The organism is Microbacterium sp. SLBN-146, from assembly GCF_006715145.1.
Classification (GTDB): Bacteria; Actinomycetota; Actinomycetes; order Actinomycetales; family Microbacteriaceae; genus Microbacterium.
Map to the genome: position 1 here is coordinate 1,954,627 of NZ_VFMR01000001.1, position 55,829 is coordinate 2,010,455.

General features: G+C 69.6%; 59 protein-coding genes (2 of these 59 only partly in view). 24 read left to right on the forward strand and 35 right to left on the reverse strand.

Annotation, left to right across the window (positions count from 1 at the left end; all coding sequences use genetic code 11):
• From FBY39_RS08325 to FBY39_RS08335, 3 genes are all read left to right on the forward strand, one after another.
• Positions 1–1,498, forward strand: the 3' portion of a protein-coding gene (locus tag FBY39_RS08325; protein WP_141931847.1) for an FdhF/YdeP family oxidoreductase. It extends 815 nt beyond the left edge of the window; only the last 1,498 of its 2,313 coding nucleotides appear in the window; its start codon lies off the left edge, out of view; the stop codon is at positions 1,496–1,498.
• 181 nt (positions 1,499–1,679) lie between these two features.
• The gene (locus FBY39_RS08330; RefSeq protein ID WP_141931849.1) at positions 1,680–2,159 is read left to right on the forward strand and encodes a molybdenum cofactor biosynthesis protein B; all 480 of its coding nucleotides are present in this window, start codon (positions 1,680–1,682) and stop codon (positions 2,157–2,159) included.
• Positions 2,156–2,584 (forward strand): molybdenum cofactor biosynthesis protein MoaE, encoded by a 429-nt coding sequence (locus tag FBY39_RS08335; RefSeq protein ID WP_141931852.1) that lies wholly within the window; start codon positions 2,156–2,158, stop codon positions 2,582–2,584. The genes FBY39_RS08330 and FBY39_RS08335 overlap by 4 nt, the downstream gene beginning before the upstream one ends.
• Positions 2,585–2,597: 13 nt before the next feature.
• Here FBY39_RS08335 and FBY39_RS08340 read toward each other — a convergent pair whose 3' ends face one another.
• The 5 genes from FBY39_RS08340 to FBY39_RS08360 are packed head-to-tail and all read right to left on the reverse strand — an operon-like array spanning position 2,598 to position 6,529.
• Complete coding sequence (locus FBY39_RS08340; protein ID WP_141931854.1) at positions 2,598–2,831, reverse strand: MoaD/ThiS family protein; 234 nt, start codon at positions 2,829–2,831, stop codon at positions 2,598–2,600.
• Positions 2,831–3,703: an NTP transferase domain-containing protein gene (locus FBY39_RS08345; protein WP_141931856.1), complete on the reverse strand. Its 873-nt coding sequence runs from the start codon at positions 3,701–3,703 to the stop codon at positions 2,831–2,833. Before FBY39_RS08345 ends, FBY39_RS08340 begins: the two co-directional genes overlap by 1 nt.
• The gene (moaC, locus tag FBY39_RS08350) at positions 3,700–4,173 is read right to left on the reverse strand and encodes a cyclic pyranopterin monophosphate synthase MoaC (protein WP_141931858.1); all 474 of its coding nucleotides are present in this window, start codon (positions 4,171–4,173) and stop codon (positions 3,700–3,702) included. The genes FBY39_RS08345 and moaC overlap by 4 nt, the downstream gene beginning before the upstream one ends.
• Positions 4,170–5,399: a gephyrin-like molybdotransferase Glp gene (glp, locus tag FBY39_RS08355; protein WP_141931860.1), complete on the reverse strand. Its 1,230-nt coding sequence runs from the start codon at positions 5,397–5,399 to the stop codon at positions 4,170–4,172. Before glp ends, moaC begins: the two co-directional genes overlap by 4 nt.
• On the reverse strand, positions 5,396–6,529 hold the full coding sequence (locus FBY39_RS08360; RefSeq protein WP_141931862.1) for a ThiF family adenylyltransferase: 1,134 nt from the start codon (positions 6,527–6,529) through the stop codon (positions 5,396–5,398). Before FBY39_RS08360 ends, glp begins: the two co-directional genes overlap by 4 nt.
• A gap of 133 nt (positions 6,530–6,662) precedes the next feature.
• On the opposite strand from FBY39_RS08360, the gene FBY39_RS08365 reads away from it, so the two are divergent.
• The 5 genes from FBY39_RS08365 to FBY39_RS08385 are packed head-to-tail and all read left to right on the forward strand — an operon-like array spanning position 6,663 to position 10,337.
• Positions 6,663–7,055, forward strand: a complete 393-nt coding sequence (locus tag FBY39_RS08365; protein WP_141931864.1) for a molybdopterin-binding protein — start codon at positions 6,663–6,665, stop codon at positions 7,053–7,055.
• Positions 7,052–7,864 carry a molybdate ABC transporter substrate-binding protein gene (gene modA / locus FBY39_RS08370; RefSeq protein ID WP_141931866.1) on the forward strand — a complete coding sequence of 271 codons (813 nt, stop codon included), beginning with the start codon at positions 7,052–7,054 and terminating at the stop codon, positions 7,862–7,864. Before FBY39_RS08365 ends, modA begins: the two co-directional genes overlap by 4 nt.
• Entirely contained in the window at positions 7,861–8,670 is an 810-nt protein-coding gene (locus FBY39_RS08375; RefSeq protein ID WP_141931868.1) for an ABC transporter permease, read from the forward strand. Before modA ends, FBY39_RS08375 begins: the two co-directional genes overlap by 4 nt.
• Positions 8,667–9,725 carry a sulfate/molybdate ABC transporter ATP-binding protein gene (locus FBY39_RS08380; RefSeq protein WP_260837495.1) on the forward strand — a complete coding sequence of 353 codons (1,059 nt, stop codon included), beginning with the start codon at positions 8,667–8,669 and terminating at the stop codon, positions 9,723–9,725. The genes FBY39_RS08375 and FBY39_RS08380 overlap by 4 nt, the downstream gene beginning before the upstream one ends.
• 9 nt (positions 9,726–9,734) lie before the next feature.
• Positions 9,735–10,337, forward strand: coding sequence for a GNAT family N-acetyltransferase (locus FBY39_RS08385; protein WP_141931872.1), 603 nt, complete (start codon positions 9,735–9,737; stop codon positions 10,335–10,337).
• Between the two features lie 10 nt (positions 10,338–10,347).
• On the opposite strand, the gene cydC is transcribed toward FBY39_RS08385, so the two are convergent.
• The 4 genes from cydC to FBY39_RS08405 are packed head-to-tail and all read right to left on the reverse strand — an operon-like array spanning position 10,348 to position 16,251.
• The gene (cydC, locus tag FBY39_RS08390) at positions 10,348–12,012 is read right to left on the reverse strand and encodes a thiol reductant ABC exporter subunit CydC (protein WP_141931874.1); all 1,665 of its coding nucleotides are present in this window, start codon (positions 12,010–12,012) and stop codon (positions 10,348–10,350) included.
• Positions 12,009–13,700 carry a thiol reductant ABC exporter subunit CydD gene (gene cydD, locus FBY39_RS08395; protein ID WP_141931876.1) on the reverse strand — a complete coding sequence of 564 codons (1,692 nt, stop codon included), beginning with the start codon at positions 13,698–13,700 and terminating at the stop codon, positions 12,009–12,011. Before cydD ends, cydC begins: the two co-directional genes overlap by 4 nt.
• A gap of 59 nt (positions 13,701–13,759) precedes the next feature.
• The gene (gene cydB, locus FBY39_RS08400) at positions 13,760–14,797 is read right to left on the reverse strand and encodes a cytochrome d ubiquinol oxidase subunit II (RefSeq protein ID WP_141931878.1); all 1,038 of its coding nucleotides are present in this window, start codon (positions 14,795–14,797) and stop codon (positions 13,760–13,762) included.
• Between the two features lie 8 nt (positions 14,798–14,805).
• Positions 14,806–16,251, reverse strand: coding sequence for a cytochrome ubiquinol oxidase subunit I (locus FBY39_RS08405; RefSeq protein WP_141931880.1), 1,446 nt, complete (start codon positions 16,249–16,251; stop codon positions 14,806–14,808).
• 242 nt (positions 16,252–16,493) lie between these two features.
• Here FBY39_RS08405 and moaA point away from each other — a divergent pair, with 242 nt between their 5' ends.
• Together moaA and fdhD are read left to right on the forward strand one after the other, a co-directional pair.
• Complete coding sequence (moaA, locus tag FBY39_RS08410; protein WP_141931882.1) at positions 16,494–17,612, forward strand: GTP 3',8-cyclase MoaA; 1,119 nt, start codon at positions 16,494–16,496, stop codon at positions 17,610–17,612.
• 54 nt (positions 17,613–17,666) lie between these two features.
• Complete coding sequence (gene fdhD / locus FBY39_RS08415) at positions 17,667–18,536, forward strand: formate dehydrogenase accessory sulfurtransferase FdhD (RefSeq protein WP_141931885.1); 870 nt, start codon at positions 17,667–17,669, stop codon at positions 18,534–18,536.
• A 3-nt stretch (positions 18,537–18,539) separates the two neighbouring features.
• Here fdhD and FBY39_RS08420 read toward each other — a convergent pair whose 3' ends face one another.
• From FBY39_RS08420 to FBY39_RS08445, 6 genes are all read right to left on the reverse strand, one after another.
• Positions 18,540–19,136 carry a metalloregulator ArsR/SmtB family transcription factor gene (locus tag FBY39_RS08420; RefSeq protein WP_141931887.1) on the reverse strand — a complete coding sequence of 199 codons (597 nt, stop codon included), beginning with the start codon at positions 19,134–19,136 and terminating at the stop codon, positions 18,540–18,542.
• A gap of 414 nt (positions 19,137–19,550) precedes the next feature.
• Positions 19,551–20,756, reverse strand: a complete 1,206-nt coding sequence (locus FBY39_RS08425) for an MFS transporter (RefSeq protein WP_141931890.1) — start codon at positions 20,754–20,756, stop codon at positions 19,551–19,553.
• Positions 20,757–20,845: 89 nt separating this feature from the next.
• On the reverse strand, positions 20,846–21,586 hold the full coding sequence (locus tag FBY39_RS08430; RefSeq protein ID WP_141931892.1) for a membrane protein insertase YidC: 741 nt from the start codon (positions 21,584–21,586) through the stop codon (positions 20,846–20,848).
• Between the two features lie 81 nt (positions 21,587–21,667).
• The gene (locus FBY39_RS08435) at positions 21,668–21,970 is read right to left on the reverse strand and encodes a DUF6412 domain-containing protein (protein WP_141931895.1); all 303 of its coding nucleotides are present in this window, start codon (positions 21,968–21,970) and stop codon (positions 21,668–21,670) included.
• Positions 21,971–22,033: 63 nt separating this feature from the next.
• Complete coding sequence (locus FBY39_RS08440; protein WP_141931896.1) at positions 22,034–22,690, reverse strand: M23 family metallopeptidase; 657 nt, start codon at positions 22,688–22,690, stop codon at positions 22,034–22,036.
• Positions 22,691–22,711: 21 nt separating this feature from the next.
• On the reverse strand, positions 22,712–23,770 hold the full coding sequence (locus tag FBY39_RS08445; protein ID WP_186336999.1) for an IS110 family transposase: 1,059 nt from the start codon (positions 23,768–23,770) through the stop codon (positions 22,712–22,714).
• A gap of 287 nt (positions 23,771–24,057) precedes the next feature.
• On the opposite strand from FBY39_RS08445, the gene FBY39_RS08450 reads away from it, so the two are divergent.
• A complete protein-coding gene (locus FBY39_RS08450) occupies positions 24,058–24,795 on the forward strand; it encodes a sulfurtransferase (protein WP_141931897.1) in 738 nt (245 codons plus the stop codon).
• 58 nt (positions 24,796–24,853) lie between these two features.
• Here FBY39_RS08450 and FBY39_RS08455 read toward each other — a convergent pair whose 3' ends face one another.
• Genes FBY39_RS08455 through FBY39_RS08470 form a run of 4 tightly spaced genes read right to left on the reverse strand, consistent with a single transcriptional unit; the run spans position 24,854 to position 28,022 of the window.
• Positions 24,854–25,768 (reverse strand): ABC transporter substrate-binding protein, encoded by a 915-nt coding sequence (locus tag FBY39_RS08455; RefSeq protein WP_141931898.1) that lies wholly within the window; start codon positions 25,766–25,768, stop codon positions 24,854–24,856.
• A 24-nt stretch (positions 25,769–25,792) separates the two neighbouring features.
• Positions 25,793–26,521 carry an ABC transporter permease gene (locus tag FBY39_RS08460; RefSeq protein ID WP_141931899.1) on the reverse strand — a complete coding sequence of 243 codons (729 nt, stop codon included), beginning with the start codon at positions 26,519–26,521 and terminating at the stop codon, positions 25,793–25,795.
• Positions 26,518–27,201, reverse strand: coding sequence for an ABC transporter permease (locus tag FBY39_RS08465; RefSeq protein WP_141931900.1), 684 nt, complete (start codon positions 27,199–27,201; stop codon positions 26,518–26,520). Before FBY39_RS08465 ends, FBY39_RS08460 begins: the two co-directional genes overlap by 4 nt.
• Positions 27,198–28,022 (reverse strand): ABC transporter ATP-binding protein, encoded by an 825-nt coding sequence (locus FBY39_RS08470; RefSeq protein WP_141931901.1) that lies wholly within the window; start codon positions 28,020–28,022, stop codon positions 27,198–27,200. The genes FBY39_RS08465 and FBY39_RS08470 overlap by 4 nt, the downstream gene beginning before the upstream one ends.
• Positions 28,023–28,332: 310 nt before the next feature.
• On the opposite strand from FBY39_RS08470, the gene FBY39_RS08475 reads away from it, so the two are divergent.
• Positions 28,333–29,748, forward strand: a complete 1,416-nt coding sequence (locus tag FBY39_RS08475; RefSeq protein ID WP_141931902.1) for an NAD(P)/FAD-dependent oxidoreductase — start codon at positions 28,333–28,335, stop codon at positions 29,746–29,748.
• A 5-nt stretch (positions 29,749–29,753) separates the two neighbouring features.
• On the opposite strand, the gene FBY39_RS08480 is transcribed toward FBY39_RS08475, so the two are convergent.
• From FBY39_RS08480 to FBY39_RS08510, 7 genes are all read right to left on the reverse strand, one after another.
• Complete coding sequence (locus FBY39_RS08480; protein ID WP_186336934.1) at positions 29,754–30,833, reverse strand: DNA polymerase IV; 1,080 nt, start codon at positions 30,831–30,833, stop codon at positions 29,754–29,756.
• A 40-nt stretch (positions 30,834–30,873) separates the two neighbouring features.
• On the reverse strand, positions 30,874–31,980 hold the full coding sequence (locus FBY39_RS08485; RefSeq protein WP_141931903.1) for an acyl-CoA desaturase: 1,107 nt from the start codon (positions 31,978–31,980) through the stop codon (positions 30,874–30,876).
• A 168-nt stretch (positions 31,981–32,148) separates the two neighbouring features.
• Positions 32,149–32,352, reverse strand: a complete 204-nt coding sequence (locus tag FBY39_RS08490) for a cold-shock protein (protein WP_141934024.1) — start codon at positions 32,350–32,352, stop codon at positions 32,149–32,151.
• Positions 32,353–32,935: 583 nt separating this feature from the next.
• Positions 32,936–33,478 (reverse strand): peptide-methionine (S)-S-oxide reductase MsrA, encoded by a 543-nt coding sequence (msrA, locus tag FBY39_RS08495; protein ID WP_141931904.1) that lies wholly within the window; start codon positions 33,476–33,478, stop codon positions 32,936–32,938.
• Complete coding sequence (gene msrB, locus FBY39_RS08500) at positions 33,475–33,942, reverse strand: peptide-methionine (R)-S-oxide reductase MsrB (protein WP_141931905.1); 468 nt, start codon at positions 33,940–33,942, stop codon at positions 33,475–33,477. Before msrB ends, msrA begins: the two co-directional genes overlap by 4 nt.
• A 106-nt stretch (positions 33,943–34,048) precedes the next feature.
• A complete protein-coding gene (locus FBY39_RS08505; RefSeq protein WP_141931906.1) occupies positions 34,049–34,954 on the reverse strand; it encodes a RimK family alpha-L-glutamate ligase in 906 nt (301 codons plus the stop codon).
• 24 nt (positions 34,955–34,978) lie between these two features.
• Positions 34,979–35,377, reverse strand: a complete 399-nt coding sequence (locus FBY39_RS08510; protein WP_141931907.1) for an HNH endonuclease — start codon at positions 35,375–35,377, stop codon at positions 34,979–34,981.
• A gap of 61 nt (positions 35,378–35,438) precedes the next feature.
• Between FBY39_RS08510 and FBY39_RS08515 the strand changes: the two genes are divergently transcribed.
• The 6 genes from FBY39_RS08515 (at position 35,439) to FBY39_RS08540 (ending at position 41,838) form a co-directional block, all read left to right on the forward strand.
• Positions 35,439–36,083 (forward strand): SDR family oxidoreductase, encoded by a 645-nt coding sequence (locus FBY39_RS08515; protein WP_141931908.1) that lies wholly within the window; start codon positions 35,439–35,441, stop codon positions 36,081–36,083.
• Positions 36,084–36,340: 257 nt separating this feature from the next.
• Positions 36,341–36,904 (forward strand): PadR family transcriptional regulator, encoded by a 564-nt coding sequence (locus FBY39_RS08520; RefSeq protein ID WP_141931909.1) that lies wholly within the window; start codon positions 36,341–36,343, stop codon positions 36,902–36,904.
• Positions 36,905–36,975: 71 nt separating this feature from the next.
• Positions 36,976–38,661 carry an AarF/ABC1/UbiB kinase family protein gene (locus FBY39_RS08525; RefSeq protein ID WP_141931910.1) on the forward strand — a complete coding sequence of 562 codons (1,686 nt, stop codon included), beginning with the start codon at positions 36,976–36,978 and terminating at the stop codon, positions 38,659–38,661.
• Positions 38,662–38,875: 214 nt separating this feature from the next.
• A complete protein-coding gene (locus FBY39_RS08530) occupies positions 38,876–39,712 on the forward strand; it encodes a cation-transporting ATPase (RefSeq protein ID WP_141931911.1) in 837 nt (278 codons plus the stop codon).
• A 57-nt stretch (positions 39,713–39,769) separates the two neighbouring features.
• Complete coding sequence (gene pgi, locus FBY39_RS08535; RefSeq protein WP_141931912.1) at positions 39,770–41,449, forward strand: glucose-6-phosphate isomerase; 1,680 nt, start codon at positions 39,770–39,772, stop codon at positions 41,447–41,449.
• 38 nt (positions 41,450–41,487) lie between these two features.
• Positions 41,488–41,838, forward strand: coding sequence for an AAA family ATPase (locus FBY39_RS08540; RefSeq protein WP_222115678.1), 351 nt, complete (start codon positions 41,488–41,490; stop codon positions 41,836–41,838).
• Here the strand turns inward: FBY39_RS08540 and FBY39_RS08545 are convergent.
• From FBY39_RS08545 to FBY39_RS08555, 3 genes are read right to left on the reverse strand one after another with little or no spacing between them, the layout of a single operon-like run.
• Positions 41,791–42,408, reverse strand: coding sequence for a hypothetical protein (locus FBY39_RS08545; protein ID WP_141931914.1), 618 nt, complete (start codon positions 42,406–42,408; stop codon positions 41,791–41,793). The two genes, FBY39_RS08540 and FBY39_RS08545, sit on opposite strands and share 48 nt — an antisense overlap.
• Complete coding sequence (locus tag FBY39_RS08550) at positions 42,405–42,746, reverse strand: hypothetical protein (protein ID WP_141931915.1); 342 nt, start codon at positions 42,744–42,746, stop codon at positions 42,405–42,407. Before FBY39_RS08550 ends, FBY39_RS08545 begins: the two co-directional genes overlap by 4 nt.
• On the reverse strand, positions 42,743–44,530 hold the full coding sequence (locus tag FBY39_RS08555) for a TIGR03767 family metallophosphoesterase (RefSeq protein ID WP_141931916.1): 1,788 nt from the start codon (positions 44,528–44,530) through the stop codon (positions 42,743–42,745). The genes FBY39_RS08550 and FBY39_RS08555 overlap by 4 nt, the downstream gene beginning before the upstream one ends.
• 212 nt (positions 44,531–44,742) lie before the next feature.
• On the opposite strand from FBY39_RS08555, the gene FBY39_RS08560 reads away from it, so the two are divergent.
• Entirely contained in the window at positions 44,743–45,651 is a 909-nt protein-coding gene (locus FBY39_RS08560) for a phospholipase (protein WP_141931917.1), read from the forward strand.
• A 25-nt stretch (positions 45,652–45,676) separates the two neighbouring features.
• On the opposite strand, the gene FBY39_RS08565 is transcribed toward FBY39_RS08560, so the two are convergent.
• Both FBY39_RS08565 and FBY39_RS08570 read right to left on the reverse strand, forming a co-directional pair.
• Positions 45,677–46,717, reverse strand: a complete 1,041-nt coding sequence (locus tag FBY39_RS08565; protein ID WP_260837496.1) for a lactonase family protein — start codon at positions 46,715–46,717, stop codon at positions 45,677–45,679.
• Between the two features lie 25 nt (positions 46,718–46,742).
• Positions 46,743–48,257, reverse strand: coding sequence for an SAM-dependent methyltransferase (locus tag FBY39_RS08570; protein ID WP_141931919.1), 1,515 nt, complete (start codon positions 48,255–48,257; stop codon positions 46,743–46,745).
• A 65-nt stretch (positions 48,258–48,322) separates the two neighbouring features.
• Between FBY39_RS08570 and FBY39_RS08575 the strand changes: the two genes are divergently transcribed.
• Positions 48,323–48,922, forward strand: a complete 600-nt coding sequence (locus FBY39_RS08575; protein WP_141931920.1) for a helix-turn-helix domain-containing protein — start codon at positions 48,323–48,325, stop codon at positions 48,920–48,922.
• Here FBY39_RS08575 and FBY39_RS08580 read toward each other — a convergent pair.
• Complete coding sequence (locus FBY39_RS08580; RefSeq protein WP_186336936.1) at positions 48,899–49,906, reverse strand: lytic transglycosylase domain-containing protein; 1,008 nt, start codon at positions 49,904–49,906, stop codon at positions 48,899–48,901. The genes FBY39_RS08575 and FBY39_RS08580 overlap by 24 nt on opposite strands.
• A gap of 193 nt (positions 49,907–50,099) precedes the next feature.
• Here FBY39_RS08580 and FBY39_RS08585 point away from each other — a divergent pair, with 193 nt between their 5' ends.
• Together FBY39_RS08585 and FBY39_RS08590 are read left to right on the forward strand one after the other, a co-directional pair.
• Positions 50,100–50,444, forward strand: coding sequence for a DUF2200 domain-containing protein (locus FBY39_RS08585; RefSeq protein WP_222115679.1), 345 nt, complete (start codon positions 50,100–50,102; stop codon positions 50,442–50,444).
• A gap of 56 nt (positions 50,445–50,500) precedes the next feature.
• The gene (locus FBY39_RS08590; RefSeq protein ID WP_396652262.1) at positions 50,501–51,247 is read left to right on the forward strand and encodes a CoA pyrophosphatase; all 747 of its coding nucleotides are present in this window, start codon (positions 50,501–50,503) and stop codon (positions 51,245–51,247) included.
• Between the two features lie 46 nt (positions 51,248–51,293).
• Here FBY39_RS08590 and FBY39_RS08595 read toward each other — a convergent pair whose 3' ends face one another.
• On the reverse strand, positions 51,294–52,259 hold the full coding sequence (locus FBY39_RS08595) for an LLM class F420-dependent oxidoreductase (protein WP_141931922.1): 966 nt from the start codon (positions 52,257–52,259) through the stop codon (positions 51,294–51,296).
• 4 nt (positions 52,260–52,263) lie between these two features.
• Entirely contained in the window at positions 52,264–52,830 is a 567-nt protein-coding gene (locus FBY39_RS08600) for a Dps family protein (protein ID WP_141931923.1), read from the reverse strand.
• 147 nt (positions 52,831–52,977) lie between these two features.
• Here FBY39_RS08600 and FBY39_RS08605 point away from each other — a divergent pair, with 147 nt between their 5' ends.
• A complete protein-coding gene (locus FBY39_RS08605; RefSeq protein WP_141931924.1) occupies positions 52,978–54,324 on the forward strand; it encodes an HNH endonuclease signature motif containing protein in 1,347 nt (448 codons plus the stop codon).
• Between the two features lie 34 nt (positions 54,325–54,358).
• A complete protein-coding gene (locus FBY39_RS16430) occupies positions 54,359–54,520 on the forward strand; it encodes a hypothetical protein (protein WP_160133052.1) in 162 nt (53 codons plus the stop codon).
• A gap of 136 nt (positions 54,521–54,656) precedes the next feature.
• Here the strand turns inward: FBY39_RS16430 and FBY39_RS16700 are convergent, their stop codons facing one another.
• Positions 54,657–55,829: the end of a M14 family zinc carboxypeptidase gene (locus FBY39_RS16700; protein ID WP_260837497.1), read on the reverse strand. 1,851 nt of this gene lie beyond the right edge of the window; only the last 1,173 of its 3,024 coding nucleotides appear in the window; the start codon falls outside the window, past its right edge; its stop codon occupies positions 54,657–54,659.

Sequence of the window (55,829 nt, forward strand, 5' to 3'; positions counted from 1 at the left end):
GCGAGGGATGCTGCTCGGTGGCACGACGCTCGCCGACGAGTTCGTGCAAATCCGCCTCGGCGGCGACCAGGCGCTCTTCCAGGCGATCGGGGCGCATCTCATCGAGCACGATGCCCTCGACCACGACTTCATCGCGCAGCACACGAGCGGGTTCGACGAGTATCGGCGGGCGATGGCGGATGCCGCGTGGCCCGACTTCGTCGAGGCGACGGGGCTCCCCGAGGAGCGGTTGCGCGCGATCGCCGAGATGGTGCGGGCATCGAAGGCGACGATCGTCTGCTGGGCGATGGGTCTCACGCAGCACAAGCACTCCGTCGCGACGCTGCGGGACGTCGTGAACGTCCTCCTCCTCCGGGGTGACATCGGTCGGCCGGGCGCGGGCGTGTGTCCCGTCCGCGGTCACTCCAACGTGCAGGGCGACCGCACGGTCGGGATCTACGAGAAGCCGTCCGAAGCATTCCTCCAGGCGCTCGACCGCGAGTTCGCCTTCGATGCACCCCGCCCGCACGGCTTCGACACCGTCGCGGCGATCCGTGCGATGCGCGATGGTCGCGTGCGGTTCTTCATGGGGATGGGGGGCAACTTCGTCTCGGCGACGCCCGACACCGCCGTCGTCGAGGAGGGGATGCGGAACGTCGGCCTGACCGTCCAGGTGTCGACGAAGCTCAACCGCTCGCACGTCGTCACGGGGCGGAGGGCGCTCATCCTCCCGACACTCGGCCGCACCGATCGGGACCGTCGCGGCGGCATCGAACAGCGCGTGACCGTCGAGGACTCGATGGGGGCCGTGCACGCCTCACGTGGTCGACTGGCTCCGCCGTCCGAGGGGCTGCTCAGCGAGGTCGCGATCGTCGCGCGGCTCTGCGGGCTGTTGTTCGGGGATGCCGCGGATGGGTCGACGAGGCGGTCCGTCCCGCAGGCCGACTGGGACGCGATGGAGCAGGACTACGCGATCATCCGTGGACACATCGAGAAGGTCGTGCCGGGATTCGAGGACTACGAACAGCGCGTCGCCAAGGGCGCGACGCTGCGCCTTCCCAACGGGCCGCGGGATGCCCGACGGTTCGCGACGGTAGACGGAAGGGCTCGGTTCACAGCGAATGAGCTGGAGTTCCCCCGCATCCCCGAGGGGCGACTCCTGCTGCAGACGCTCCGCTCGCACGATCAGTACAACACGACGATCTACGGCAAGGACGACCGGTACCGCGGCATCCACGGCGGGAGGCGCGTCGTGCTCGTGAATCCCGACGATATCCGTGCGCTCGGATTCGTCGACGGCGACATCGTCGACCTCGTCTCGGAGTGGACGGATGCCGAGGGGTGCCTCGAGGAGCGCCGCGCCGATGCGTTCCGGATCGTCTCGTACGCGACACCGCGCGGCAACGCCGCCGCGTATTACCCCGAGACCAACGTCCTCGTGCCTCTCGACTCGGTCGCCGACGCGAGCGGCACCCCGACGTCGAAGTCGATCCTCATCCGCCTCACCCGCCGCCCCTGACCCCGCCGCGCTGCTCCCGCCGCGCTGCTTCGTCGAGACCCCGCGATCTCGCCGAGAAGCCCCGTTGTTGTGCGCAAAGGACGGGGTGGCTCGCCGAGACCGCGGTTACTCGACGAAAGGGGGAGAGGGAAGAAAGGAGGAGGGGGGAAGGGGAGGGGGAGGGGGATCGTAGGCTGAGCGCATGAATGCACTCGCTGTCGTCGTGACCGTGTCGGACCGATCGGCGGCGGGTGATCGCGAGGATGCCAGCGGGCCCGTCGCCGTCGAGGCGCTGCGGGCCGCGGGGTACGCGTGCGGCGACGCGGTCGTCGTGCCGGACGGGGCGGACAGCGTCGCGTCGGCACTGCGAGCGGCTATCGACAGCGGAGCATCCCTCGTCGTGACGACCGGTGGAACAGGCGTCGCGCCGCGCGATCAGACGCCCGAAGGGTCGGCGCTCGTGATCGAGCGGGAGGTCCCCGGTATCGCCGAAGAGCTCCGGCGACTCGGAGCCGCCGAGAAACCCGGTGGCATGCTGTCCCGCGGTCTCGCGGGGGTCGCGGGCGGTACGCTCATCGTCAACCTCCCCGGCTCGCCGCGGGCCGTGGCATCCGGCATCCCCGTCGTGCTGTCCGTCGCGACGCATGTCATCGAGCAGCTGGCGGGCGGTGATCACGCATGAGCGGCGTCCGGCTCGCTCGACTGAGCGGTGAGCCCCTCGACATCGCCGCGCATCTCGACGCCGTCGACGACGCCTCGGCGGGCGCCGTCACGACCTTCGTCGGACGCGTGCGGGACCACGATCCGGATGCCGCGACGGCCGTCGTCGCTCTCGAGTACTCCGCGCACCCCGACGCCGAAGAGACGCTCCACGGGATCGCGTCTCGCTGCATCGGCGACACCGACGCGATCGTCGCGGTGTCGCATCGCACGGGACGCCTCGCCGTCGGGGACATCGCCGTCGCGATCGCCGTCGCGTCGTCGCATCGGGCCGAGGCGTTCGCCGTGTGCCGCGACGTCATCGAGACGATCAAGCAGGAGCTCCCCGTGTGGAAGCGTCAGATCGAGTCCGACGGCACGACGGCCTGGAAGGGCATCGGGGGCTGACGGAGCGGAAGGATCAACCGCCCGCGAACGGGGGCAAGACGTCGACGAGGACGTCGCTGCCCAGCGCCGTCGTGTCATCGACGCGTGCGCCGCCCACGAGCACGGCGCAGCGCGGAAGGATGCCGCCGAGCGCGGGCCGCTCCGCCGTGAGGGCGGTGCGGAGATCGCCGAGGGTCGCCTCCGTGCGGGTCTCTTCCGACCGACCGGCGAACTCCGCCGCGGCTGCGAAGTATCTGACGCGCGCCATCAGGCGGTCCACTCCTTCGCGAGCGCACGGATCGCCGCGACGGCAGCCTCCGTGTCGGCGGGCGTGGCTCCCGCACGGCCCGCGACGAGACCGGCGACGAACGCGCTGAACGGGGCAGCAGGACGCGCGACCTCGGTCGCCACATCGCGCGCGAGGTCGAGGATGAGGGCGACGGGGAGGTCGGCGGTGTCGAGATCGAAGTGCGAGCGGAGGGCGGCTTCCCACGCGTCGAGCGCTTCGGGCGGGAGCGTGCGAGACGACGTCATGGTGCCTCCTTCGTGGAGCGAGCGTGCCCGTGTCAGATCCTCCCACGTGTCGACGTCGTGGATGAGGTCGTCGTCGACGGCGATCACCGTGATCGCGAGGTCATCCAGGATGGCGCGAACCGGAGCATCGCGGCCCGCGTCGGGAAGAGCGGATGCCGCTGTCCGCAGCGCGCGCGTGCGGTAGACGCCGACGAGCCACTGCGGTCGCGATGAGCTGTCGGCGAGGCACACGCCGTCGCTGTCGGCGGGCAGGAGGGGAAGGTCGGACGTGAGGCGCCGCACGGCTGCGGACGCAGCGGGGAGGTCGCACGCCAGGAGCAGCGTCCACTCCGGGGTCGTCTCGGCGGGCCACGACTCCAGCGCGGCGACGATCGCGGCGGCGGGTCCGGCGAACGGAGGGTCCTCGCGCACCCAGGTCACGGGGAGCGCAGCATCCAGCACGGGGCCGACGACCGTCACGGGGGCGGCTCCCACATCGACCGCAGCGGTCACGGCCGTCGCGAGGAGCGTCCGGCCGCCGACGTCGATGAGCGCCTTCGTCGCGCCCTGCAGGCGCGTCGCACGACCACCCGCGAGGAGGACCGCGCCCAGCCCGTCCGTCGTCATTCGCCCGCGCGCACCCAGTCGCCGCTCTTGCCGCCGGTCTTGCGTACGATGCGGACCGCCTCGATCGAGGTGCCCTTGTCGAGCGCCTTGACCATGTCGACGATCGCGAGACCGGCGACCGTGACAGCGGTCAGCGCCTCCATCTCGACGCCCGTCCGGTCGGCCGTGCGGACCGTCGCCTCGATCTCGACGCCGTCGTCGACGACCGCGAGGTCGACCGTGGCTCCGTGCACCCCGATGACGTGGGCGAGGGGGAGGAGGTCGGGTGTGCGCTTCGCCGCCTGGATGCCCGAGATGCGGGCGACCGCGAGGACGTCGCCCTTGGGCACCGTGCCGTCGCGGAGCGCCGCGACGACGTCCGCCGCGCAGCGCACGAACCCGCGCGCCGTCGCGGAGCGCACGGTCGGCTGCTTGTCCGTGACGTCGACCATCCGGGCGTGACCCGCGGCATCCAGATGCGTGAAGCTCATGAGATCAGCATGACATCCACGAGGTCGCCGGGATCGACGCGCGCGACCTCCGCCGGCACGATCGCGTAGGCCTCCGCACGGCCGAGGCCGCCCGCGAGATGCGATCCGCCCGAGGTGGCGGGAGTGACGCGCCACGCCGCGGGATCCGTCGTGTCGATCACGACGGGGAGGTACTGGGCTCGGCCGGGAGGGGTTCGCCAGCCGACGGCAGCGGGAAGAGTCAGGACGCGACGCGCGTGATCCGTGGCACCCTGCATCGTCAGGAGCGCGGGTCGCACGAAGACTTCGAACGACACGGCGGCGCTCACGGGGTTGCCCGGAAGACCGAACAGCAGAATCCCCGCGAGCGTTCGGCCGAAGCCCTGCGGCTTTCCCGGCTGCATCCCGACGCTCGTGAACGACATGACGTCGCCGAGCGTGTTCTTGACGACCTCGTAGGCTCCTGCGCTGACACCGCCGGAGAAGACCACGACGTCCGCCCCGAGGCGCTCGGCCTCCTCGAGGACCTCGCGTGGACCGCCGTCGTCATCGGACACGGTCGCACTGATCACGACGTCGGCTCCCGCTCCCAGCGCGAGCGCCTCGAGCAGCTCGCCGTTGGACTCGGGGATCTGCCCGCGCCGGAGCGGCGTGCCGGGGGGCACGAGCTCCGATCCCGTCGAGACGACAGCGACGCGCGGGCGGCGACTCACGACGACGTCGGCGACACCGGATGCCGCGATCGCGGCCGTCTGCAGGGGCCCGAGGAGGATTCCCGCCTCCAGCACGACGTCGCCCGCTGCGGCGTCCTCGCCACGGCGGCGCACGTGTGCTCCGAACGGCTTGGCGACGGTCACCTCGATGTCGCCGAGCGAATCGGCGAGTCCGCCGACCGTGTCCTCGAACGGGACGATCGCCGTCGCGGCGGTGGGAAGGGGTGAGCCCGTCATGATGCGCGCTGCCTCGCCCCGACCGAGCGGCGGGTCGAGGGCGGTGCCGGCGGGAAGATCGGCGACGACGCGCAGGCGCACCGGATGGTCGGCAGAGGCGTCGGCGATGTCGTCGTGCCGCACCGCGAAGCCGTCCATCGCCGAGTTGTCGAAGGCGGGGAGATCGACGGCGGCGTGCACGGACTCGCGCAGGATGCGGCCGCGAGACGCGGCGAGCGGGAGGCGCTCCGTGCCGATGTCGCTGACGGCGGACAGGACGGTGGCGAGGTGCTCCTCGACAGGGATGAGGCGATTCATGAGCGGCTCCGCGCCTGGAGCGGCTCGTCCCACGCATCCATTCCGCCCCGGAGGACGGATGCCGAGATGCCGGCGCCGAGCAGCGCCACGGCGGCGCGCTGCGCGCGCTGACCCGCCCGGCAGACCACGACGACGGGGCCCGCGCCCGCGAGTGTCGGGTCGGCGAGGAGCGTCGCGAGCGGGATCTCGACGACGCCGGGGATGACGCCCTCCGCGGTCTCCGCCGGTTCCCGCACATCGATGAGGCTGACGCCCGCCGCCTGTGCCGCCCGCGTCGCGGCCGCATCGAGGTGGGGGACGTCCGGCAGGGGAGCGGCGACAACGGATGACGGTTCCGCCGCGGCATCCGTCATCGCGCCTTCTGTCGAGGTGCGGAGCGGAATCTCGTCGACGCGTGCGCGAAGGGCATCGATGACGAGGACCCGCCCGAGGAGCGGGTCGCCGACACCCGTGAGGAGCTTGATCGCCTCGGTGGCAAGGACGCCCCCCGTCTGGAGGCAGAGTGATCCGAGGACGCCCACCTGCGCGCACGTCGGCACATCGCCCGTCGAATCGGAGGGGTACAGGTCGGCGAGACGAACGGCGGCCGCGCCGCCGGTCGGACGCGACCAGAACACCGTGACCTGCGCGTGGAACTCCTGCACGACGCCCCACACGAGCGGGATGCCCAGTGCTTCGGTCGCGGATGCCACGGCTTCGCGTGTCTCGAACGTGTCGGTGCCGTCGATCACGACGTGCGCGCCGGCGAGGATGCGCTCAGCCGACCGGGCCGTGATCCGCTCCGACACCGTGCGCACGTGCGTCGTCGGAGAGAGCTCGCTCGCCGCGCGGACGGCGGAGTCGACCTTGGGAGAGCCGACATCGGCGACGCGGTGCAGGATCTGTCGCTGCAGGTTCGACAGTTCGACGGTGTCGTCGTCGATGATCGTGAGGGTTCCCACGCCCCCGGCAGCGAGCGCCAGGACGACGGGTGAGCCGAGGCCGCCCGCTCCCACGACGGCGACGTGCGCGGCGGCCAGCCGACGCTGTGCGATGTCGCCGAAGCCGGCGAGCACGCGGTGTCGCGAGGTGCGGACGGCTTCGTCGACATCGAGCGTCGCGACGGGGTCAACGAGCGGCGGGAGCGGCATCTCTCCAGGCTACGCCGCGGTGCCGACACGCGATCCGACGTCGTCGACATTCCCCGGCGTCAGCGTGCGCTCCGGGCGCGGATGCGGAGAAATCAGACGACCAGGTCCGCATCTGCGGTGATACCGTAGCGGAATGGACCGATTCCGCATTTCCGAGGCCGCGCGTCTCCTCGGCGTCAGCGATGACACCGTGCGCCGCTGGGTTGACTCGGACGCTCTCCCCACCACCGGTGAGAGCCCCGCGCGGATTCCCGGCGACGCCCTCGCGGCCCACGCCGTCGAGCTCGCCCGCGCCGCGACCGACCCGAGCGACGTGCTCTCGAGCGCCCGCAACCGGTTCGTCGGCCTCGTGACGCGCGTGCAGATCGACGGGGTCATGGCGCAGGTCGATCTGCAGGCGGGGCCGCACCGGGTCGTCTCGCTCCTGTCTGCGGAAGCCGTGCGAGAACTCGGACTCGAGGTGGGCTCTCTCGCCGTCGCTGTCATGAAGGCCACCAACGTCATCATCGAGAGGCCCGGCGCGTGAGGCGCCGCTCGACCGCCGCGCTCGCCCTCGCGACGCTCGCGGTCGCGGGACTCGTCGGGTGCGCGCCGTCCGGCGCAGGGTCGTCGGGTGACCTCGATCTGTCGCGCTCGTCCGCTCCGCCCGACAACGCGGCTCCCGAACTGAGCGGCGAACTCTCCATCTACGCGGCCGCCTCGCTCGGCACGGCGTTCGACGAGCTCGCGGAGCTGTTCGAACAGCGGCATCCGTCTGTCGACGTACGCCCGATCGTCTACGACGGATCGAGCACGCTCGCGAGGCAGATCCTCGAGGGTGCGCCCGCCGATGTCTTCGCGTCGGCCGACGAGAAGAACATGGACACCGTCTCCGCGCTCGCCGTCGCGCCGGAGATCTTCGCCTCCAATACGCTCGTGATCGCCGTGCCCGCGGGGAATCCCGGTGATGTGACCGACCTCGCGAGCCTCGCCGATCCCGCGCTGACCGTCGTGCTGTGCGCCCCGGAGGTGCCGTGCGGCGCGGCGTCGGAGAGGCTCCTCGACGCGGAGGGCGTCGCTGTCCGACCCGCGAGCATCGAGCAGAACGTCACGGCGGTCCTCGCGAAGGTCGCCGCGGGCGAGGCGGATGCGGGCCTCGTCTATGCGACCGACGTCGTCGGCGTCGCAGACGTGGAGGCCATCGTTCCCGAGGGGGCGCCGGACGTCGTCAACCGCTACCCCGTGACGGTGCTGACGGATGCCGCCAACCCCGATGCCGCCGCCGCGTTCGTCGCCTTCGTCGTGAGCGCCGACGGGCAGGCCGTGCTCCGTGATCTCGGGTTCGGAGCCCCGTGACGCATCGCCGGGACGCGGGCGGCTTCGTGCCGCGGATCCTCGCGGTGCCCGCCGTCGTGGGTCTCGCCCTTCTCGTGCTGCCGCTGTCGGCCCTCGTGCTGCGCGTCGAGTGGTCGACGCTGTGGGCCGACATCACGTCACCCGAGGCGCTCTCGGCGCTGGGCCTCTCGCTCGTGACGGGACTCATCGCGACGGTGCTGTGTGTCCTCGTCGGTGTTCCGCTGGCCCTCGTGATCGCGCGAGCCGGGCGGCGCTCCGCCGCGCTCCTTCGGGCCCTCGTGACGATCCCGCTCGTCCTGCCGCCGATGGTCGGGGGTGTCGCGCTGCTCTTCCTCTTCGGCCGCACGAGCTGGTTCGGAGGGATCCTCGCCGAGTGGGGCATCCGCGTGCCGTTCACGACGGGCGCCGTCGTGCTCGCGCAGACGTTCGTCGCCCTCCCCTTCCTCGTCTTGGCCCTCGAGGGTTCGCTCCGGACGACGGGAACCGCGTACGAGCAGGCGGCGGCCTCCCTCGGCGCCGGGCGGTGGACGATCCTCCGGCGCGTGACGCTTCCGCTCGCGGCTCCCGGGCTCATCGCGGGCATCGTGCTGTGCTTCGCGCGCGCGATCGGTGAGTTCGGCGCGACGGCGCTCTTCGCGGGCAACGCGCCCGGTGTCACGCAGACGATGCCGCTCGCGATCTACACGGCCTTCAACGGCGCGGGGGTGTCGCAGGGGACGGCGGTCGCGCTGTCGCTCCTCCTCCTCGTCACGGCGGTGGGCGTTCTGCTCCTCGTCCGGGCGTGGCGAGCGGAGGCTCCGCGGTGAGCGGCGAGTCGCTGGACGCGCAGGTCGTCGTGGACCGCGGCGGATTCCGGCTCGAGGCGCACGTGCGTGCCGACGCGGGCGACGTCGTTGCGCTCATGGGCCCGAGCGGCGCGGGAAAGTCGACTCTGCTCGGCGTCCTGGCGGGACTCGTGGGACTCGACGAGGGCCGCGTCAGCGTCGCTGATCGCGTGCTGGATGCCGCATCCCCCCGGCGCGTCCATATCTCTCCCGCCGAACGGCGTGTCGTGCTCCTCGGCCAGGATGCGCGCCTCTTCCCGCACCTGACGGCGCAGGCCAACATCGCCTTCGGGGTTCGCGTACACGGGGCTTCGGCCTCAGCGGCATTCCGTGCAGCCGACGAGTGGCTCCGACGCGTCGGACTCGACGGCCTCGGGGCGAGGCGTCCCGCCGAGCTGTCCGGCGGTCAGCAGCAGCGCGTCGCACTGGCCCGTGCGCTCGCGACCGACCCCGCTGTGCTCCTTCTCGACGAGCCGCTCACCTCGCTCGATCCCGAGACGGCGGGAGACATCCGGGCGCTCCTGCGCGAGCAACTCGCCGCGACACGGACGACGGCGATCGTCGCGACGCACGACGCCGTCGACGCCGTCGCGCTCGCGTCACGACTCGTCGTCCTCGAGGGCGGCCGCGTGACGCAGGAGGGCGACGTCCGGAGCGTCTTCGCCGCCCCCGCGACGCGGTTCGCCGCCGCCGTCGCGGGAGTCAACCGCATCGACGGCGTCGTGCGAGACGGCGCCTGGTCATCGGGGGCAGCAGTCGTCGCGGCATCCGGGATTCCGGACGGGAGGGCGGCCGCGGTCTTCCGGCCGGCTGACGTGCGGTTCCTCCCGGTCGGGGCCCGAGCGTCCGGGCCCACGGCCGAGTGGATCGCGCGGATCACGCGGCTCGAGCAGACGCCCGGCGGCGTGCGGGTGCAGACGGCGGATCCCGATGTGTCGATCGATGTTCCGGTGGAAACCGCGTTCGGGCTCGTCGCGGGAGACGCGCTCACGCTGTCGATCGATCCCGCCGCCGTGCGCTTCGTGCCCCTCGCCTAGACTCGGCGCGTGACCGGCATCCGCTCCTTCCGGCCGGGCGACGAGGCCGCTCTCGCCGAGATCTGCCTGCGCACGGCCGACGCGGGCGGTGACGCCACGGGAGTGCTCGACGACGACCGCATCTGGGCCGAGATCTTCGTGCTGCCCTACGTCGCGCGGCATCCGGATCTCGCCTTCGTCGTGGAGGCCGACGACGGACGCGTCGTCGGCTACATCGTGTGCGCGCCCGAGACGCGTGCATTCGAGGAGTGGTTCCGTACCGAGTGGTGGCCCGAGCACGGCGCGACCTGGCCCCTCCCCGAACAAGAGGTCACGCGTCAGGACGGGATCCTCCGCTACGCCTCCGCGCGGCGGGCCGGCGCCGAACCCTACGGCGACACGTACCCCGCGCACCTGCACATCGACCTTCTGCCCGAAGCGCAGGGACAGGGGTGGGGGAGACGTCTCGTCGAGACGCTCGTGAGGGAACTCCGCGCGCGCGGAGTGACGGGCCTCCACCTCGCGGCGTCGAGCGACAACCGGGCGGCGATCGCGTTCTATCCCCGACTGGGCTTCACGCCGCTGGAGTCCCACCCCGGCGTGCAGGCGTTCGGCATGGACCTGCGCTCATGACCGAACGCCGCTAGACGATCCGGCCGTTCTCGATCCGGATGACCCGGTCGACGAGGTCATTCGGCACCGTGACGTGCGAAATCAGCACGACGGCCTGGTCGTCGTCGATCGCGGTGAGGAGGTCCGTGAGAAGTGCATCGGATGCCGCGGGGTCGACGCCCGCTGTCGGCTCATCGAGCACGAGGACGGGGAACCCGCGAAGGAGCGCGCGCGCGAGTGCGATCCGCTGCGCCTGGCCACCCGACACGAGGGAGCCGCGTTCGCCGACCCGGGCGTCGAGGCCTCCGCGTGCGCGGAGCCAGGGTCCGAGCCCCACGCGCTCGAGGACGCCTTCCAGTTCGGCATCCGTCGCGTCGTCGCGCGCGAAGATCAGATTCTGCCGGATGTCCTCGTCGAAGAGCATGGGATGCTGCTCGCACAGTCCGACCGTGAGTCGCACGTCGTCGCTCGCGAGGTCGTGCACAGACCGTCCGCCGATGTCGTAGCCGCCGTCGGTCTCGAGGAAACGGACGAGCGCGTGCGCGAGCGTCGACTTGCCCGCTCCGCTCGAGCCGACGACGAGGACGCGCTCGCCGGGGCGGACATCGAGATCGATGCCGCGGAGTGCGGGGGTCGCGGCTCCGGGCCACCGGACGTCGGCGTTCTCGAGCCGGATGCCGCTCGCGAGCGGCGGAGCATCGCCCGTCGCGGGCCGATCCCGCTGCACGAGCCCCTCGGGCACGGTACCGGGGACGGCGTCGGAGACCCGCTCGGCCGAGGTCCGCACCTGTCGCCATGCGGATGCCGCGAGAGGGACGGCGCCGAACACCTCGAAGGTCGCCATCGGGACGAGGACGACGACGGCGAGCCAGGGTCCCCATACGCCCGCGGGTGCCGTCACGAGGACTGCCGCGATCGATGCGGCGCCGGCAAGCACCGAGACGACCGCCGTCGTCGCCGCCTGTGCACCGGCGCGGCGGACGACGGCGCGCCGGAGCTCGGCGTCGGCGGCGGCGATACGGGCGCTGCTGTCGGCCTCGGCACCGTACGCCTGCAGCACGTCGAGGCTCCCGAGATGGTCGAGGATTGCGTCGGCGAGCCGGGAACGCAGCGGCGCGATCGACCGCTCGGCGCGGGACCCGGCGATCCACCCCCACAGCGTCGCGACGATCGCGGCCACGGCGAGGCACGCGAGAAGGGTGAGGGCCGCGGGCCACCACACGATCGCGACGAGGACGACCGCCCCGAGGGCCACGAGCGCCGACGAGACGAGGGGCTGAACGACCCGGAGTGGAAGGTTCTGCAGGTCGTCGACGTCATCGACGAGCGCGCCGAGCACCGAGCCGCGGCGGGTGCGCGAGAGGCCGTCGGGGGCGAGCGGAACGAGTCGTCGCACGAGCGACGCGCGTGTCGTCGCGAGTTGCCGGAGCGTCGCGTCGTGCCCCGACAGGCGCTCGAGATATCGGAAGACCGACCGTGTCAGCGCGAAGAACCGCACACCGACGACGGCGACCGACAGATACAGGACGGGCGGCATCTCGCTCGCGCGCACGATAAGCCACGCGCTCGTCGCGAGGAGGGCGACGGCGGAGGCCTCGGCGATGAAGCCCGCGGCGAGGGCAGGCCAGAACCGGCGGAGGGAGGGGAGCGCACCGCGGAGAACGTCCCGCGTCGTGACAGCCTGCTGGGCACTCACGCGATCACCTCGCTCGGCTCGATCCGCACGACCTGATCGGCGATGTCGCGGGCGGTCGTGCGGTGCGACACCAGGAGCACCGTCGCGCCGTCGTCGGCGAGTGAGCGGATGCTCTGCCAGAGACGATTCTCGGTCGTCGCGTCAAGGGCCGCGCTCGGCTCATCGACGGCGACGACGGCGGCCCGGCCCGAGAGGTACCGGTAGAACGAACGCGCGACCGCGACGCGCTGTGCCTGACCGCCCGAGATTCCCGAGCCGCGGACGCCGAGCTCGTACGACGGCGGCAGGTCGGCCGCGCAGGCGAGGGAGAGGGCGTGCGTGACGAGCGCGGCATCCGGATTCTCGTCGCCCAGAGCGACGTTGGCCGCGATCGTTCCCGTCACCAGTCCCGGCTGCTGACCTGCCCACGCGAGCCACGACGCGGGCGCGAGGGTGCGCACGTCGACGGCATCGACCTCGGCGACCCCGTCGAAGGTCGCTGCGCCGCGGAGCGCCGCGAGGAGGCTCGACTTGCCTGCGCCGCTCGGCCCTTCGATGAGCGTCACGGTTCCGGGCATCGCCGTGAAGGAGACCGCGGGGAGAGCTTGTCCTCCGCGCACGACCCGGAGCTCGCGGACCACCAGTGTTGCCGCCGGCACGCGCGACGTCTCCGATCGGGGTCTCGCGGACGGTTCCGAGGCGCGCGCGGTGTCGCGGGTCCTTGCTGCGTCGAGCACATCGAAGACGTCGTCCGTCGCGGCGACGCCCTCGGATGCCGCGTGGAACTGCACGCCCACTTGACGCAGCGGCAGGTACGCCTCGGGAGCCAGCAGCAGCACGAAGAGTCCGACGGCGAGCGTGAGCGACCCGTCGATGAGTCGGAAGCCGATCGAGACGGCGACGATCGCGACGGCGATCGACGCGAGGAACTCGAGCGCGAACCCCGACAGGAACGAGACGCGCAAGACCCTCATCGTCTCGCGGCGGTAGTCGTCGGTGACGCGCTCGATGGATGCCGCGGCGCGGTGCTGCCTCCCGAACACCTTGAGGGTCGAAAGTCCCTGCACCGTGTCGGAGAAGCGCGAGGCGAGACGCTGCAGCGTCTTCCACTGACGCTCCTGCACGGCTCGCGTCGCAAGGCCGATGAGCACCATGAAGATCGGGATGAGGGGGATCGTGAGGACGACGGTGAGACCCGAGATCCAGTCCTGCCACCACATGACCGCGATGATGAGCGGAGTCGCGACGACCGTCTGCACGAGTTGCGGAAGGTAGCGTCCGAAGTACGCCTCGAGGGCGTCCAGGCCACGTCCGGCCGTGAGGGCGAGTTCGGCCGAGTTGCGCGTCGAGAGCCACTCGGGGCCGAGCGCCCCGACGGCCACGACGAGTGCGCTCCGAAGCTCCGTCTGCACCCGTGCCGCCGCGCGCGAGGCGACGGCCTCACGCGCCCACAGGAGGAGCGCACGCACGATGACGACGGCGCCTAGGGCGCCGAGCGTGGGCAGGAGCTCGGGGAGCGGCATCCCCTCGATCGCCCCCACGATCGCGGTGGTCAGGAACCACGCGAAGGCGACGATGACCGCCGTGTGAACGAAAGCGATCGCGGCGATGACGATGAAGAAGCTGCGCGACGACCGCGCATACCGGAGGAGTCGCGGATCGACGGGCTTCGCCCGCGTGCGCGGGGGAGCCTCCACGATGTCAGTCATGCCGCTTCGAGCCTACCCAGCGCATCCGAGCGCCAGCGCTCGTCAGTGCGCAGTGCTCGTCAGTGTGCAGGAACGCTCGCCGCCTTCTCGATCTTGGACCTCGTGATGCGCTTGCGGAAGATCCAGTAGGTCCACGCCTGATACGCGAGCACGAGGGGGAGGAAGATGAGCGCCGCCCACGACATGATCGTCAAGGTGTAGTCCGTGCTCGACGCGTTCTCGATCGTCAGGCTGTTCGTGGCCATGTCGACCGTCGACGGCATGACATAGGGGAAGAGCGCGAACCAGAGCGCGAGGACGGCCGTCACGATCGTGAAGGCGCCGAAGCCGAACGCCCATCCCTCTCGTCCGCGCGCGTTGGCGATCCACGACGAGATCAGCAGGACGGCGGCGATCGCCGCGCACAGGACGGTGAGCCACACGAGGTCGCGCCCCTCCGAGAACGCCAGCCCGATCGTCCACGCGAGGAAGAGGGCCGCGACGATGATCGTGAGGAATCCGGCTCGTCCCGCGAGCTTGCGGGCGTCGGCGGCGACCTGTCCGTCGGTCTTGAGCGCGACGAAGTAGATGCCGTGCGTGAAGAACAGCAGCAGGGTCGTGAGCCCGCCGAGGAGCCCGTACGGGTTCAAGAGTGTGAGCACGGATCCCATGAACTCGTGGTCGGCATCCAGCGGAACGCCCTGCACGATGTTGGCGACCGCGACGCCCCACAGGAACGCGGGAACGGCCGAGCCGATCACGATCATGCGATCGAAGTTGCGCCGCCACCGGACGCTGTCGCGCTGGTGCCGGTACTCGAAGGAGACGCCGCGCGCGATGAGGGCGAGGAGGATCAGCAGAAGCGGCAGATAGAAGCCGCTGAAGAGCGTCGCGTACCACTCGGGGAAAGCAGCGAAGAGGCACGCGCCGGCGACGATGACCCACGTCTCGTTGAGGTCCCACACGGGGCCGATCGTGTTGATGATCTGGCGGCGCGAGATGTCGTCCTTGCCGAGGAAGGGCAGCGACATCCCGACGCCGAAGTCGAAGCCGTCGAGGACGAAATACCCGACGAACAGGAAGCCGACGATGAAGAACCAGAGGTATGCGAGATCCATGTCAGCTCCTAGTACACCGTCGTCGGGGTGTCTTCGACGGACTGCGGCTGGGCGGGCTCCGAGCCCGGTTCGGGAAGGGGATCGGGCCCCTTCTGAGAGGTCTTCACGATGAGTCCGATCTCGACGACCGCGAGGATCGCGTAGATGAGGGTGAAGGCCGTGAGCGAGATGAGGACGGTCCAGCCCGGGACGCTCGGCGAGACGCCGTCCTCCGTGAGCATGAGTCCGAATACGATCCACGGCTGGCGGCCCATCTCGGTGAACACCCATCCGACGAGGATCGCGAAGAGCGATGCGGGCCATGCCCAGATCGCGATCTTCCACGCCCACGCGGGGACGGGGCGCTTGGCCTTCTTGCGCGTGAGCCACAGGCCCACGACCGCCGAGAGAGCAGCAAGGCCGCCAAGGCCGATCATCCAGCGGAAGGACCAGTAGGTGACCCACAGGATCGGCGCGAAGTTGCCGTCGACCTGATCGGCGAACTGCGGGAACAGCTCATTCGTGTACTGCAGGTTGAGGTCGTTGATGCCCTCGACGCAGCCGTCGAGCGAATGCGTCGACAGAAGCGACAGCAGATAGGGCACACGGATCGAGAACAGCTCGCTCGTGCCGTCCGGGGTCCCGAGCGTGAAGATCGAGAACGACGCGTTCGCTCCGCACGCCGTGTCGAACATCGCCTCGGCTGCGGCCATCTTCATCGGCTGCGTCTGCACCATGACGAGGCTCAGCTGATCTCCCGAGAGCGCGACGCCCGCGAACGCCACGATCATGCCCCAGAGGCCGTAGCGGAGCGCGGGACGCATCATCTCGACGTTCCGGCCGCGCAAGAGCTGCCACGCGGCGATCGAGATGATGACGCCGGCCGTCATCATGAAGGCGGCGAACAGCGTGTGGGGGAGTGCGGCGAGGGCGACGGGGTTGGTGAGGACCGCGAAGAAGTCGTTCATCTCGGCGCGGGAGCCGTCCTGCGCCATCTGGTAGCCGACGGGGTTCTGCATGAAGGCATTGGCGGCGAGGATGAAGTACGCCGAGAACCACGCGCCGATCGTCGCGATCCAGATGGTCGCGAGGTGGACCTTCCGGGGAAGCTTGTCCCAACCGAAGATCCACAGGCCGATGAAGGTCGCTTCGAAGAAGAACGCCATGAGGCCCTCGAAGGCGAGCGGCGCGCCGAAGACGTCGCCCACGAACCGCGAGTAGGACGACCAGTTCATGCCGAACTGGAACTCCTGCACGATGCCGGTGACGACGCCCATCGCGAAGTTGATGAGGAAGATCTTCCCGAAGAAGCGCGTCAGGTGGAGCCACTTGAGGTTTCCCGTCCGCACCCACGCGGTCTGGAAGATCGACACCGTGAGCGCCATGCCGAGCGTGAGCGGGACGAAGAGGAAGTGGTACAGCGTCGTCAGGCCGAACTGCCATCTCGCGAGGAGGAGGGGGTCAAGCAGGTCCACGGTGCGGGGCTCCGATCGCTCAAACCGGTGTGGTCTGACCACAGGATATCATGTGGTCAGACCACACGCACAGGGAATTCTGCGCGTTCTGGTGGTCACGGTACTCACGTGCGGCGCTCCGCGGGAGAGGGTGCCGCCGTGAAAAAAGGACACGGGCAATCCGTGGGCGCTCCCGCGCCGAATCACTCGGAGGCGATTACCCTCGGCAGAGGAAGCGATCCGACGGAAAGGGGGGCGCTCTCATGGCAGCGATCCCCGTGACGATCGGTGCGCGGCGGCCGGAGCCCCTGGCATCCGTTGCGCTTCTCGGCGACGAACCCGGCGACTCGGGGCGTCCTCTCGTCGACACGCACGGCCGCGTCCACCGTGATCTGCGCATCTCGCTCACCGACCGCTGCTCGTTGCGCTGCACGTACTGCATGCCGGAGCAGGGCAACGAATGGCTCGCGAAGTCGAGCATCCTCGGGACGGACGAGATCGTTCACGTCGCCCGCGTCGCCGCCGCGGCGGGGGTCACGACCTTCCGGCTGACGGGGGGAGAGCCGCTTCTGCGCACGGACATCGTCGATGTCGTGCGGCGCATCGCGCAGCTTCGGACCCCCGATGGGGAACCCGTCCATGTCGCCATGACGACGAACGGCATCCGTCTTCCCGATTTCCTGCCCGATCTGCAGGCGGCGGGGCTCGGGCGGCTCAACATCTCACTCGACACGATCCGTCGCGACCGCTTCCGCGAGCTCACTCGTCGTGATCGCCTCGACGACGTGCTCGAGGGGATCGCGGCGGCGCAGCGGTCGGGTCTCAGGCCGCTCAAGATCAACGCCGTCGCGATGCGCGACGTCAACGACGACGAACTGATCGACCTGGTGGCGTTCGCTATCGAGCACGATGCGCAGCTGCGCTTCATCGAGCAGATGCCCCTGGATGCGGGACACACGTGGGATCGTGCGCGCATGGTGACGAGGGCGGAGATCCTCGAAACGCTGTCCGCCCGCTGGGAGCTCACCCCCGTGCCCGGGCGCGGCGGTGCCCCCGCCGAGCGTTGGCAGCTCGACGACGGCCCGCACACGGTCGGCGTGATCGCATCGGTGACGGCGCCGTTCTGCGGTGACTGCGACCGGCTGCGCCTGACCGCCGACGGTCAGCTGCGCAACTGCCTCTTCTCGACGACGGAGTACGATCTGCTGCCTGCGCTGCGCGGTCCGGGTCTTGCGGCGCCGCCGGCCTCGGGTGAGGGTGCGCGCGATGCGGCGATCGAGACGATGCTCCGCTCCTGCGTCCTCGGCAAGCTGCCGGGCCACGCGATCAACGACCCGTCCTTCCTGCAGCCCGCGCGCGGCATGAACGCGATCGGCGGCTGAGGTCGAGCCGGGCCCCTGCGGCGGGCCCCTCCGGCCCGGGGCTAGCATGGCGCCATGGGACGGATCACGGTGCGGCGTCCCGTCGTCCGCGTCTCCTTCGACGCTGACGGGGCCGCGACGACGCGGCGTCGCCCCGACCATCTCGCGGTCGAGGAGCCGCTCGAGATCCGCGTCGGCGGCGATCCGCTCGCCGTCACGATGCGCACCCCCGGACACGACATCGAGTTGGCCGCGGGGTTCCTCGTCTCGGAAGGCGTCATCTCGCGGGGCGAGGAGTACCGGTCCGCGATCCACTGCGGAGGTCCCGGGACGCCCGGTGGCTCGACGGAGAACACGTACAACGTCCTGGACGTCGCTCTGGCGCCCGGTGTCGCACCGCCTTCGCCGGACATCGCGCGCTCGTTCTATACGACGAGCTCGTGCGGTGTGTGCGGAAAGGCGTCGATCGACGCCGTCGAGACGGTCTCGTCGTACGACGTGTCGACGGATGCCGCGACGGTCGCCGCGGGCGATCTTCTCGCGTTCCCCGACCGGCTGAGGGAGCAGCAGGCGGTGTTCGAGAAGACGGGCGGTCTGCACGCCGCGGCGCTCTTCGACGCGGCGTCCGGTGAGATGCTCGTGCTCCGCGAGGACGTCGGTCGGCACAACGCCGTCGACAAGGTCGTGGGGTGGGCGGTGCTCGACGGACGACTTCCCCTCGTCGGCACCGTGCTGCAGGTGTCGGGGCGCGCGAGCTTCGAGCTCGTGCAGAAGGCCGTCATGGCCGGCATCCCGATCCTGTCCGCCGTCTCGGCGCCGTCGTCGCTCGCCGTGGAGCTCGCCGACGCGTCGGGGCTCACTCTCGCGGGGTTCGTGCGCGGCACGTCGCTCAACCTCTACGCGCACCCGGGGCGTGTCACGACCTCGGCGGCGGCCGCCGACTGAGGGTCAGCGCGTCAAGTGCACGACGCAGGTCTCGGGGTCGCACGCGGATGCGATGCCCTCGACTTTGAGCGGGCCGCGGGCTTCGGAGAGCACGCTCTGCATGAGTCCGATGTGCACGCGGCACAGCGTCTCGAGATGGTCGGCCTGTGACGTCGCGTGTGGACACGGTGTGAGATCGATCGTGAGCGCGTGCTCGTCGACGAGCGGATCGAACCCCGCGTCGACGAGATCGTCGACGATCGCGTCGAGCTGGTGCGCGGCGTCCTCATCGAGCGGCCCCGCCGAACCGGGGAGGACGCGCCTCATGAGGTCGCCGCGGCGCGCGGCATCCTGAACACGGGCTCGCGCGACGGGACTCGATGCGTCCGCTTCCCCCGTCGCGGCGCTGTAGAAGACCCGCGGGCGGCCGCGCGTCGTGCGGTGCTCCTTCTCCTGCACGACGTGTCCCGCCGCGACGAGTCGCTGCAGGTGCTCCCGCACGGTGTTGGCGTGGAGCCCTGTGCGCTCGCAGAGCTCCGTGACGGTGCGGCCGGGCTGCTCCTGCAGCAGGTGGAGGATCTCCACGCGCGAGTAACTCGAGATGGCGCTGTACGGGCCCATACCTCGATGATCCCACGCCCCAGCCCCCGCCACCCTGCGCCGAACCACCCTGCGCCGACACTCCGTGATCTCGCCGAGACACCCCGTCAATCGCGCGCAACGACGGGGCGACTCGGCGAGATCGCGGTATCTCGGCGGGACACGGCCAGAGCCAGGGCGGAGCCCCGGTCGCCGAGAAGACCCAAACTGTGCGTAGATCGGCCTGCGAGGGACAGTCTGAGTCTTCTGGCGAGAAGACGCGAACCGCCGGAAGTCGGGCCTAAAAGCGACAGTTCGGGTCTTTTCGGCGGAAGGGCGCCGGGCCGAGAAAGGACGCCGGGGCGGGGAAGGGCGCCGGGGTGAGGAGCGACGCCGGGGTGAGGAGCGACGCCGGGGTGAGGAGCGGCGCCGGGGTGTGGAGGCGGGGTCGGCGGGTCAGGGCGCGATCGCGCGGCGGCGCATGACGATGCCGGCGCTGACCGTCGCGACGAGCACGAGCGTCGCGAACACCAGGAGCACCGCGGTCTCGCTCGCGAATGACAGCGACACACCGACCGCGAGGACGGGGAGCGCGAGTCCGCAGTACGCGATCAAGAAGATGAGCGCGAGCGTCTCTCCGCGGCGCGCCGGGTCGGCGAGGGACGCGGCCGTCGCGATCGCGGAGCGGAAGAGGATGCCGACCCCGGCGCCCGCGATGACGCCACCCGCGATGAAGACCACGAGATGCGGGATGACCGCTCCAACGGCGATGAGTACGAGCCCGACCGCCGATGCGACGATCGCGACCGCGAGTTGGCGCGGGAGCGCGACGCGTGCGAGGAGCACTTGGGCTGTCGCCGCCGACGCGAAGACCGAGAACGCCGTCGCGCCGGCGGCGAGATGGTCCGTCTCGTTGAACGCATCGATGAGGAACGTCGGGGCGAGCGACGTGAACAACCCGAACAGGGCGAAGGACGCGAATGCGCCGAGGCCCGCGGCGAGGAAGGCGGGTCTCGACGCGGGAGGGAGAGCGAGGCGCTGCGGTCGATAGCCGGGGCGGGTGCCGGCTGCGCTCGCGGTTTCGGGAACGACGAGGAGCGCGAGGGCCGCGAGCACCAGGATCACCAGGAAGACGGCATGCGGCAGCACGAGGGGATCGGGCAGAAACTCCGCGAAGAGACCGCCGATGAGCGGGCCGAGCGCGAGACCGCCGAGGTTCGCCGCGCCCGAGACGGATGCCGCGATGACGCCGTTCTCGGCGGGTTTGGCGGACGACCGCAATTCGCCCAGATGCGCCGTCGCCGTCGCCGTGAGGATGCCGATGCTCACACCGTTGACGAACCGGGCGGCGAGGAGGCCCGGGACCGAGCTCCACAGCAGGAACATCACGGCCGACAGCGCCGAAACGAGCACCGCGACGATCAGCATCCGTCGTCGTCCTGCCCAGTCGCTGATGTGACCGACCAAGAAGAGACTGAACACGACGCCGACGGCGTAGGCGGCGAAGATGACCGTGATGACGGAGACCTCGAAACCGTCCTGCTCCTGGTAGAGCGGGTACAGAGGAGTCGGCACCGTCGAGTACGCCATCACCGAGAGGAAGACCACGGCGACGAGCCAGAACGCTCTGCTGTGGCTCATGGTTCCGCGAAGCGCTGGCATGGGGTCCCCTTCGAACGGCAGATCCTGACAGAGAGGCTAAGCCTCCCGGAGCCGCGAGTGTTCCGATCGATGTCGAACCCGGCAAGCGCTCACGCGTCGACCGGGTACCGCCGACGCAGGATGATGCGCTGCACGAGCGTCCAGCAGACGGTGACGAGCAGGTACAGTCCCGCGGCGAGGGGAACGAACAGCGCGACGACAGCGGTCGCGAAGTGGAGGACGCCCAGGATGCCGGTCGGGATCGAGGGTACCGGCGAGTCGGCCGGCGGTTGCGGCATCCGGAACACGCGCCGAGTGATCTCGCCGACCGTCGCGATCGCGAGGACGAGGACCGCGTAGACGAGCGCGGTCGTGAGGTCGACGGTACCCGCCCCGATGGCGCCGACGAGGCTCGTGCCGAGCGGGACGCCCGCGAGCGTCTCGTCGAGGAGCGCGTTGGGATGCCCCGCGATCACGGGGTGGAGGAACACCGCGTAGAGGATGCCGACGATCGGGGCTTGTGCGAGAACGGGCAGGCATCCCGCGAACGGGGACGTGCGTTCGTCGCGATAGAGCTGCATCGTTTCGCGCTGGAGTCGTTCGGGGTTCTTCCGCCAGCGCTTCTGCAGTTCGCGAAGACGCGGGGCGAGGCGCGCCCGCGTCTGCTCGGCCTTCGCTTGCGCGATGCCGGTGGGGATGAGGAGAGCGCGTACGAGGAGAGTGACGAATCCGATCGCGAGGGCAGCGGAAGCGGCGCCGGCGACGGGTTCGAGCAGGTGAGTGAGGCCCATCAGCCCCGAGTATGCGAGGTCGAGGATGGCGGCGAGAAGGGGGATGGCGAAGGGGTCCACGGCGGTATCCGTTCTGTGACTGTCGATCGGGAATGTCGATCGGCCACGAAGGATGCCGCGGCGCGGACGCCGGGCGGGTTGCTACGTGGCCGTGGCCACGAACTGCGGTGCTCGAGGGCGGGGATGTCCCGGTGCGTCGGGATCGCTCTGCGTGAGAGGCGACGAGATATCGATCGCGCGTTGCGGGTGCGGCGGTGATGTGCCGCCCGGTGCGCGGTGGAGCATCGCGACGACCCCGAGCATGACGACCGTGACCGTCATGAGGGTGATCGCAAGGGCGATCGCACCCGTCATTCCGCCGAGCGCCGTGACGTCGATGCCGCCGCCGACGATGCCGAGCGTCGACAGCAGGAGGTGCAGCGCGGAGACGATCGACTCGAACACGCGACACCTCCCTTCGTCGGTTCCACGGTAACACCGGAGAAATCCGTCGAGCAGGACATCACGTCAGGCGGTCGAGTCCGCCTCGAAGACCTCGCCGCCTCGCGGCAGCCACGCGTCGCCGTGCCGGACGAAGGTGATCGGGACGCCGGTCGCAGTTTCCCAATGAGTCGAATCGGATGCCTGCACATGGACGTGCGGCTGCGTGCTGTTGCCCGAATTCCCGCACTCCGCAAGTGGTGCGCCCGCCGCGACGACGGTGCCAGGGCGGACGGCGACGGATCCTCGACGAAGGTGCGCGAGGAGGACGAACGGACCCGTGGGCGTGACGGCGATCACGACGTGATTGCCGGCTACCGCGCGAGTGCCGCGCCGCATGCGTTTCGCCTGCCCGAGGAGGTACGGCACTCCCGCGACGATCGAGCGGCGGGCGACGTGATCCGGCTCGCCGTCCTCGGCGATCACGACGACCCCCGCTGTGGGCGCGACGAGGGGAGCGCCGAAACCGAAGAACCGCTCGGGCGGCTCAGTGGCCACCCATGTGCGCCAATCCTGCGGCCCCGAACGGCCTCGCCGATCGATGCGCACGAAGTCGATGGCGTATCCGGAACCGAGCGCGTGAGTTCCGTGGCTCGGAACGCTGTCCGCCGGACTGTTGCGCGCCATCCACCTGCCTGCGAACGGCAGCTGCAGACGCAACGGCGGATAGGCGACCTCGGCCATGTGTTTCTCCTATGTCAAGTCTCAGGCCGCGAGGGGGAGGCTCGCGGTCGTTTCGACGTTGTGCTGGTCGGCGTGGAGGGTGTGGAAGACGATGCGAGCGAGTTTGCGTTTGAGGCAGCGGAGGGCTTCGACGGTTGAGTCGCCGTGGTCGAGTCGCTTCCGGTAGTAGACGCGGCCGCGGCCGTCGAGGCGGATCTGGGTGACCGCGATCCGGTGCAGGGCAGCGTTGAGCTGACGGTTCCCGGCTCGGCTCATCCGGACCCGGCCGCGGGTGCTTCCGGACCAGACCGGCAACGGTGCGACACCGGCATTCATCGCGAAGCAGGCCTCGGACCGGAACCGGGACACGTTCGCGGTTTCCCCGACGATCTTCGCCGCGGCGAGCGGGCCGCAGCCGGGGATCGCGAGCAAGTGCGGGTAGCGATCCTCGACGAGAACGGTGACCCGCTTCTCGAGGGCGTCGATCTTCTCGCTCACCGCGACGATGTCGTTGAGGACATCACGAGCGAGCTCGGCCACCAGGCCGGTGTCGTCGGCCAGCCACGCCGCGACGCGGTCGCGTTGCTTCCTGCTGCGGAGCGCCTTGATCGGGACGTCGAACTCGGGGTCCAGTTCGTGCAGATGCCAGCGCAGCCGGTTGATCTGCCGGGTTCGCTCGCTGACCAGGTCTTCTCTGCGATCTACGAGCAGCTTCAACTCCCGTGTCGCCTCGTCATGTGAGGCCGCCGGAAGGTCGGGTTCGCGCAGCACCGCCCGCGCCACCGAGAGCGCGTCGATCGGGTCGGACTTGCCCCGCTCCCGGGCCGACGCCCGGGTCTGCGCCATCAGCTTCGGTGGCACACGCACCACCTGCTGCCCCGCCGCGAGCAGATCCCGCTCCAACCGCGCTGACAAATGCCGGCAGTCCTCGACGCCCCACCGCAGTTCGGGTCCGAACTCGGCCCTGGCCCACCGTAGCGCACCATCATGACCCGAGGTCGTGGCTCGCACGGTGCGCTCGGCGAGCTTGCGGCCGACCTCGTCGACCGCGACGAATGTGTGGGTGGCCTTGTGGACATCCGCACCGATGACGATCACCATGGAAATCGTCTCCTTCCAACTCTGAGGGACACAGGTTGGGCCGGTCGGCGGACAAACCTCAGTCGGGGGCGTCGCCACGCTCCTATCAAGTCACGCCGGCCGGTCCATCACACCGGTGCCGGCAAAACGCATGCACGCCAACCCTTACGGGCGGCACGGACTCTACGAGCCAGACACCGGTGATCAGGATCCAACCACCGCAACGCGGCACTGTCACCCTGACACTGAGCGGCACTGTCACCCTGACACTGACGGACTCTACCCCTGGCATCCGTAGGCTTGTCGCCGTGGCATCCGTTCTCAACGTCTCGGCGTACCTCTTCACTGCCGTCGCCGACCCCGGCACTCTGCGCCCGACGTTGAAGGAGCGCGCGATCGCCGCGGGGATCCGAGGCACGATCATCCTGGCGGAGGAGGGGATCAACCTCTTCCTCGCGGGCGATGCCGACGCCGTGCGGGGATTCGTCGCGGAGCTCCGCCGTGATCCGCGTTTCGCGGCGCTCACGACGAAGGAGAGCTGGTCGGAGGCTCAGCCGTTCGGCAAGCTCCTCGTCAAGGTGAAGCGCGAGATCATCCGCATGGACCACCCGACGATCCGGCCCGCTGATCGGCGCGCGCCCGCCGTGGACCCCCTCACACTCCGCATCTGGCTGGACCGTGGCCACGATGACGCCGGGCGCGAGGTGGTCCTCCTCGACACGCGGAACGCGTTCGAAGTCGACTACGGCACGTTCGAGGGTGCTGTGGACTGGCGCCTCGAGCGCTTCACGCAGTTTCCGGATGCCGCAGCCGCACGCCGTGCAGAGCTCGAGGGCAAGACGGTCGTGAGCTTCTGCACGGGCGGCATCCGCTGCGAGAAGGCGGCCATCCACCTGGGCGAGCTGGGGATCGACGCCTTCCAGCTCGATGGCGGCATCCTCGGCTACTTCGAGAAGGTGGGCGGCGACCACTGGTCGGGGGAGTGCTTCGTCTTCGACGAGCGCGAGGCACTCGACCCCACCCTGACGCCACGCCCGCAGCGCTGACGTGCCTCGGCGCAGGGAGGCAGAAGCTCCTCCCTGCCTCCCCGCGCCGTGGTGTCGATCAGACCAGGCCGTTGGCCTCGAGCCACTCCGACGCAACATCTCCGAGCGAGCGCTGCTCGACCGTGTACTGCACATTGAGCTCGATGAGCCCCTCGGGCGTGAGCGCGGCGCTCACGGCGTTGATCGTGTCGGCGATCTCATCGGCGACGTCGGCGTTCACGAGCGGAACGACGTGCGACGCGAGGAAGAGGCCTTCGGGATCTTCCAGCGTCACGAGGTCATTGGCCGAGATGAGCGGGTCGGCCGTGTAGACGTTCGCGAGCTGGATGTTGCCTGCGACGAGTTCTTCGATCGTCGAGTCGGCGGTCGGGTTGAAGGTCACCGTGACGCCGTAGGTCTCTTCGAGACCGGCCGGACCGTACGGGCGCAGCTCGAGTTCGGGCGCACCGCCGAGGACGAGACCGTCGATACCGGCCAGGTCGGCGATCGACGTCAGATCGTTCTCTTCCGCGAACGTGCGAGTGACGTTGTAGGAGTCCTGATCGGTCGCCGACGACTGCTCGAGGACCGTGAGGTTCTCGGGCAGCGCCTCTTGCAGGGCCGCGTAGACGTCGTCCGTCGTCGTGGCCGTCGTGTCGGGCTCGAAGTACTGGAGCAGGTTTCCCGTGTACTCGGGGAACAGGTCGATCGATCCGTCCTCGATCGACGGCATGTACGCGTCGCGCTGGCCGATCGTGAAGTTGCGGTCGACCTCGAAGCCGTCGGCCTCGAGCGCCTGGGCGTAGATCTCGGCGATCAGCTCGTTCGAGGGGTAGGCCTGTGAACCGATGACGATGACGGACGAGTCGGAGGTGGACTCGCCGCCTCCGTCACCTCCCGACAGGGGGTCGCTTGACGCGCACCCGGCGAGCGCGAGCGACGTGGCCGCGACGGCTGCGAGGGCAGCGGTCAGGCGTGTCTTTGCTGTGGACATGACAACCTCCGGTTGTTGTGGGGGTTAGGCGGATGCATCCGCGGTGGCGCTCGTGCGCACGGGCGACGAGCGACGTGTGGGGGTGCGCATCGCGACCCCGCGGGGGACGACGACGCGCTGCAACAGGGCGAACAGGCCATCGAGCACGAGTGCGAGCACGACGACGAGGATGGAGGCTCCGAGGATCTGCGGAAAGATGCGCACCTGGATTCCTTGGATGATGTAGAACCCGAGTCCGCCGATGCCGACGTAGGCGGCGATCGTGACGGTCGCGACGACTTGCAGCGTCGCCGAGCGCAGACCGCCGATCAGGAGGGGGAGCCCGAGGGGAACCTCGATCTTCCACAGGATCTGCCACCCCGTCATCCCCATCGCCCGGCCCGCGGCGATGACGTCGCGGTCGATCGCCTCGAGCCCTGCGTATGCGCCGGCGAGGATGGAGGGGATCGCGAGGATCACGAAAGCGGCGATTGCGGCTTCGGTCTTGAAATTCACGCCGATCACGAGGTAGAGCAGGATCACCAGGCCGAGCGATGGCAGCGCGCGGGCTGCGCCCGAGAGGAAGACCGCGATCTCGCGCCCCCGGCCTGTGTGCCCGATGAGCCATCCGAAGGGAATCGCGATGACAGCCGCGATGAGGACGGAGAGTCCCGTCAGCCACAGGTGCTGGACGATCGCCGTTGGGAGGGGGAGCGTCCCCGTCAGCCGATCGGGGGAGAAGATCCAGGCGATCGCCTCGAGGAAGGCGTTCATGCGGCCACCTCCCGGCGGGAGGCGGGGGACGGACTGCGAGGCGCACGCGTGCGGCGTGTCCAGGGCATGAGCGCGCGCCCGAGGAGCGCGAGCAGCAGGTCGAGTACGACGGCGATGATCACGACCGCCACGACGCCCGCGAGCACTTCGGGGATGATGCGGCGCTGGGCTCCATTGGTGAAGAGGTAGCCGAGGTTGTCGACGCCGATCAGGATGCCGACGGTTGCGAGCGAGATCGTCGACACGGCCGTCACGCGGAGTCCTGCCAGAAGCACGGGCCCGGCGAGCGGGAAGTCGACGACCCAGAAACGTCGCCAGGCGCCGAAGCCGACAGCGACGGCGGCCTGGCGTGTCGCGGAATCGACCGACGCGAGGCCGTCGGTGACGGAACGGGTCATGATCGCGATGCCGTAGACCGTGAGTGCGACGACGAGAGTGAGCTCTGAGAGCAGGGGGATGCCGAAGATCGCCGCCAGAAGGACGAAGAGCCCGAGCGAGGGAATCGTGTACAGCAGCCCGACGATCGAGAGCACCGCCCCCCGCAGCCGCGTGTATCGGAAGGCGAGCCACCCGATCGGAACGGCCAGGACGAAGCTGAGCACGATCGCGATCACGCTCTGCCTCAGATGATCGACGGTCAGGCGTCCGATCAGATCGAGGTTGTCGAGGACCCAGTTCACGGAGAGTCCTCGACCAGGACGCCCTGCGTCCGCCCGGCCCCGTCGACGAGCACGATGCCGTGCGGCGTGCGCTTCTGCCGCAGTGCTCGCGCTCCGCGCTCCGCGCCGATGAAGCTCGCGACGAAGTCGCTCGCGGGGTTCTCGATGATCTCGTCGGGGGTGCCGAGCTGCGCGATCTTCGCGCCCTTCTCGAGGATCACGACCTGGTCTCCGAGCAGGAACGCCTCGTCGATGTCGTGCGTCACGAAGACGACGGTCTTGTCGAGGTCGCGCTGGAGGCGCAGAGTCTCCTCCTGAAGTTCCTTGCGGACGATGGGGTCGACGGCTCCGAACGGCTCGTCCATCAGCAGGATGTTGGGGTCGACCGCGAGCCCGCGGGCGACGCCGACGCGCTGCTGCTGCCCTCCGGACAGCTGGCTCGGGTACCGATCGGCGAGTGCTCGGTCGAGGCCGACGACATCCATGAGTTCCAGTGCACGCGCACGCGCGGCCTTGCGTGGAACGCCCTTGAGGACAGGGACGGTGGCGATGTTGTCGGCGACGGTGAAGTGGGGGAGGAGCCCCGAGTTCTGGAGCACGTATCCGATCCCCCGCCGGAGCTGCACGGGGTTGCGGGTCGAGATCGGTTCGTCGTCGATCGCGATCTCGCCGCTCGTCGGTTCGACGAGGCGATTGATCATCCGCAGGAGCGTGGTCTTGCCGCATCCGGACGATCCGACGAACACCGTCGTCTTGTGCGCGGGGATCAGCAGCGAGAAGTCGTCGACAGCCACCGTGCCGTCGGCGAAGCGTTTTGTCACGGAGCGGAACTCGATCGCCATGGGTGTCCTTCCGGCGTGGTCTCCTCAGCCAACCACAAGCCACCGACATGGCCCAGAATTCCCGGCCCCTTGACCCAGATCGTAATGTCTGGCAGTGCGCCGCTGCCCGCGACCGCTCACTTGTCTCACTTGGCGGGCTGGGATGCCCGGCGGTTGCCATTTGCGACAAGTGAGCGCCACAGCTCTCCGTTCACTTGTCGCGAGTGGCGGGTGTGGATGCCGCGAGGTCGCCCTTTGAGACAAGAGAGCTCTGCGCCGGCTCGGTGCCAGACCGGCCCGCGCGTCGGCGGGGGGCGCTACCGTGGGCCCCATGAGTACACGAGAGTACGACCTCGTCGTCATCGGAGCGGGTCCTGTGGGTGAGAACGTCGCGCATCGCGCCGTTCGGGGCGGACTGACCGCGGTCATCGTCGAGAGCGAACTCGTCGGCGGCGAATGCTCCTACTGGGCGTGCATGCCGTCGAAGGCCCTCTTGCGGGCGGGAACCGTGCTCAACGCGGCGCGGTCCGTCGGCGGCGCGCGAGAGGCGGTCACGGGGGATGTCGACGTCGCGGGCGTGCTCGCCCGTCGCGACGGCATCACCCACGACTGGAACGACTCCTCGCAGGTCGAATGGCTCCACGGCGCGGGCATCGACCTCGTGCGCGGTCACGGCCGTCTCGCCGGTGAGAAGCGCGTCGAGGTGACGGACGCCGACGGGGAGACGACGACGCTCGTCGCGCGGCACGCCGTCGCCGTCTGCACGGGGACGGCGGCTCTCATCCCCGACATCCCGGGTCTCGTCGACGCGTCGCCGTGGACGAGCCGCGAGGCGACGAGCGTCCGTGACGTCCCCGACTCCCTCGTCGTCCTCGGCGGCGGCGTCGTCGGCGCCGAGATGGCGACGGCGTTCTCGTCGTTCGGATGCCGCGTCACCGTCATCGCACGATCGGGTCTGCTCGGATCCCTCGAACCCTTCGCAGGAGAGCACGTCGCCGCGACCCTGGCCGAGCGTGGGGTCGACATCCTCACGGGCGTCGGTGTCGACGGTGTCTCGCGGGATGCCGAGGGCGTCGTCGTATCGCTCTCGGACGGTCGCGAGGTGCGCGCCGCCGAGATCCTCGTCGCGACGGGCCGCACGCCCCGCTCGGAGGACCTCGGTCTGGAGAGCGTCGACCTCGAGCCCGGCGACTGGCTCGAGGTCGATGACACGATGCGCGTTCGCGGGCACGACTGGCTCTACGCCGTGGGCGACGTCAATCATCGCGTCCTTCTCACCCACCAGGGCAAGTACCAGGCCCGGGCCGCGGGAGATGTCATCGCGGCGCGCGCGACGGGCGCGGATGTCGATGATCGGCCGTGGGGGCGGCATGTCGCGACCGCCGACCACTCCGCCGTCCCGCAGGTCGTCTTCACCGACCCTGAGGTGGCGGCGGTCGGACACACGGAGGCCTCGGCGCGCGAGGCGGGACTCGACGTCCGCGTGATCGACTACGACCTGTCGTGGATCGCGGGCGCCTCGACGTCGTCCGACGACTACCGCGGCCAGGCCCGCGTCCTGATCGACTCGGAGCGGGAGGTCGTCGTCGGGGCGACATTCATGGGCTCCGACGTGGGTGAGCTCCTCCACTCAGCCACGATCGCGATCGTGGGAGAAGTGCCTGTCGAGCGGCTGTGGCATGCCGTGCCGTCCTACCCCACGCTCAGCGAAGTGTGGCTGCGGTGGTTGGAGACGTACGGCCGCTGACCGGATCACCAACCTCCACGGGTCGGGGTGTGGCCCTCCCGAGCATCGTCGGGCATCTCCATCTCGGCGCGTGCGCCCAGCAGACGGATCTCCCGCCCGTGCTCGATCTTGTCGACGAGTTTCATCGTCTCCGCCTCGACGAGCGCTCGGTCGAACGTGGGCGCGATCTTGTGGACGAACGTCTTCGTCGTGAAAGGCGCGTAGCGAACCTTGAGGCCGACACCGACGACGGCGCGTCCCTCCGCGGCGACATCGCGAAGCACCTCCGCGATGAGCACTCGCGCCGCCTGTTCGATATCGGTGCGCGCGACGAGGTTCTCTTGAAAGGTCGTCTCGTGGCCGTGACCGCGCGCGACCCAGGGGGTGTCGTCGACCTCTGCGGACCCGTCGCCGCGCCCGAGCTGCCGATACCAGGGACCCATCTTGGGGCCGAACTCGCCCGCGAGGGCGTCGACGTCCGCGCGCGCGAGCTCGTCGACGGTCGTGATCCCGAGCGCCGCCAGGCGCTTCGAGACCTTCGATCCCACACCCCACAGCGCGCTCGTCGGTCGTGGGCCCATCACCTCGAGCCAGTTGGCCGCCGTCAGCCGGAAGACGCCCTGGGGTTTTCCGAAGTCCATTGCGTTCTTCGCGCGCACGAGCGTGTCGCCGATGCCGACGCTGCAGTGCAGCCGTGTGCGGTCCATAACGGCTCGTTGGATGCTGCGGGCCTCGGCTTCGGGGTCGTCCGTCGTGATGCCGACGAACGCCTCGTCCCAGCCGAGCACCTGGACGACGGCTCCCGGGTGGGAGCGGAGCGTCGCCATGACCTCGTCCGACGCCGCGGTGTACGCCGGGGCATCGACGGGGAGGATGATCGCGTCCGGCACCTTGCGTGCCGCGATCCGCAGCGGCATCCCTGATCCCACACCGAAAGCGCGCGCCTCGTAGGAGGCCGTCGAGACGACGGCGCGCTCGGTCGGGTCGCCGCGCCCGCCGACGATGACCGGCAGGCCGGCGAGTTCGGGACGACGCAGCACCTCGACGGCAGCGATGAACTGGTCGAGGTCGACGTGCAGCACCCACGGGGCGGACGGGTCGCTCATGAGCGCCAGTCTGCCCCGTGGGCGGCTTCGTCGCGAGAGGTCAGACCCGCCGGTACGACCCGACCATGGGGCAGTCGAACGGGTCGCGTGCCGCGAGGCCGACCTCGTTGAGATACGAGATCACGATGCCGTACGAACGCCAGAGGGTCGTCTCGGTGTACGGGACGCCGAGCGTCTCGCACTGCTCCTTGACGATCTCGCGGGCGCGGGCGAGGTGCAGGCGCGGCATGTTCGGGAAGAGGTGGTGCTCGACCTGGTAGTTGAGGCCGCCCATGAGCCACGTCGCCCACCAGCCGCCGGAGACGTTGCGCGACGTGCGCACCTGCTTGCTGAAGAAATCGAGCTTCGCGTCCTTCGCGATGACCGGCATCCCCTTGTGGTTGGGGGCGAACGAGGCTCCCATGTAGACGCCGAAGACGGCCATCTGGACACCCACGAACGCGAAGGCGAGGCCGAGGGGGAGGAAGAGGAAGATCGGCGTCCAGATCACGGCGAAGCGTGCGAGGAGCAGCAGGATCTCGGTCGGGCGGTTCTTGACGGGCTCACGGCCGAAGACGTGGCGGAACGCGAGGAAGTGCAGGTTCAGCCCCTCGAGCGTCAGGAGCGGGAAGAACAGCCAGCCCTGGCGGCGCGTGATGAGGCGCTGGAGACCCCGTGCCTTCGCGGCATCCTCGTCGAGGAACGAGATCGTGTCGACGTCGATGTCGGGATCTTTGCCGACACGGTTCGGGTTCGCGTGGTGACGCGTGTGCTTCGTCGTCCACCACGAGAGGCTCATGCCGACGACGCCGTTTGCGAGGATCCGTGCGAGGCGGTCGTTCGCCGGACCGGAGGTGAGGATCTGGCGGTGCGCCGCCTCATGTCCGAGGAAGGCGACCTGCGTGAACAGGATGCCGAGGGCCGCCGCGATGAGGAGCTGGAACCAGCTGTCGCCGAGGAGGATGAACCCCGTGATGGCGCCCCCGAAAGCGACGGCGATGGCGGCGCCGATGAGGGCGTAGAACCACGGCGTACGACGAAGGAGGCCGCTCTCTCGGACGACCTGCGACACATCGGTGTAGGCGCGGGCCATGGGCGGGAACTCCGTCGTTCCAGCGTAGGTCTGACGAACGGGGCCGAGACGAGACTCGAGAACGGTGGAGGAGATGGAGGCACCTGCTTCGGATCGATGACCGCTGTGGCCGGGTAAGCCATGGGCGGATGCCGATCGCTACGCCCCACGCTACGCGTCGGCATATGAGGCTCGGCGTATATGGGGGCGTCTGTGGACAGACCGAAGGCCGGGATGCGTTGCATCCCGGCCTTCGGCGACAGATCAGAGGGGCCGGATGTTCGCGGCCTGCATGCCCTTGGGGCCCTGCTCGGCGTCGAACTCGACCTTCTGGGTCTCGCGGAGCTCCTTGAAGCCGTTGCCGGTGATCGCGCTGAAGTGCGCGAACAGGTCGGCGGATCCGTCGTCGGGCGCAATGAAGCCGTAGCCCTTTTCGGAGTTGAACCATTTCACGGTGCCAGTGGCCATCGTGTCTTTCCTTTTTCTTTTCGGGCCGCGTGAGCGACCGGGGGTGCCGCGCCGAAGTGTGCGGAGCGGACGGATGGGGTGCGCCGTGGGCGCGGGCGGAATCCGGGTGACGGATGCCGCGAGGGCACGCTGCGCGTGCTCCTCGAACTCGTGGAAACCGAGGAAGACGCCGTGCGCGTCGTGCGCCTCGAAGCCGAGCGGAGTCGAGCTCACGAAGCCGGCGTACTCGCCGGCGCGTGTGGCCACGAAGACGGCGTCGTCTGCCTGACGCCAGTGGAGGCCTGGTGAAGAAGTGTTGTGGGTGACGTACGTCAAAGGGTCTTTCAGGGGATCGCATGATCGCATCGGTGCGATGCTGCGGAAGTCGAAGGGATGAAGGGGCTGTCGTGATCGACAGTCGCGGCGTCAGGGCGCGAATGCGGCGAGAAGACGCGAATGAACCCGATTGGGCCATGCCAGCCTAACATCCCTCGTGGTCTTCGCCTACGTTCCGTCGGAATCGGTGCAACGAATACTGCGAGGGCGGCACATTCCTGTGCCGCCCTCGCAGGTTTTCCAGCGCCTCGCAGAGGACGCCTCGTCGTCAGACCGTCGCGTCGCGCTTCGGCAGAACCCATCCGGCGCGCGGGAAGTGGCACGTGTAGCCGTTGGGGTAGCGGATCAGGTAGTCCTGGTGCTCGGGCTCGGCCTCCCAGAAAGGACCCACGGGCTCGATCGTCGTGACGGCCTTGCCGGGCCACAGGCCCGATGCGTCCACATCGGCGATCGTGTCGCGCGCGACCTCCTCCTGCTCGGGGGACAGGGGGAAGATCGCCGAGCGGTAGCTCGTGCCGATGTCATTGCCCTGCCGGTTGAGCGTCGAGGGATCATGGATCTGGAAGAAGAACGCGAGGATGTCGCGATACGAGGTCTGCGTCGGATCGAAGACGATCTCGACGGCCTCGGCGTGGCCGGGGTGGTTGCGATAGGTCGCGTGGGCGTTCTGGCCGCCCGTGTAACCGACCCGCGTGTCGATGACGCCCGGCTGGCGGCGGATCAGGTCCTCCATGCCCCAGAAGCACCCGCCCGCGAGGACGGCGGTCTCCAGGCCGGGGCTCTGGGTGATGGTTCCGGTATCGGTGCTCATGATGCGTTCTCCTGCGTGGTGTTCTCGAAGAGGGAAGAGTATGCGCCGTATCCCTCTTCCTCGAGCGAGGCGAGGGGGATGAAGCGCAGGGAGGCCGAGTTCATGCAGTATCTCAGGCCTCCCGCCTGGCGGGGGCCGTCGTCGAAGACGTGACCCAGGTGGCTGTCGGCGCCCGACGATCGCACTTCGGTGCGGCGCATCCACAGGGTGCGGTCGGTCGTCGTGGTCACGGCTCCGGGGTCGATCGGTCGGGTGAAGCTCGGCCATCCTGTGCCGCTGTCGTACTTGTCGGTCGATGAGAACAACGGCTGACCTGAGACGACGTCGACATAGATGCCGGGCTCATGGGTGTTCCAGTACTCGTTGCGGAACGGCGGCTCGGTGCCGTCCTTCTGCGTCACGCGGTACTGGATGTCGGTGAGGCGGCTCACGGCCTCGGGGGTCTTGCGGTACTCGGTCGTCACGATTCCTCCTGAGTCTTCCGCCACTGGCTGCAGCGTCACAGAAGACAACGGCGCCGCAGTGTCATTTGGTCCCGTGAACCTGGGAGGGGGCAGTGAGTTCGAGGGTTCAGTCGCCTCTCGGCGTGGCGGCCCGCGCGATCGCGTCGGCGACGCGGTCGATCGCCTCCGTCGCGATGTGCAGATTGAGGGCGGGTTCGACGAGTTCCACTTCGAGGAGCAAGAGGCCGTACTCGGCGGAATCGACGGTGTCGACGCGTGCATACAGGGGGACCGCCCCGCCGGTGACCTCGACGACGGCGTCCAAGACCCGCTCGACGAAGCCGTGCTCGGCCTCGGTCGTCTCGACGGCACGCGGATTCTCGACGTACACGCCCCCGATGAACCCGCCGCCGATCTCGAGGAGCGCCCCCTTCGCGATCGCGTGGCTGTAGTGGCCATCGACGGCGTAGAGAGCCTTCTCGTGGCCCGCGCTGAGCTCGGGGATCTCGGGCTGCACCATGACGACGTCGCCACGCGAGAGGATGCGCTCGGCGAGGGCGACGGCGCGGGGATCGGTCGCGTCGAACAGACCCGTGTCCTTCGCGCCCGCCGAGACGGCGGGCTTCACGACGACGCGGGTGTGGGCCGCGACCGCGTCGCGCGCCTCGGCGACCGTCCGGCAGTAGCGCGTCGGAACGACGGCGATGCCCGCTCGCTCGAGATCGGCGAGGTAGTGCTTGTCGAGGTTCCAGCGCATCGTCGCAGGCGCGTTCGCGACGCGCGTCGCGAGCTCCGCCCGATCGAGCCACGCGTGGAACTCGTCGGGCCGGTCGGGGTAGTCCCACGGGGAGCGGAGCACGAGGAGGTCGTAGGCCTCGAGCTCAGCGGCATCCGAATGCCAGACGACGGCTTCGGCGTCGACATCGCGGGCGCGCAGGGCGTCGAGGAGAAGCGGGGTGTCGTGGTCGGGGTCCACGGGGGAGTAGGTGTCGGTCACGACGATGCCGACGCGGGGACGGAGAGCGGTGGTCACGAGTGTCGAGCTTATTGACGGCGCCTATGCGCCGGTGACGGATGCCGCGGGCCCGTCGCCCGTTGATGCGGGCCGTGGGCCGCCCGCACGCAGTTCGGTCACGATCGCGATCCATCGGACGAGGAAACGGGGTTCATCGAGGCGCCGGCGCCGCATCCACGACGTCACCTCGTCATTGCACTTGCTGGCGTTGCACGATCGGCACGCGGGGACGACGTTGTCGAGCGTGTACCTGCCGCCCCGGGAGATGGGCAGGACGCAGTCGCGTTGGAGCGCGACCCCGTCGGCGCCGCAGTAGGCACACGAACCCCACGCGTCGAGGATCGCGAACCACTGCGCGTCGGTGAGGTCGCTTCCGGATGCCGCGACCCGACGTGCGCGCCGCCGGGAGGCGCGCGCGGCACGTGTCTGTCGGACGACCATGACCCTGACGCTAACGGGCCACGCGACGGCGCCGCGTGTGCCGCGCGGTAGCCTGGAGGACATGTCCCGCATCCTGCTGATCGGTGGCCACGGCAAGGTCGCACTGCTTCTCGAGCCCCTTCTGACCGGCCGTGGGGATCACGTCACCGCCGTCATCCGCAACGCCGATCACGAGGTCGATGTCGCGGCAACCGGGGCGACGCCCCTCGTCGCCGACATCGAGGCCTTCGACACGCGCCAGCTGACGAATCTCGTGAGCGGCAACGACGTCGTCATCTGGTCCGCGGGCGCGGGCGGGGGGAGCGCGCGGCGGACGTACGCCATCGACCGCGACGCCGCGATCCGCTCGATCGACGCGGCCGTGGCCGCAGGCGTGAACCGGTACGTCATGGTGTCGTACTTCGGTGCCGGCCGTGATCACGGTGTGCCGCCCGAGAACTCCTTCTTCGCGTACGCCGAATCCAAAGCGGCGGCAGACGAGCACCTGCGCGCGAGCGGCCTCGACTGGACGATCGTCGCGCCGAGCAGCCTGACCCTCGACGAGCCCACGCGTCGCATCGACACGGAGGCCGAGGAGTCGGGCTCCGTTCCGCGAGCGGACGTCGCGGCGGTCATCGCCGCCGTGCTCGCCGACGACACCACGATCGGCCGCACGATCTCCTTCAACACCGGCGACGTCCCCATCGCGGAAGCCATCCGCGCGTAAGTCCTCCCCGCGTCGCTCCCTCCGTCGACATCCCGGTGTCTCGCCGAGACGCCCCGTTGTTTGCGCCCAATAGCGGGGTGTCTCGGCGATAAGCCGGAGTCTCGACGAAGAGTGGGGTAGGGATGCCCGCCGCCGCTGTGGTGGCAGAAGGCTGGGAGGTGGCTGCGCGACCTATCGTTGAGCGGGTGAGCGATATATCGTTGAGTATCGTTCAACGCGGTGGGCTACGGCTCCGCCGCTCGACGCAGGAGGTTGCCATGAGTGGATTCTCGATGGGCGGACGCTCGTTCGGTGGGAACATGGGCGGAGGCGCAGGCTGGCCCACGGGTGGGCTGTGGGATGCCATGGAGCAGCTCCGCGGAGAGTTCGATCGTCGCGTGGGAACACGCATGGGCCGCGGCGACGTGCGCGCCGCGATCCTCGCGATCCTCGCCGAGCAGCCCATGCACGGCTACCAGATCATCCAGGAGATCGAAGAGCGCAGCCACGGGGCATGGAAGCCGAGCCCCGGCTCGGTCTACCCGACGCTCCAGCTCCTCGCCGACGAGGGCCTCGTGCTCGCGGAGGAGTCCGGTGGTCGCAAGACCTATTCGCTGACAGAAGAAGGCCGTGCCGTCGCGGATGCCGCGGGCGACGCGCCCTGGCACGGCGAGCAGTCGCGCGAGTTCACCCGGGCGACGGCGCTTCCCAAGGCGGGCGCCAACCTCGCACAGGCGACGATGCAGGTCGCGACGACGGGGACCCCGGAGCAGGTCGAGGAAGCGATCGCCGTCCTGGAGGATGCGCGTCGTAAGCTGTTCGCGATCCTCGCGCAGGACTGACCGGAGTGCCGGCGGAAGGCGCCGAGGGCGCCCCCGCAGTCGCGCCGCGACGCCCGTCGCAAGGAGACCCCATGCCCGACGGCCGATCGTCGCGGTCTCGGTATCGTCGCATTCTTCGATTCGCCGCGCGCTATCTCGTCGAGGCGTGGTGGTTCGAACTCACGCTGCCGCGATTCGGTTTTGCCCGATTGGCGGCGCGTGGCCGATCGCGCCGCATGCAGCGCCTCGCCGAGAACTTCCACGCCCTCGCCGTCGAACTCGGCGGCCTCATGATCAAGGTCGGACAGTTCCTCTCTTCGCGTCTGGACGTCCTGCCGCCCGAGATCACGAAAGAGCTGGAGGGACTCCAGGACGAGGTTCCCCCCGTCGATTTCGCTGAGATCCGCGCACTCGCCGAGCGTGAGCTGGCGGTACCCCTCGACCGCGCGTACGCCTTCGTCGACCCGGTGCCGCTCGCCGCGGCATCCCTCGGTCAGGCGCACCGCGCGCGGCTCGCCCCCACGGATGCCGAGGACGTGGGCTTCGTCGAGGTCGTGGTGAAGGTGCAGCGTCCGGGGATCGACGAGATCGTCGCCGTCGACCTCGCGGCCCTCCGTCGTGTCTCGCGCTGGCTCAGTCGTGTGCGGCTCGTGTCGGACCATGTCGACGCCCCCGCTCTCGTCGAAGAGTTCGCCCTCACGAGTCTCGACGAGATCGACTACCTCCACGAGGCTGCGAACGCCGAACGCTTCGCGGCGGACTTCGCCGACGATCCTCGTGTCGCCGTTCCCGACGTCGTGTGGGAGCGGACGACTCGACGCGTCCTGACGCTCGCCGATGTGACGGCCATCAAGATCAACGATGTCGAGGGGCTCCGCGCGGCCGGGATCGACCCGAACGAGGTGGCGACGGACTTCGCCGCCGTCATGTTCGACCAGCTCTTCGTCAACGGCTACTTCCACGCCGATCCGCACCCCGGGAACATCTTCGTCACGCCGCTCGAAGGAGCCGCGCGTGCGTGGCGGTTCACCTTCATCGACTTCGGGATGATGGGAACCGTCCCCGACCGGCTGCGCTCGGGGCTGCGGAAGGTGCTCATCGCGGTGGCCGCGCGCGACGGGAGGGCCCTCGTCGCCAGCATCGGCGATGTCGGAGTACTCCTTCCGTCGGCCGACACGGCGGAACTCGAGCGCGCGATGATCCAGCTCTTCGCCCGTTTCGGAGGAATGGGCTTCGCGGAGCTCGCCGAGGTCGATCCCCGTGAGTTCCGTGACTTCGCCGTCGAGTTCGGCGATGTCGTGCGATCGCTGCCGTTCCAGCTCCCCGAGAACTTCCTCCTGATCGTGCGGGCGATGTCGCTCACGTCGGGGATGTGCAGTTCACTCAACCCCGCTTTCAACATCTGGGATGCCGTCGAGCCGTACGCGGGTCGGCTGCTGCGGGACGAACGCGGGAACATCGTGAGCGACGTCGCGCAGCGCGTCGTGTCGGCCGCAGGTCTCGTCGCGCGCCTGCCGCAACGGATCGATGACACGCTCACCCGGCTGGAGGACGGTCGGCTCGCGGTCGATACGCCGAAGCTCGACCGACGGATCGGGGCGCTCGAGCGCGCGGGCCGCAGGGTCGTCTCGGCGATCCTCTTCGGCGCCCTCCTCGTCGCGGGGGCCGTGTTGCGCTCGGCCGACGAGGTGTTCGGGACGGTGCTCATGGTCTCGTCGATCCTGCCGCTCGTCCACGCGCTCTTCGCCGGTTGGTTCGCGCGCCGCGTCGGGCGTTGAGGATCGATACCGCACAGCGCTCCGGCCGCAGATATCGAGCCGTTTCATAGGAACTCTCGGCTAGCGTCGATCCCACAAGGGGAGTACTCCCAACAGCGGCGGCGTCGTCAATACGGACACGGAATCGTGTCCCGGCCCGCAGACCCGGCAGCGGGTGGAGGAGACCTTGGCGTCACCCCACGCCCGCGTCTCTCGACTCTCTCTGGAGGACCCCATGAGCAAGCTCAACCGACTCTTCGATCTCGCATCGAAGGCCCTCGACAAGGGCGATAAGCGTTCCGGCTCCGCCGGGTCCGGCACCGATTGGCGCGGCATGGTCCGGAGCGCGACCGACGCTCTGTCGGGCGACAGCCGGCGCGACTCCCCGGCCCCCGCGACGTCACCGCGCCCGGCGACGGGGCTCACGCCCCCCGCTTCGAACCCTCCGACGGCGGGTTCCGGCAGCCGGGCGAACCTCACACCGCCCTCGGCGTTCGAGGTCTCTCCGGCTGATCGCGCTGCGATCGCCCGCTACGACTACCTGCTCCAGACGGCGGATCCCCACCAGGTCGAGATGATCCATCGCGACGCGTTCGAGCGGCTGACGCCGGAGCAGCGGGCGCTCGTGGAGCGTCGCATGCAGACGGAGCTCCCTCCGCACGAGCGTCCCCGCTCGGCGTCGGCGAGCGATCTCGCCCGCGCGGCGGGCCGCACCGAGGCGACGAGCCCCGGGCGGATGCGCGGTCTGCTCTCGCGTGCGGGCAGGGCCGGGGCCGTCGTGGGCGCCGGGGGCGCCGTCGTCGGTGTGCTGGGCGCCGTGGCCGGGGGTGCGATCCTCTCGAGTGTCGCGGGGCCTCTGCTCGAGCAGGCGGCCGGCTGGGGCGTCGACTTCGACACGCTCGCCGCGGGCGTCGACGTCGAGTCGATCGCCGGTGACGCGCTGGGCGGCGTCGGCGACGCCGTCGGAGGCATCGGCGAGACGGTCGGCGGTGTCGGCGAGCAGGTCGGCAGCTGGGGAGAGCAGCTCGGCGGATTCGAGATCCCCGGACTCGGAGACTTCTTCGGCCGTTGACCTGCGCGTCGTGTCGCCTGCCTGCGCGACCGACGTCCGGCGCGCTAGCGTGGACGCGTGATTGCGCCGGTAGACCCCACGTCCACGTCCGCATGGAGCGAGCTCACGGCCGCTCGGGACTCGTTCCACCCCGATCTGCGCGGCTGGTTCGCGTCCGACCCCGATCGGGTGGGGCGCATGACCCACACGCTCGGCGATCTGCACGTCGATCTGTCGAAGAACCTCGTCACCGACGAGATCCTCGCCTCGCTCGTCGCGCTGGCCGACGAGACGGGTGTCGCGGCGCGCTATGCCGACATGATCTCGGGATCGCACATCAACACCAGCGAGGACCGCGCGGTGCTCCACACGGCGTTGCGCCGACCGGCGGGGGTGGCCCCTGAGCTCGTCGTGGACGACCAGCACATCGACCGCGACGTGCACGAGGTCCTCGACGCGCTCTCCGCCTTCGCAGAGCGGGTGCGGTCCGGCCAGTGGCGGGGTGTCACGGGCAAGAAGGTCACGCACGTCGTCAACATCGGCATCGGCGGGTCGGACCTCGGACCCGTCATGGTCTACGAGGCCCTCAAGCCGTACGCGGATGCCGGCATCCACGCCCGCTTCGTCTCGAACATCGACCCGACCGACATCGCGCACAAGACCGCAGACCTCGACCCCGAGACGACCCTGTTCATCGTCGCCTCCAAGACGTTCACGACCCTGGAGACCCTCACCAACGCGCGTCTCGCGCGGGAGTGGCTGTGGGCGCGATTGTCCGAATCCGGGGCCATCGGCGACGATGACGACTCTCGCACGGGAGCGGTCGCCCACCACTTCGTGGCGGTCTCGACGGCGCTCGACAAGGTCGCCGCCTTCGGCATCGACCCCGCGAACGCGTTCGGGTTCTGGGACTGGGTCGGGGGACGCTACTCCGTGGACTCCGCGATCGGGCTGTCGCTCGCGATCACGCTCGGCCCCGACGCCTTCCGCGAGCTGCTGCACGGGTTCCACATCGTCGACGAGCACGTGGCATCCACGCCCCTCGAGCGCAATGTGCCGGTCCTCATGGGACTCCTCAACGTCTGGTACGTCAACTTCCTCGGGGCGCAGACGCACGCCGTCCTGCCGTACGCGCAGCTGCTGCACCGCTTCCCGGCCTACCTGCAGCAGCTCACGATGGAGTCCAACGGCAAGTCGGTGCGATGGGACGGCTCGGCCGTGACGACCGAGACGGGCGAAGTGTTCTGGGGTGAGCCCGGAACGAACGGCCAGCACGCGTTCTACCAACTCATCCACCAGGGCACGCGACTCATCCCCGCCGACTTCATCGCCTTCGCGACGCCCGTGTACCCCCTCGAAGACGGCGGACGCGACGTGCACGGGCTGTTCCTGGCCAACTTCCTCGCCCAGACGAAGGCGCTCGCCTTCGGGAAGACCGCCGAGGAGGTCGAGGCCGAAGGAACGACCGGCGCCCTCGTCGCGGCGCGCACCTTCCCCGGCAACCGTCCGACGACATCGATCTTCGGACCCGCGCTCACCCCCTCTGTCCTCGGGCAGCTCATCGCGCTGTACGAACACATCACGTTCACGCAGGGCACGATCTGGGGCATCAACTCGTTCGATCAGTGGGGCGTCGAGCTCGGCAAGCAGCTCGCCCTCCAGATCGCCCCCGCGATCGAGGGCGACGCTGACGCGGTGGCCTCGCAGGATGCCTCGACCCGCGCCCTCCTGGACTACTACCGCACCCACCGGGACTGACGCTTGCGCGAGCGCCCACGTCGCGGAATACTCGCGGCGTGGGCGACATCATCGTCGTACGGCCGAGATCGGCGCTGGCGCGTCGGATCGAGTGCGAGCGCGTGCACGACGGCAGCGTCGAGGCGCGTGAGAGCACGGCGGAGATCGGCGGCGTGGCGCTGCGCGTGACGCAGGTCCTGAATCTGTCGCAGGTGGCGTCGAAGTACATCGCCGAGACGGAGAAGAACCTGCGAGAGGTGTTCGAGCGTGCCGAGCGCTCCGACGCCGTGATCGTCTACGACGAGGCAGACGAGCTGTTCGGCTCACGCGCATCGGGGGATGCCGCCCCCTGCGTGCGGCTGTCAGCGGCGGACTTCGCCACGGTCCTGCGCGCGCGTCTCACGCCCTGACGGCGGCTCCGGCCGGTCCTGCAGCTTCGTCCACCACAGGAGCAGCAGCGCGCCGACGGCGCCTGCCCACAACCACGACGCGACCCCGCCTGCCGCGCCCGCGAGGAAAAGACCGCTCGCGACGGCGAAGACCCACGTGAGAACGGATGCCAGTACCGTCACGACCGCGGCGAGCGTCGCCGCGACCGGCGCTCGGCGGAAGACGTCGACACCACGGAGTGCACCCCGGCGTCCCCGCGCCGCAGCGGGGAGCACGCACGCCGCCGCGACGGCGACGAGGGGAAGCGCGAGCGGCACGAGGATGCCCACGAGGATTCCGGCCACGAGGATCACCCCCGTCCAGGCGAGCACCGATCGCCACGCGACGGGGAGTCCCACGATGGCCGTGGTCGCTGCCGACGTCACCGCGATCTGCGCGAAGAGCGCGAGCGCGGAGACCGCCACGGCTGCGATGAAGGCCGCAGACTCGGTCGTGCCGGTGCCCGGAAGCGCCGTGACCCCCTGCACAGCGGCACCCAGCAGGACGATGCCTACGAGTCCCATCCACGACCGTCGACGTCGGCGCGTCATCGCCCCGCCATCGCCTTCTCGAGCACATCGTGGAGCGACCCGTCGTAGAGCGTCTCGTCTCCGACGACGACGATGAGCGCATCGGGGGCGTCGGAGGTGGAGGTGATCCGGATCGTCGTGCCGTCGAGGGTGTCGCCCGCGCACGCGACGGTCCCATCGGTGTCCGTGCAGACGGGCGCCGTGCGGATGTCGACGCCCTCGTCGACGAGCACGTCGAATCCCGCGAAGCGCACTTCGGCGAGGCGGTCGCCTCCCACGGGCGCGATCGCCTCGATCTGCGAGCATCCCGCCAGGAGCATCAGGATCACACTGAGGGATGCCACGGCCGCGCGCTTCATCGGCGGTTCCTCTCTTCGTGGGCCAGGATGCGGCCGCGCTCGGCGATGTGCTGCGCCTCGAGCGCGGCATCAGTGATCTGTTCGAGGTCGAACGGCGCCGGCAGCAGGAGCTCGGTGTTGCGATCGAGCGGAGATCCCCGGCGCATCGACGGAGACTCGGCCCAGTCGTTCGCGGCGAGCTCCCGTGCGCGCGACGCGAGGTCGATCGATCGGCCCGAGGATCCCGGCACGGCGGGCGACGCGTGGTCGAGGACCGTCGTGAACAGCGACAGCGTTCCGTCGCGGTTGTCGACGATCTCGATCACCTGCTGCTGCTGCGGGAAATCGATGCACGACGCCGTCGTGATCTCCCAGAATCCGCCCGTCGGCGACGTGTGGGCGAGGATCTGATTGAGGTGCGTGTGGCCGTTGAGCCACGCGACCGCGACGGGATGCCGAAGGAGGAGATCGATGACGGCGTCGGCGTGGTGGAGCACGTCGTTCTGCCCCGGCCGCTGTGCCGTGTTCTCGAGGGTGAGGCTGTTGTGGTGGCTGAGGACGAGGACGAGCTTCTGCTCGGCCTCTGCCGCCGCGAGCTCCGCCTCGAGCCAGCGGAACTGCACGTCGGGGAGAGCGCCGTCCGGTCCCGCGACGGAATTGCACGTGTCGAGGCCCAGGACGCGCACGTAGGGACTGAGTTCGGCGCGCCACCAGGTCTCGCCGGTGTCGAGGTTCTGCTGTGTGAAACCGTGCCCCACGGGACCGGGTTCCCGCTCGGTGCGGAAGTGCTCAGCCATGAACTCGCGGTTCTCGAACAGACGCCGCTCGGGATTCGCCGTGACGCTGCGCATGCCCGGTCGCCCGAACCCGAGCGCCAGTCCGAGGGTGTCGACGGCCTGCTGCACCGCACCGCCGCTCGACGCGTAGCCGTTGAGGGCGAGAGCGGCGGTGGCCTCGAGCGAGAACGACTTACGCCCTCCGACGGCGAGCGCGTGCAGTTGCGGCGTCAGGGTGAACGTCCCGAGGAGCAGCGTGTCGTGGTTGCCGTAGACGGCGTACCAGGGAGCGGGGAGGCCCGGCGAGGTGACGGGGTTCGCGATGGCGTCGGCGAGCAGTCCGCGGAGCCGGGGGAAGCCGTATTCACCGAAGGCGCCGCCCGTCGGATCGTCGGGGCGGTATGCCCACGTCGCCTCCGGCCAGGCCTGCACGCCCTGGAACACCCGTCCCGACGATGCGGGGTCGATCGCGAGCCCGTCCATGAGATCGATGTACCAGCGCAGTTCGAGATGCGAGTGCATGTCGGCGCTGTCGCCCGTCACGACGGCGGCGGCCATGGGCGCTCCCGTGAGCGGGCTGTAGCGAGCGTCCGAGAAGGCCTGCACCATCGCGGCGGTCGTGTGCGGGCTGAGGGGATCGTGCGGATGGAACGCCGATCCCCAGGCCGAATGGTCCTGCACGATCATGGGTTCGATCCGCCCCGGAGACTGCGCGTCGATGACGTGCAGGTCGGACAGGTGGCCGACGTACAGGAGCGACCGTCGCCTGGTGGTCCGCGTCGCGTCAGCCGTCCGTCGCAGGACGTCCAGGCGCGGGATATAGGGCTCGCCCGGCCCCGTCGTGAGGGTGCGGTAGCTGCCCGCGGAGACACCGCCGTGGAGGATCGTCTGCAGCAGCGTCGTGGGCACGGCTTCGGCGGTCGCCGCCGGGGGAATGGCCGCCGCGCGCAGGGCTTCGGCCGGGATGCCGAGGCTTGCCGCGACGAGGGCCGTGCGGGCGAGAAAGGCGCGCCGGGAGAGTCCGCTCATCGGTGCTTTCCAGTCGGGGGGACGACGAATCAGCCACATCATGGCAGGAGTGGATGCCGCGGGCCAACTCTCCTTCCGCCGGGTGTCCCGGGGGTCGCTCGCACCGTTCACTCAGGAGACGTGGACGGGTCGTCCAGGCGGCATGGGGCACACTCGATGGCTTGCGTCCGCACCCGAGGGCGCAAGCCGTGTTCTTCGGAGGTTCCCCCGGCATGCCCGCATCCGCTCGTCTTCGTTCCCTCGCCATCGGCGCGCTCTGCGCCGGCCTCGCCCTCGGTGCGATCACGGTCGGCGGTCTCACACGGACGGGCCCCGTCTCGGCTGCCGCCGCGGCATCCGTCGTCCCCACCTATGGAGCCGTCCCCGTCGCTTCTGGACCTGCTCCTTCGTCGCTTCGGGGTCCGCTCGATGCCGTCGTCGACGATGCGGATGCCGCGCTCGTCGAGGCCCGCGCCGCCCAGCGGGACGTCTCGGCGGTCACCGGCGCCGTCGCGCGGTCAGGGCTCGATCTGCCCCTCGACACCGCCATCGACACGACCGACCTCGAGCAGGCGATCTCACGCCTCGAGAACGCCGATCTCACCCCGGTCCTGATGCTGCCCGCCCTCAGCGCGGAGGCATCGGACGCGACGGACGCCGCGGCCCTGCGCACGGCCGTCGTGCGGACGGTCCTCGACACCGCGCTGCTCCAGCAGGCGGCGGAGGATGCCGCCGTCGAGGCTCAGCGCCAGGCGGAAGCCGCGGCAGCCGCCGCGCAGGCAGCCGCGGAAGCCGCCGCGCGGGCCGCCGCCGAAGCGCAGGCACGTGCGAACACGGTGGAGGGCGCTCAGGCCGTCGCGCAGAGCATGGCAGCCGAGCGTTACGGCTGGGGTGCCGACCAGTTCTCGTGCCTCGTCTCGCTGTGGAAGAAGGAGTCGGGGTGGAACTACCAGGCCTACAACGCGTCGAGCGGTGCCACCGGCATCCCTCAGGCTCTTCCGGGGAGCAAGATGGCGACGGCCGGTGCCGACTGGCAGACGAACGCGACGACCCAGATCGCATGGGGCCTGGACTACATCGACCGCGCCTACGGCACCCCGTGCGCCGCGTGGGGGCACTCGCAGGCGACCAACTGGTACTGATCCGGATGCCGCGGCGGCACGCGCCTCAGACGAAGCGGACCCAGTTCGCGACGGCGCCCGTCTCGATCCGCTGACGCAGCTCGAGGCGATCGCCGTCGACGGCGTAGAGCGAAACGGTCGTCGAGCGTTCCCCCGCGGCGACGAGGAAGGCGCCATCGGGACTCACCGCGAACCCGCGTGGTTGCTCCTCGGTCGTGAAGAAGCGTGTCGGGGCTGAGAGGGAGCCGTCGTCGGCGACCTCGACGGCGGCGAGCGTGCTCTCGGTCCGTTCGGAGCACCAGAGGCGTCGTCCGCCCTCGCCGATGTGGATGTCCGCACCCCAGATGACGTGATGCTCGAGCGGGTGGATCCCGAAACGACTGTGTCCGAGATTCTTCCCCGGGTCGACGGCGCTCGCCGAGCCGCGCAGGTCGAGCGTGCCCGTGACGGTGTCCCGCGCGTAGTGCAGCACCTCGCCCGAGAACTCGGTGAGGACGTAGACCGCGTCCTGCGCCTCGCTGAGCACGAGGTGGCGGGGGCCGCTCCCGGCCGGTGCCGGGACGGTTTCCGGATCGAGGGGGTGCAAGCGCATCTCGCCATCGATGGAGTACTGCGCGATGAGGTCGTCGCCGAGCGAGACGAAGTAGGCGAATCGTCCGTCGTCGCTCGGGAGGACCGCGTGAAGGTTGGCGAACTCGATCCGCGAGACGGGGGATGCCACGACACCGTCCTGGATCGTGGCTGAGAAGCCGTATCCCGCGCCGTAGGCGGCGCCGAGCAGGCCCGTGCCGCCCCGTGTGAGCGAGAGGTAGTTCATGCCGCCGACGGGGAGGTCGAGCCTCGAGCGGTGTGTGAGGCGTCCTGTTTCGCGATCGAGGGCGAGCGTCGCGACGCCCGCGTGTTCGTGCTCGCCTCCTGCCTTGACGGCGGCATACACGAGGTCGCGGTCGGCGTCTATGGCGAAGGCCGAGCAGCCGACGAGCCCCTCCGTGACGGCGAGTCGCTCGAGGGATCCCTCGGAGAGCCGGAAGACGCTGATGCTGCCGTCGCCGGAGTTGGCGACCAGGACGAGTGCGGAGTGGGTCACCCTTCGATCGTAGACAGGGTCGCCGTCAGACGCGGCGGAGCAGCACCACGGAGTCCCCGAGCGTCGCGGGCGCCCCATCCGGCCCGACCGCCGCGCGCGAGCGGACGTCGACGATGAGCGTCTCCCACTCGGTCGCAGGAAGATCGAGGCTCGCGAGCTCCTGCTCGGGTGACAGGAACACGTGGTGCGCGACGTGCTCAGGTCGCGCCCAGGGCGGCGGCGCCGCGTGCGACACGACGAGGAGATGTCCGCCCCGTGCCACGAGACCGGCGGCGCGGCGAAGCGCCCGCGCGCGGTCCAGCGCGACGCGGGAGTGCAGGAAGCTGGCGGTCACGAGCCCGAACGAACCGTCGATCCCTGCGGCGCCGAGCGGGTCCGTGTCGTCGAGGTCCCCCGCGATGAATCGCGCGCTCACGCCCGCCTCCTCGGCGGCCGCCTGAGCGCGGGCGATGGCCGCCGCGGAGAGGTCGATCCCCGTGGCATCCCACCCGCGGCGTGCGAGCCAGACGACATCCGCGCCCTCTCCGCAGCCGAGGTCGAGGGACCGAGTCGGCACGAATCCGCCCACGACGTCGACGAGGGTCGCGTTGGGGTTCCCCGACCACATGCGGTCGGCGTAACGGTCGTTCCAGTAGCGTTCGGGCTCGGCGATGGCGCGGGCGACGTCCTCTTCGACGAGGGCGGCATTGGCGCCCGCACCCGCCATCGAGCCCGCGCCCATCGAGACCGGCACGTTCGCGTAGGGAGTGACGACATTCCCCGCGGCCCAGATGCGAGCCGAGCTCGTCCGTCCCAGCGCGTCGACCTCGAGGAGACCCGCGTCCGTCCGCGCGAGTCCGAGCCCCGCGACGAAGGCGTCGTGCGGACGGGGCGCGCCCGCCGTGAAGATCGCGTCGACCGGAACGCGGCGTCCGCCCGCGAGGTGCACGGTTCCGTCTGCGAACGCGACGACCGGATGCGTCTCGACGCCGATGCCGCGTGCACGGAAGGCGCGAAGCACGTCGGGAGCGAGTTCGCCGGCCGCCGCGGTGAACACCACGACGTCGTCGCTCCACTGGCGGACGAGCTGCGCCTGGTGGAGCTGCAGCGGCGACAGCAGCAGTACGCCCAACCGCCGGTCGCGCACCTCCCAGCCGTGGCAGTACGGGCAATGGAGGACGGTCGACCCCCAGCCCTCCGCGAGTCCCGGGATCGCGGGGAGTTCGTCGGTGATCCCGGTCGCGATGATGAGGGCGCGGGCCGTCTCCGTGCGGCCGTCGGTCATGCGGACGGTGACGGACGCGTCGCTCTCTTCGACGGCATCGACGGATGCCGCGACGATCTCCACGCCGTACGCCTCGAGCTCGGCGCGACCCCGGTCGAGGAGCTCGGCGGGCGGTATGCCGTCGTGCCCGAGCACGCCGTGCATGTGCGCCGCGAACCGGTTGCGCGGTGAACCGGCGTCGACGACGAGCGTGCGACGGCGCGCCCTCCCGAGCATCTGCGCGGCGCTGAGGCCGGCGATGCCGGCTCCGATGACGATGACATCCCACTCTTCCATGTGCTCAGCATGAGTGGCACGATGTCAGAGAGCAAGCTAGTTTGCTGAATCAGCAAGGAGAGCGAATGACCGACGACTTGGCTCACGTGGGTCCGCGCCTGCGGGCGGCACGACAAGCGAAAGGACTCACGCTCGAAGAGGTGGCGGGACGATCCGCCATGTCGGTCAGCACCCTGTCGCGGTTGGAATCGGGCAAGCGCCAGGCGACCCTCGAACTCCTCGTGCCGCTGACGCGGCAGCTCGGCATGAGTCTCGACGACCTCGTGCGCTCCGAGACGAGCGACCCCCGTGTGCGCCGCGCGGCGGTGAAGCGCCACGGACTCATCGTCGCGCCGCTCGCGCTCGAGGACTCGCCCGTGAGCACCTACAAGGTCACATTTCCGCCTGTCGCGGACCTTCCCGACCTTCGCGTGCACGACGGGTTCGAGTGGCTCTACGTACTCAGCGGAAAGCTCCGTCTGCGTGTGGGCACGCAGGATCTCATTCTCGGTCGCGGTGAGGCCGCCGAGTTCGACACGCGGACGCCCCACGCGCTGAGTGCGTCGGGATCACGCGCCGCCGAAGTGATCAGCATCTTCAACGCCGCCGGCGTGCGTCTTCACACCCACGGCCTCGACGAGACCGGGAACGAGGGTGAGGCGTCAGTACCAGCCGACGGACTGTGAGTGGCTCCAGGCGCCGCATGGCGATCCGTAGCGGCCGGCGATGTAGCCGAGTCCCCAGCGCACCTGCGTCGCAGCGTTCGTCTGCCAGTCGCCGCCCGCGCTGGCCATCTTGCTGCCGGGGAGCGCCTGCGGGATGCCGGTCGCACCGCTTGAACGGTTGTAGGCCTGGTAGTTCCAGCCCGACTCCTTGTTCCACAGCGACACGAGGCACGCGAACTGGTCGTCGCCCCAGCCGTACTCGGGGAGCATGGCGCGTGCCGATGCCTGCGCGCCCGCGGGGCTGTTGTCTCCCGCCGTCCCGCCCGTCGCGTAGACGGGGTTCGGTGCGGCAGGGGCCGCCGGCGTCCGTGCCGCTGCGGCAGCAGCTTCCGACGCCGCGGCGGCCTCGGCCTCGAGACGTGCCTTCTCGGCAGCCTCCGCCTCCAGGCGTGCCTTCTCTGCGATCGCGGCGTCGAGGGCCGCGCGGAGCTCGGTGACGCGCGCGTCGACGGGGTCGACGAGGTCGACGACGTCCTCCGTCAGGCCGGGGAGGAAGATGGTGTGCTGTGCGTCGGTCCCGCGCTCGAGACGCTCGGTCGCCTGCGAAAGCTCGTCCGTCGCGACACCCGCGTCCGTCGCGCCGAGGTCGACACCTGCGGCCGCGATGTCCGCCTGGACGGTCTCGGCCGCGTCGAGGGCGCCTTCCGCCGTCGCGAGAGCTTCACGGGCCGCCGTGACGACATCGGATGCCTCGGCGGAGCCCGCGATCATGGCGGGCTCGACGGGCAGAGAGTAGGACACGAGAGCGAAGTCGTTGAAGGGGGCTTCGGCCTGGTTCGCCGACACCGCCTGCGCACTCGAGACCGGGAGGCCGCCCGTCACCCCTGCGGTGGCGAGAAGACCGACGGCGAGGCTCGCGGCGACGATGGCGGGGCGGCGACGCGAGCGGCGTTCCGCGAGGCGGCGAAGTCGGCGGGCAGGGGAAGAGGACGTGTCTGAGCGCATCGAGAAAGAGTTCCGTATCGGGTGTCCGCGCCGTCGGGTAGGCGCGGTGAGGCCGCAGAGCGGCGCAAGTCACGCAGTCTGCCCACCCAGGCTGGACAGGCAAGGTACGTTCCCTGGGTGTTTCCTGTGAGCGGTGAGACGATTCGCTCCTCGAGGACAGCCCCGAGAATGGCCTTCGCAGTACCCTGGCGGGGTGCATCGGATCTACACCATGGCCTTCTCCGCGGTCTATCCGCTGTATGTCGCGAAGGCCGAACGGAAGGGGCGCACACGAGCCGAAGTCGACCAGGCGATCCGCTGGCTGACCGGCTTCGACGAGGATGCGCTGAACCGACATCTGGCTGAGAACACGACGTTCGAGGAGCTCTTCGCGGCGTCCGATCTCAATGCGAACGCCACGCTCATCACGGGAGTCGTGTGCGGGGTCCGGGTGCAGGACATCGAGGATCCACTCATGCAGAAGATCCGCTATCTCGACAAGCTCATCGACGAGATCGCGAAGGGACGCCCCATGGAAAAGGTCCTCCGTACGGCCTGAAGCGCCTCGGCCGGCGTTGCGGCGCCGGTGTCGCGAGTCCTGCGTACGCTGGGCGGGTGCCCGACTCACATCAAGAGCTGAGCGCACGGGAGCAGTTGTCGGCGCTCGCCGAGGCCGCCGCTGAGCGCCGCGCCGCACCCCGTGCGACGATCTCTGCCGCCACGAATGGTCCTCCGTCGTCCGACGGCCGACCGGCGGCGATCCTCATCCTCTTCGGCGTCCTCGACGATCTGCCCGCCGATCGCGACGCCCGCTCCGCGACCGTCGGGCGCGACCTCGACGTGCTGCTCCTCGCGCGCGCGACGACGCTGCGGTCTCACCCCGGACAGGTCGCGTTCCCGGGAGGGCGGGTCGATCCGGGTGATGCCGACGCGGTGGCCGCAGCCCTCCGCGAAGCCCAGGAGGAGACCGGCCTCGACCCCGAGGGAGTCGACGTGCTCGGTGTTCTCGAAGAGATCCCTCTGGAGTACTCGCAACATCTCGTCACACCCGTCCTGGCGTGGTGGCGTGAGCCGTCTCCCGTCCGGGTCGTCGACGTCGCCGAATCCGCCGACGTGTTCCGCGCTCCCGTGGCCGAACTGCTCGATCCGGCCCATCGCGGCTCGACCGTCATCCGGCGCGACGGCGGCGAGTGGCGCGGGCCGGGCTTCCTCGTGCCGCACGCGTCGGGCGAGCATCTCGTGTGGGGCTTCACCGGGATGGTGCTCGACGAGATCTTCAACAGGCTCGGGTGGACCGAGCCATGGGATGCCGCGCGCGAACTCCCGTTGCCGCTGCCGGACGGTGACGACACGGGACGGTGACGACACGGGACGGTGACGACACGGGGCGAGAGCGCGCGGCATCCCCTCACAGACCGCGGAGCTTCTCCAAGAGAGGCTCTGCTGCTTCGGCCAGGAAACGGTCCTGCTGCTCGTCGCCGATCTGGACGATCGCGATGTCGGTGAACCCGGCGTCGATATAAGGGCGGACGCTCTCGGCGATCGCGTCGAGGTCGGGGCCGCACGCGATCGACTCCGCGACGTCCTCGGGACGCACGAACTGCGACGCGGCCTGGAATCCGGCGGGGGTGGAGAGTTCGGCGTTGACGGGCCAGCCGCCCCCGAACCACCGGAACTGATCGTGGGCGCGGGCGATCGCGGCATCCCGGTCGGGATCCCAGGAGATCGGGATCTGGCCGATCTTCCGCGACGTGCCACCGCGCGCGGCATCCCACCCGCTCACGAGCTCCGCGTCGGGCTCGACGGCGATCATGTGGTCGCTGAGGGGAGCGAAGGATTCGATCGATTCGCTTCCCGACACCGCGACGCCGATCTCCACACCGGCATCCGGGACATCCCAGATGCGTGCCGAGTCGACGCGGAAGTACTCGCCGTCATACGTCACGAGCTCACCCGTGTGGAGTTCGCGGATGATCTCGATCGCCTCGGTGAGCATCGTCTGGCGCGTGTCGACGCTCGGCCAGCCCTCGCCGACGACGTGCTCGTTGAGGTTCTCACCCGATCCGAGGCCGAGGAGGAACCGCCCCTCGCTCAGGATCTGCAGTGTCGCTGCTTTCTGCGCAACGACGGCGGGGTGGTATCGCATCGTGGGACACGTCACATAGGTCATGAGCTCGACGCGGCTCGTCGCCTGCGCGACGGCTCCCAGGACGGTCCACGCGTACGGTGCGTGACCTTGACTGACGAGCCAGGGCGAGTAGTGATCGCTCGACACTTCGAAGTCGAAGCCCACGGCCTCGGCGGACTGCGCGTAGCGGACGAGCTCGAGCGGACCGCTCTGCTCGGTCATGAGGGTGTAGCCGAAACGGGTCATGCGATCACCGCGCGGGAGTGCGGTTCTCGGCGCTGACCATCCACGCGAACTGCTCGAGCGACTCGAGGATCGCGTGCAGGATGTCGGCGCTCGTGGGGTCCTCATCGTCGACGTCGTCGTGGACGGCGCGGCAGGTCCCGATGGCGGACTCGAGGCGCTCGGTCATGAGGTCGATGACGTCGGTCGTCGCGACCTCTCCCATGGGGAACTCGGCGAGGGTCGTCGTCTCCGACACGGTGTCGCTCCGGCCGTCGGGGAGGGCGTGCAGCGCGCGCATCCTCTCGGCGATCGTGTCGCTGAACGTCCGAGCGGCCTCGATGATCTCGTCGAGCTGCCGGTGGGTGTCACGGAAGTTGCGCCCCACGACGTTCCAGTGGGCCTGCTTCCCCTGGCTCGCGAGTTCGATGAGGTCCACGAGGACGCGCTGGAGGTTCTCGCTGAGCGCCCGGGAGGCCTGGAAGCCGTTCTCTGCGTTCTGCTCGTCGGTGAGCTGCGCGCCGCCGGTCGCGGTGCGCCGGTTGGCCTTCTTCGGTGCCGTCTTGGTCTTCGCTTTCGTCGCTGTCGTCGACATGGCTGTTCCTTTCGTGCGGATGCCCCGACGCTATGCCTGCGCCGGGAGCAGTGCGCGGGGCTTGTCCGCGCATGGTGTGCGTGCTACTCGCGCTCGGTCCTGTGGAGAACTCCGACGAGTGTCGTATGTATGTTCTATCTTTCAAGGATGGAAGAACAGACCGACGGGCCGGACGATCTCGGGCCTCCCTCCGATGAGGTGCCGGGCGGCTTCGATGACCCGTTCGTCGGTGCGTGCGAGTGCGACGCGTGTGGGACGCACGGCGAGGGCGGCTTCGATCCGCCTGACGCCGTCGATCGAGTCTCCGAGATCTCGAACTATCTCGGGTCCGTCGTCGCCGATCGCCTCGTCGCCGTCGCTGCCATGAGACGTGAGGTCATCGCGGTGGGGCCTGTGCATGCGTCGCTCGAGATCATGGAGCGTTCCGTGCGGCTCGAACTCGCGGCGACGCTGCGGATCACCGAGTACTCCGCGGGCGAACTGCTCGCGCTCGCCGAGGCCGTCGTCGACAGGTATCCCGCGATACGGGGTGCGATCGCGCGTGCGGACATGACCGAGCAGCATGCGAAGATCCTCGTCGCAGGCACCGACAGCGTCGATCCCCTCCATCGCGCCTTCATTCTGGAGCGCGGGATGGAGCTTGCGAAGCACCATCCCGTCGGTCAATTCCGCCGTCACCTCGCACGACTCATCGAGTCGGTCCGCGAGACGACGCTCGCACAGCGTCACGAGGCGGCGCTCGCGGACCGTCGGGTCGCCGTCGAGCCCGGTGCCGACGGCATGGCGTGGCTACACCTCTATGCTCCTGCGGTCGAGATCCACGCGATCCACGGCCGCATGACCGCGATCGCGAAGCAACTCAAGAAGCAACCCGACGAGGCTCGCACGCTCGACCACCTGCGCGCCGATGTCGCGTGCGATCTGCTGATCGACGGGGCTGCCGAAGCGCATCCGGCGCCTGTTCGCGGCATCCGAGCATCGGTCGTCGTCACGGTGCCCGCGCTCGCACTCCTCGGCGACGGTGAGGCCGTGCCGCCGGGGTGCGACCCCGCGAGCGTCGAGGGCGTCGGCCCGATCCCCCTCACGACGGCGCGCCGCCTGTGCGGCGGGTCCGGGGGATGGATGCGCGTACTCACTCACCCCGAGACCGGGATGGTGCTCTCCGTGGGGCGTGACCGTTACCAGCCCCCGCCGGAACTCGCGAAGCTCGTCAGGTGGCGAGCCGAGCGCTGCATGGCTCCGGGATGTGAAGTACCGGCATCCCGGTGCCAGGTCGATCATTCGATCGCGTGGCAGCACGGCGGGTCCACGGCGCTCTCGAACCTCGGTCCTCTGTGCCAGGGGCATCACACCGTGAAGCACCATGGCGGGTGGTCGATCCGTCAGCTCGACGGCGGCGCCATCGAATGGACGTCTCCGACCGGACGGCAGTATGTCGTGCAGCCGGAGAGGCGGGTGCCCGTGTTCCGCCCGACGGATGCAGGGGCGGGGTGAGGCCGCCCTCCTGACGACGGAGTATTCTCGCGGCATGACCGACCGTGCGGGCACGAACGAACCGGGTGGCTCCGACGAACTGGAAGCCGCGCGCGATGCTCTCGTGGGCGACGCCGGGCAGACGACGGTGAGCGCCGAGATCGACGAACTTCGCCGCGAGATCCTGATTGCGCGCAAGGGTCGCACGCGCGAGTAGGCCGCGAGTAAGCACAGATGCCCCCTGGTCGAAACCAGGAGGCATCTGCTCTCAGGGGGCCCTTGCACAAACCCACTGGAGAGGCGAGCCGGCCGAGGTGTCGGGGACCTCGGCCGGCACCGCCCCAGTCGGGGGACTAGTTGAGGGTGAAGGTGAGCGTCTTGGCGTTGCCCGCGACGTCGTAGACGACGAGGGTGTTCACGCCGGAGACTCCGCCGAATGCACCGACCTTGACGAAGTTCAGATCAGACCACGCGTTGTTCGTGAGGTCTTTCATGACTCCGTTGAGGGTCAGCTTGTCGATCTTGCCCGCGTCGTTGAGCTTGAAGCTCACGAGCGAGTAGGTGCCGTTCGCGCCGACCGTCTCGTTCGCGCCCGTCTTGACCGTGACGTTCGGTGCCGTCGTGTCGATCGAGAAGGCGAACGTGCTGGTCTGCGAGATGAGTCCCTTCAGATCCTGCGCGTTGTACTTCACCGTGTAGTTGCCCTCGGGAAGCGTGACGGTCGCGCTGTGCGACGCGGCCTTCGCTCCACCGGCGGCGGTTTGCGTGGACTTCACGAGCGTGCCGTCCTTGTAGATGTTCGCCACGATCCGCTGGAGCCCGTGGTTGTCGGTCGCGTCGACCTTGACCTCGAGCTTCTGGAAAGGCCCTGCCGTGGTCGGCGACACCAGGGTCACCTGCGGCTTGGTCTTGTCCGTGATCGTGAAGGCGAACTGCTGGGTCTGCGACAGGTTGCCGGCGAGGTCACGCGTGTTGTAGCGCAGCGTGTAGTCGCCGAGCGGCAGGCCACCGTTCACGACGGTCGACAGGTCGATCGTGTGGGTCGCCGACGCGGCACCGTCCGCCTTGAGCTGCGTGCTCTTGAGGAGCGCGCCGTTCTGGTAGATGTTGCCGACGACGACATCCAGACCGGTCTCGGCGTCGCGGGCCTCCAGCACGAGCGAGTTAGCGTTGCCGTCGATCTCCGGAGAGGTCGGGCTCGTCAGCTCGATGACGGGCTTGGAGGTGTCCTGCGACTTCGAGTAGTCCAGCGCGACGCGCATGAGCTCGACGATGCCGTTGGCGTACTCCTGCGACTCGGGGTGAGCCGCCGCGCCGTTGGGGTTGTCGCTCTCGAAGGGGGGCTGGAACTGCGATCCCACTTCGAAGTTCCACGCGTAGATGCCGTACTTGTACCACATCATGTCGCCCGAGTTTCCGGCGGCCGAGTACAGCACGTCGACGATCGGACCCGTGCGGGCCGGCGTCACGGACAGCCCGCGGTAGCGCTTGATCTCCGAAAGGATGCGCTCCGACGACTCCCAGAA

Coding starts and splice junctions, on each gene's coding strand:
- FBY39_RS08575 (WP_141931920.1), top strand. CDS start 48,323: ATGACCGACGACTTGGCTCACGTGGGTCCGCGCCTGCGGGCGGCACGA.
- FBY39_RS08580 (WP_186336936.1), bottom strand. CDS start 49,906: ATGCGCTCAGACACGTCCTCTTCCCCTGCCCGCCGACTTCGCCGCCTC.
- FBY39_RS08605 (WP_141931924.1), top strand. CDS start 52,978: ATGGAAGAACAGACCGACGGGCCGGACGATCTCGGGCCTCCCTCCGAT.
- moaC (WP_141931858.1), bottom strand. CDS start 4,173: ATGAGCTTCACGCATCTGGATGCCGCGGGTCACGCCCGGATGGTCGAC.
- FBY39_RS08470 (WP_141931901.1), bottom strand. CDS start 28,022: ATGGCGATCGAGTTCCGCTCCGTGACAAAACGCTTCGCCGACGGCACG.
- FBY39_RS08420 (WP_141931887.1), bottom strand. CDS start 19,136: ATGGGCCCGTACAGCGCCATCTCGAGTTACTCGCGCGTGGAGATCCTC.
- FBY39_RS08510 (WP_141931907.1), bottom strand. CDS start 35,377: ATGGTCGTCCGACAGACACGTGCCGCGCGCGCCTCCCGGCGGCGCGCA.
- FBY39_RS08440 (WP_141931896.1), bottom strand. CDS start 22,690: ATGGCCGAGGTCGCCTATCCGCCGTTGCGTCTGCAGCTGCCGTTCGCA.
- FBY39_RS08345 (WP_141931856.1), bottom strand. CDS start 3,703: ATGACGACGGACGGGCTGGGCGCGGTCCTCCTCGCGGGTGGTCGTGCG.
- FBY39_RS08480 (WP_186336934.1), bottom strand. CDS start 30,833: ATGAGCGACCCGTCCGCCCCGTGGGTGCTGCACGTCGACCTCGACCAG.
- FBY39_RS08490 (WP_141934024.1), bottom strand. CDS start 32,352: ATGGCCACTGGCACCGTGAAATGGTTCAACTCCGAAAAGGGCTACGGC.
- FBY39_RS08595 (WP_141931922.1), bottom strand. CDS start 52,259: ATGACCCGTTTCGGCTACACCCTCATGACCGAGCAGAGCGGTCCGCTC.
- cydD (WP_141931876.1), bottom strand. CDS start 13,700: ATGACTGACATCGTGGAGGCTCCCCCGCGCACGCGGGCGAAGCCCGTC.
- FBY39_RS08335 (WP_141931852.1), top strand. CDS start 2,156: ATGAGCGGCGTCCGGCTCGCTCGACTGAGCGGTGAGCCCCTCGACATC.
- FBY39_RS08425 (WP_141931890.1), bottom strand. CDS start 20,756: ATGCCAGCGCTTCGCGGAACCATGAGCCACAGCAGAGCGTTCTGGCTC.
- FBY39_RS08515 (WP_141931908.1), top strand. CDS start 35,439: ATGTCCCGCATCCTGCTGATCGGTGGCCACGGCAAGGTCGCACTGCTT.
- FBY39_RS08330 (WP_141931849.1), top strand. CDS start 1,680: ATGAATGCACTCGCTGTCGTCGTGACCGTGTCGGACCGATCGGCGGCG.
- FBY39_RS08365 (WP_141931864.1), top strand. CDS start 6,663: ATGGACCGATTCCGCATTTCCGAGGCCGCGCGTCTCCTCGGCGTCAGC.
- FBY39_RS08600 (WP_141931923.1), bottom strand. CDS start 52,830: ATGTCGACGACAGCGACGAAAGCGAAGACCAAGACGGCACCGAAGAAG.
- FBY39_RS08520 (WP_141931909.1), top strand. CDS start 36,341: ATGAGTGGATTCTCGATGGGCGGACGCTCGTTCGGTGGGAACATGGGC.
- FBY39_RS16430 (WP_160133052.1), top strand. CDS start 54,359: ATGACCGACCGTGCGGGCACGAACGAACCGGGTGGCTCCGACGAACTG.
- FBY39_RS08545 (WP_141931914.1), bottom strand. CDS start 42,408: ATGACGCGCCGACGTCGACGGTCGTGGATGGGACTCGTAGGCATCGTC.
- FBY39_RS08530 (WP_141931911.1), top strand. CDS start 38,876: ATGAGCAAGCTCAACCGACTCTTCGATCTCGCATCGAAGGCCCTCGAC.
- moaA (WP_141931882.1), top strand. CDS start 16,494: ATGGCAGCGATCCCCGTGACGATCGGTGCGCGGCGGCCGGAGCCCCTG.
- FBY39_RS08525 (WP_141931910.1), top strand. CDS start 36,976: ATGCCCGACGGCCGATCGTCGCGGTCTCGGTATCGTCGCATTCTTCGA.
- FBY39_RS08455 (WP_141931898.1), bottom strand. CDS start 25,768: ATGTCCACAGCAAAGACACGCCTGACCGCTGCCCTCGCAGCCGTCGCG.
- FBY39_RS08550 (WP_141931915.1), bottom strand. CDS start 42,746: ATGAAGCGCGCGGCCGTGGCATCCCTCAGTGTGATCCTGATGCTCCTG.
- FBY39_RS08475 (WP_141931902.1), top strand. CDS start 28,333: ATGAGTACACGAGAGTACGACCTCGTCGTCATCGGAGCGGGTCCTGTG.
- FBY39_RS08570 (WP_141931919.1), bottom strand. CDS start 48,257: ATGGAAGAGTGGGATGTCATCGTCATCGGAGCCGGCATCGCCGGCCTC.
- cydB (WP_141931878.1), bottom strand. CDS start 14,797: ATGGATCTCGCATACCTCTGGTTCTTCATCGTCGGCTTCCTGTTCGTC.
- msrA (WP_141931904.1), bottom strand. CDS start 33,478: ATGAGCACCGATACCGGAACCATCACCCAGAGCCCCGGCCTGGAGACC.
- FBY39_RS08555 (WP_141931916.1), bottom strand. CDS start 44,530: ATGAGCGGACTCTCCCGGCGCGCCTTTCTCGCCCGCACGGCCCTCGTC.
- FBY39_RS08460 (WP_141931899.1), bottom strand. CDS start 26,521: ATGAACGCCTTCCTCGAGGCGATCGCCTGGATCTTCTCCCCCGATCGG.
- glp (WP_141931860.1), bottom strand. CDS start 5,399: ATGAATCGCCTCATCCCTGTCGAGGAGCACCTCGCCACCGTCCTGTCC.
- FBY39_RS08445 (WP_186336999.1), bottom strand. CDS start 23,770: ATGGTGATCGTCATCGGTGCGGATGTCCACAAGGCCACCCACACATTC.
- fdhD (WP_141931885.1), top strand. CDS start 17,667: ATGGGACGGATCACGGTGCGGCGTCCCGTCGTCCGCGTCTCCTTCGAC.
- FBY39_RS08560 (WP_141931917.1), top strand. CDS start 44,743: ATGCCCGCATCCGCTCGTCTTCGTTCCCTCGCCATCGGCGCGCTCTGC.
- FBY39_RS08340 (WP_141931854.1), bottom strand. CDS start 2,831: ATGGCGCGCGTCAGATACTTCGCAGCCGCGGCGGAGTTCGCCGGTCGG.
- FBY39_RS08360 (WP_141931862.1), bottom strand. CDS start 6,529: ATGCCGCTCCCGCCGCTCGTTGACCCCGTCGCGACGCTCGATGTCGAC.